This window comes from Pedobacter ginsengiterrae, assembly GCF_039537385.1.
Lineage (GTDB): Bacteria > Bacteroidota > Bacteroidia > Sphingobacteriales > Sphingobacteriaceae > Pedobacter > Pedobacter ginsengiterrae.
In genome coordinates this window covers 1-57,671 of record NZ_BAABAK010000010.1, presented here as the reverse complement: position 1 = coordinate 57,671, position 57,671 = coordinate 1, and the positions used below count along the sequence as shown (strand labels likewise).

The following is a 57,671-nucleotide window of genomic DNA, read 5'->3' as shown; positions in this document are numbered from 1 at the left end:
TGTTAATTCTCCTTCTGGAATATTTGAATTAATATCTGACATATCTCTTTTGTGCTAAAAATTATTGAATTAAACCGAAATGAACTGCAATCGGCATTGCTGCAAACAGGATTGAAATGATAATCGAATACCAAATACCTGCACCTTTAATTATACCGTTGTACTTAGAATGGTTCCATCCCATTGTTTGGAAAGCTGAAGCAAAACCGTGCAACAAGTGATAGCATAAAGAGATCATTGCCAAGATGTAAACTGCAACACGTACAGGATCTTGAAATTTTTCTCTCATTACTGCATATAAATCTTCGTGGCCATTAGCATCAACCGTCGGAATCCCCGTAAAACGAGAAACTACCCAAAAATCTTTAAGGTGAACCACAAGAAAAATCAGCAATAAAGTTCCTAATAAGCCCATTGAGCGGCTATACCATTTACTGTTTGCCTTACCATCGTTAACTGCGTATTTAACTGGTCTAGCTTTTTGATTTTGCAAGGTTAATCTTAACGCTTGAAAAATATGCGCTAACAAACCGATGAACAAAACAATTTCACCCGCTCTGATGATCCAGTTGGTGGCCATAAAATGCGCACCAACATTAAAGGTTAAACCACCATCGTTGATAAAAATTAAAGCGTTGATACCGCAGTGTACTATTAAAAAGGATATCAGGAACAAACCTGTAATACCCATAATGAATTTCTTTCCTATTGATGAAGAAAGAGCATTTCCAAAACCACTCATTTGATTAAGATTTATATCTAATTTCTTGCAAAAGTATTTAATTATGAGTTTAATTTATAAACGATTATGACAAAACAGCGATAAATCATTTATTTAGAAACATTCTAAAGCTTAATCGAAATAAATTGAAAGGATTTGCTGATGATTTGAGGTATTATTCAAGTGATCCATTGCTTAGGATATCGAGAAGCAAAAAAATTAAGCAAAAAAAAAGTCCCGATTTGCATCAGGACTTTTTACGATTTATGTGTTCGAGTTTTCTTAAGCTACTTTTACATTTACCGCGTTTAAGCCTTTTCTTCCTTCTTCTACGTCGTAGGTTACAGAATCATTCTCGCGAATGTTATCGATTAGGCCTGAAGCATGAACAAAAATTTCGGCATCGCCATTAGATGGAGTGATAAATCCGAAACCTTTAGTTTCATTAAAAAATTTTACTGTTCCTTGTTGCATTATATTGTATTTTAATTTGTTTCAAAGGTAGCGTTAAATACCTATAAATCAATTTTTTATTTTTATAACTTAAATTATTATTAAATATATTGATTGATTGGCTGTTAAGCCCTATTTAGAGGAACGATTTAAACCATCGGTACTCGAAGTATCTCCAGGTTTTATTAATAAAGCTCTCTCAAAACAGCCTTTTGCTTCAGCTTTTCTACCTGAAAAGAGTAACGACCAGCCTAACATGTGGTTCCCATCATAATCGAAAGGATATAATCCCACAACTTTTGCGAAGTATTTTGCAGCAGATGCATATTGCTTCTTGTTATAGACAATTACACCTGCCCAGTAATTTGCCTGCGTATTTTGAGGATCGATTTTAAGGATATTATTATACTGTTCGGTTACCCGATCCCAGCTACTCAAAAGAGAAAGTGGTTTTATTAATCCGAATTTAGCTTCAACCGAGTTAGGCCGAATATTTACAGCACGAGTATAATAGTTTTGTGATGCGCTGTAGTTTTTAGCGAGGTAATACAACCATGCAATCCTTAAATTGATTTCGTAATTACCTTCAGCATAGAACGGCATAATATCATTAATGGCTTCCGAATAATTTTTCTTACTTTCTTCAGTGTAAGAATTTTGAAAAGCCTTTTGCAACGTCGCATTAGTTTGAGCCTTAACCTCGAACAGAGAAAAGCTGAAAACTGCAAAAATCACATATCGCTTTAAAAATTCCATGTAATGCCTCCGTTAACTGAGTGTTGTAAATAGTTAAATTTAAATATATTATCCGATTTACGCTCAAATGTATAATTCAAACCTAAAAGTAGGCGCTGTTTTAACAAAAAATAACAATTTACAGCGGTCTTAAATTTAGTTTTATCGAAACCATTGTAAATATATACGGCATCGTCTTCGGCATAATTATATTGATTACCCAAGGTAACTTCGCCTTCAAACCATAAATTATGAATGGGCTTTATCCCAATTAATTGTTGGAAAACTGGATTGTTTTCACTTAGCACACTAACGATAGAAAATCGGCTTGCACTATAAAAGCCCAAATTACCAGTTATATATTTTGTTAACTTCAAATTGTATTGTCTTGTTTTTTCATCGCCAATTTGGGATAAAATAAAATCGCCTTGCAAATCGCTTTTACTATCAGCAAATCTTATTCCCAGTAAACCAACATTATTTTGATAAACCAATTGTCTTAAATTGGAACGCATATAATGGTATGCTCCGATGAAATTAATTTTACGGAATGGGGTATAATTCAATTTAGCGTAGTAGCCTGGCTGTTCAATATTATCATTACGAATGGGCTGATTGTAATAAGAAAACGAAGTAGTTAAACTTAGTTTATAGCCTAATCGCATATCTACAAATGCTCTTGAATATGAAGAATTTCCTCTCTCGTAAATGTTTGTAAATTTTATTCCACTCTCAGCGCCTAGAGCAATTAATTTAAAGGGTTTTAAATTTTCTCCTTCTACAATATTGCTATCTAAATATTTTAATAAATAACCCGCATCTTCAGGCCTGTTGAGGTAACTATTGCACAAATAAGAATAGTACAATGCGATTTGATTTTGTTTATCGTTAATCAGAACCTTATCATATTGATGTAATGCCTCGCTGTAATTACCTCTAACAAATGATGCGTAAGCAATTCTCAGTCTCAAAAAGGGAAAATCCTCGCCGCTATTGATAGCTTCTTTACCAAAACGAATTAACTGTTGCCATTCTGCAGCATTATACAGTGCCAGAGAAATACTATCTGTTTTTTCGGTGATGGTTTGTGCCCAACTTGTCGTTATAAAAACAAACAAAATCGCAAAGGTTAACTTAAATCTGTTTCCCATTTTAATTTTATTGATTTGTTTTTGTAACAGAAATCGGCTTCGATAATTCCCTTATTACCAACTAAAAATTCGGCTTCCAAATAACTGGTTCTTTTTCCGAAAGTGAAATGAGTAGCCTTTGCTTTAACAACCAATCCATCGCCTTTTAATTGAACCGAATTGGTATAAATACGTTTTGTAAAATTGTAAAACGGCGCAACCAAATCCTGAAACCATAAATTCGGTTTAAAACTTTCTGAATCTATTGCATAAATATCGTCTGCTGAATGTGCAGAATAATTAATTTTATAAGCTGATTGATGGAAAAGGAACAACATCGATCTTTTATCGCCATAAAACCTTGTAAAATAAAATACATTGGCATTATTGATAAAGTAAGCCGTAGCAGCATTTTCGTGGCAATAGAAATAATTGAAATTAAAATTATCGGTAAAAACTTCCCAGGTTTCTTTATTGCCTTTTTTATCGGTTATTCTTGTAATATATCCTGGCTGAAAGTTAAATGCAAGTTTTAAATATGGATTAACATCTGGACTTTGAACCGTATCATTTTCAGCGGCGATTTCGAAACTTTTCAATTCACCCGATTCTTGACTGACAAAATAAGCTATTGGATAAGCCAAAGTTTTAGAACCAATATAAGGTGTAGATTGAACCTGAAAATGTAAATGTGGTTCTGGAGAACGACCAGAATTGCCACATAAGGCAATGATATCACCCTTCAACACATAGTCTCCTGGTTTAACTTTTGCTGTATTTTTTTTCAGATGAGAGACCTTTGTGTACAAATTATCTGCGTGTTTAATAACTATTGTATTGCCCCAATTTTGATTTAGATTAACCTGCCCAATCGCATTATCATCAATATGGGTAACAACTTCCTGAACAAGTCCATCAGCTGCTGCTAAAACAGGTTTGTTGTAGCAATAATAATCTTCTGGTTTATTCCCAGGAAATTCATAGGTTCTATGATCCAAATCTTTTAGCACAAAATCCAAAGCCTGATTCCAATTTCCTTTATGGGTAATATCGCCGTTATAACCTTGCGAAACTGTCCAGGCCCCCATAAATGGTAAGCTTATATTAAAATACCTAAAATCTTTTAATCTTTCTTGTCCGTTTAAAAATTGATATAGATTGGTTTCGGGAGAATAATTCTGTAAGGCGGTTAATTGCAATTTCCCAGGGTTTTTCCTCAACATAAAAAAGTAAAGTAAACCAACAGTTGCTAAACAAAATGGCATCGAAAAAACAGGCAAATTGTAAACGCTTAAGATCCTGGATAAACCATTTAAAATCAAAAATATAAATGGAATTGTTGCAACAGCCCATAAATAAGAACGCCATGATGGAATGAGAAAAAAACCGCCTATAGCACAACTTACCATCATAAAGTTTGCACCTAAATGGTAATTACTAATTCCTTCGGGATAAGTACCTGTTAAATGATTAATAACGCAGGCCGTGATAAAGCCGATAACGAGCAGGCTAAATCCGATTCGGGAATGAATAAAAAAACCGATACTAATGAGCAGGCCAGCCAGAATGCTATTTTGAAATAAAACCGCACTAACCGAGCGGAAAAACAGCGCAAGGTATGCAGGCATATTTACACCATCAAAAAAATTGAAAAGCTTTGCAAAATGACTGGCTGCACCAGTTTCTAACTCGAAAATTAATGAACTACTTTTCTGCATCAACCCCATTCCCGAATAGCCATTTGCAGCGGTTAAAACAACCCAAAAAGTAATTATAAAAGGAATTGAAAGCGTTGGCAAGGCATACTTCGCTAAAAATGCGGTGAGATTAACGCTTAATACAACACAAAGCAAACAAGCAGCCGCCAACCAAAGCCAGTATGCATAACCAAAATTAAAAAAGGTACCAAAACCAATACCAACCAAAAGTGAATTAAAACTGTATAATCCTGATTTGATATCTTCTTTATTAAAGCCTAAAACACAAACTAAAATCAATGAGCCAACAACACAAACAAGCCCAGAAAGGCCAGCATTAATATTAAATAAGGAAACTAAAAGCAATATTGCGCCTAATATCTTATTCTGAGAAAAGAATAAAATTGCGTAGCTATTCAAAGCTGCATTAAGGTAATATTGAATTTGTTTTTTCAATCTGATTATTAATTATTTTACTAAAAACCATATTTAAAGTTTTCAGCTTAATGAAAATGTATTGAAATTATGCAATAAATGCTTTGTCTATTTTAAATGATCTGGTAACAGCTCCATCATCTCCAGGTATTCTAATGTTTCTGGTGTTCTGATTTGATGACTTTGACCTTTTTGGTCGATCAACACAACCGAAGGCCTCATATTGATAAACTGCATCCACTGTGTCATGTTATAAGCGCCAACTTTATGAACAATTAAATGATCTCCAGATTCTAAAAGCGGTAAATTTATACTTTCCCGAACTACATCAATATTCATACATAGCGGTCCAAACAAAACAGTTTCTTCAGTATATTGGCCAGCCTCTTTGGCCACACTAATTTTATGGTCGTACCAATTAGAGGTAAATAAAATATTGATTCCAAAATCAACAATTGTTGCTCTTCGCCCATCACTAAGTCGTTTATTTGCAAGTACACTCCCAATTAAATACCCCGCATCGTCAATTAAAACTCTTCCGCTTTCTAAAATCAATAAGGGTAATTCATCTGTAGAAAAACTAAAATTTAAAATGGTATTTGTAATCGCTTCTGCAAATTCCTCTACTGATGGAACGGTATCAACACCAGGCAAATAAGCGCCTTTTAATGTATTTGTTGATGGAAAGCCTCCACCTAAATCTAAATATTGAATAGCGGTTTGAAGTTCATTTTTGCATCGCATGGCTAAATCGCAAAGTTTAGTTGCAGCAACCGAATAAGCCGAAGTAGATAACATAAACGTACCTATATGACAATGCAAGCCAACGAGCTCAAGATTACCAGAAGTTACAATTTTATTAATGGCAGTCCATACGTGTCCGTTTTCATAGTTAAACCCAAACCTATCCCAAATTGGATAAACGCCAGTATCAAAATTAACACGCACCGCCACTTTGGCTTTCTTATTAATTTGTTCGCAAATGCGAATAATCTGGTATAACTCATCGAAATGATCGATATGAATAAGGGAGTGATTCTCAATTGCAAGAACTAAATCTGCTTCTTTTTTATCTGGCCCATTAAATATAATTTGATTACCAGCTACACCATTTCCTAAAGCCTTGTGGTACTCGAAACCAGATACAACTTCTGCCCAGCTTCCCTCCTGATGAAAAATTTTACAAACCGCATTTAAGTAATTGGTTTTATAACTCCAAGCAAATTGAACTTTTGGGTAACGTGTTTTAAAAGAGCGAACCGCAGCCTGGTAATTTTTTCGGATCCGTTTTTCGGATAATACAAAAACAGGAGAACCATATTGCTTAACCAAACTTTTCACAGAAATGCCGTCGATCTCCGAAACAGGATCAAAATCAGTTCTTGTACCAAACTTATTCATAAAGCCAGTATTCATTTTTCTGATCGTTGGTCGTTCGTATTTTTGTTTCATTCTATTTTTAGTATCAAGTAATGCGTACCAAGATTTACTTAAAAATTAAAGCTCTCCAAAAGCTGATAACTTTTGAAATTCTTCTACATCTACAATATTATCCCAAGCATAACGGACAAACATTTTGCCTGCCTTATAGGATTCAAATTCTTCAATTGGCCTATTCATAGCTAAATCGACAAGTACTTTTGGTTGATTTTGCCCTGCTGCTGCCGTTAAATATACCCAGGCTGGAAAACGTGGATTTACTTCCATAATATACAAATCACCATTATCCTCCTTCATAACCTCTAATTCAAAACCACCTTTCCAATTGGTAGCCTTTGCAAAATCTTTAGCTAATTCTATAAGTTTTTTATCTTCAATGGTTATGCCCGCCCATGCTTTTCCTTTTTCGGTGATGTAAAGTTTTCGCATTGGAATTACGCTTATTGCATTTCCTTTTCCATCGCCCAAACCAGCAATATTTATCTCTATGCCTTTAATAAATTTTTGTACAATTATTGGGAGCCCCCACTTTGCCTGAAGTTTATAGAAAGCAATGTGTGCATCAGCTAAATTCGTAACCGTATAGGCTTCGTAGAACTTGCCCTTAACCATTAAAGGGAAGCCAAACCTTTCAGTTGACACATCAATTTCAGAAGCTGAAAAAATTACTTCATCAGCAGGTACATTAAAATTATTTTGCTTACCAAAGGCACTTAAGTTTACTTTGTCTCTTTGTTCTAATTGTTTATGTGTTGGAAGAAAGCTATGTATTCCAATCCCCAACAAATCTTTTTCCAGTTTAATGAAATTGAATAATTCCGCATCGAAATTTGGTATCAATACATCAATCTGCTCTATCGCCTGAATGTGTTTTAATCGCTCTTTTAAGGCATTTACGCCTGCTGTTGGGTATGGAATGCGATAAGTTTTATCAACTTGATTATGCATATAAATTGCTGGCTCCAGCGTTTCGTATGCTAAACCGATAATTCGTAAATTTTCCCCAAAACCATCGCGTAATGCTCTAATTACCGCCAAACCAGGGCCTGGATTATCGTTCGCATTCAAACCTGTAACAGCAATGGTTAAAGGTTTGGCTTGGTTTAGATCTGGAGACGCGTTCATAAATTTTAGTTGTTTGGATTACAAATCTAAAAGATTTGCTTCCTTTAATTGCAACATATAATCATCCCAATCCCGTTCCAATTGAAAGGATTCTACTTCGTAAGTATTTAATATTTTCTGTTTGATTTCCCCTTCAGTTTCACCAAGCTTCATGTAGGATAAAATTTCGGCAGCAATAGTGTTACTGGTAAAAGAATCGCCTGTTGCTGGATTGAAAATAAAGCCATTCTCGCTAGTTGCAATGTTTGTTTTCAATTTCATAGTTTATCCCTTTTGTTGATTAATGAAACTGCTGTAAGCATCGCCAATTGGCAATTCAGCATTAGCAAGATTTACCTTTCTATTGTGTATCGATTTTATTTTATTCAGGGCTACAATAAAACTTCTATGAATTCGGGCAAATTGATCTTGTGGTAACTTTTCTAAAACCTTTTTCATGGTCATTAAGGTTAAAGTTGGTTTATCATTATTGGTTAAATAAATTTTCAAATAATCACCCATACTTTCAATATATTCAATATCGCGAAGCAAGATTTTTATCATTTTATACTCCGAATAAACATAAATACTTTCATCATTTGTACTTTCCTGAATTGAGTTTTTATATTTATGAAAATCGACAGCTTTCTCTACCGCAGCTGTAAATCGGGTAAAATCAATTGGTTTTAGCAAATAATCTATTGCCTGCAATTCGTAACTTTCAAAAGCATAGTTGCGGTAAGCGGTTGTAAAGATAATCATCGGACTGTTAACCAAACTACGAACAAGCTCAACACCTGTTATATCTGGCATATTAACATCCACAAAAAGTAAATCAACAGGATTTTGTTTCAGGTATTCAGCGCCTGAAAGTGCATCTTCAAAAACCTGCACCAATTGTAAACCTGGAAATCTGGCAACATAGGTTTTTATAAGCTCTAAAGCCAAAGGCTCATCATCAATCGCAACACATTTCAAAGCCATAATTTATTTTTTGATTAGCAATTTACGTAAAGGTTTACCGAAAATATTTCGTTCAAATTTTTAATATCAAGTTTAAAACGATTTGGGTAAAGATGTTCAAGCCTTAGCTTTGTATTAACGATACCAATGCCTGAGCGTTCTAAATTAGATTTATGAGCATAAATTTTATTCTGACAAGAGAAATCGATCTTCTCACTTTCAATGCTTAAATTAATATTGATAACCGTCTTTTCTTTCTTGGTAACGCCATATTTAAAAGCATTTTCGATAAATGTCATAAAAATTAGAGGTGCAATATTTTTGCCGTCAGGCTTACCCTGAACATTAAAGTTAATTTCAGCATCGCCTCTTAGCCTTAATCTTTGTAATTCTATATAATCTCTAACGCAATCAATTTCATCTTTGAGCATTACAAAATCCTGAGTAACATCGTCGGTAACGTAACGCATAATGTTCGAAAGCTTCATAATGCTTTCGGATGTATGCTCGCTGTTAATTACCGACTGTGTATAAATGTTATTAAGCGTGTTAAATAAAAAGTGGGGGTTAATCTGCGCTTTTAAAAATGATAACTCTGCCGTTGCTTTTTCGGCTTCGGCTTTCACCACTTTCGATTCAGCTACCTGCCACCGTTGAACCGTACTTGTGGCAATACTCAACCCTATAATCATCATAAAAATAAAGAGACTTATTACATCTATATTTTCTGGTTGATAGAGGTCTAAAATCCCACCTGGTCTTTTCAAATTTGGATCTTGCATTCTTAAGTCTTCATTTGGCAAAGGCCCGAAAGGCATACCTGCGTTTGGCCCAACTACGCTATCTTTGCCCAACTGAAGCGATTGATTTAATCCTTTAGGTTGTGTATTAGCTACGCCATTTAATGTGGCCATTACATTTTTATTATGGCCGAGTAAGTTATCATAAGGTTGCGAATAGTAAACAAAACCAAAGAGTACCAAAAGAATTGCGCTATAAATTAGATATCGTTTTTTAAACATCAATTTTGGCACTAAAACCAAAGAATTGAAGTAAAACATAACCATATACGTAAGACAAAATAGCCAGTAATATGGCGATGCAAGTAATAACAAACTACTTTGCCCCGATTGCTCGTTGTTTATAAATAACAGCGGAAAAGTGAGGAATAAAAGCCAACCTGCTGCGTGAATAATGAAAGTTGGTGTTTTAAAGGGCTGCATTTTACAAATTAATAATAATTTTTCGGGCTAAGAGAAGAGAAAGAACATAATTTACTGGTATGCCATTTCTTCTTGTTGCTGATAATTTAAAACAAGTTCATCAGTCATTTTAACCATAAATGTTTCGTTAAATTGGCCTTCAACATCGTAACTTAAAATCAATAAATCGCCAACAATTTCGTGTAAAACCAATTTCTTGCTGGTGTAAATTACAGAAACTACATGACCTGCCTTGTTCAGTAAATCAGAAGCATAAATATGGAGTTCAGCCCAATCGAACAAAATCGGTTTCCCATCTAAATCATTCAAAACAGGAATTTTATTTTCCTGCGCAACCAATGCACCCATTACCGAGTAATTAAGTTTTTGGTGTAATGTATTTGCTTTTTCATTCTCTTTCAGCATTTGCTGAAAAGTATGTAACGTATTATTTAAACTAAATACTTTAGATTTCTTTTGAAACTCTTTGTAACTATCGTGAAATATCCTCCTTTCAAAATCTGTTTTACACATAAAGTTGAAATATTGTTTTGCACTGAGGTTAATGTAAGCTAAAGCCATAATATTCGGTTTTGTTGCTGATTCAAATATGAAATAATAAAACGCTGAAATTTATAAAGTATCGGTAAACACTGATTATCAATCGGTAAATCGCTAAACTAAATTCGTATTATGAATTTAGGATGAATATTGATTTACTAGTAAAACGATAAGAAAAACAAAATCGCTTCAATTAGAGCAAGAATATTTTATGTTAAAGGTTTTTAATGAGCTTTATTGCATTTCATAGTAGCTTGACTAGCTATTAGTTTCAAAAGAAAATGGTTAACCCAGCCAGAACAATTGAAACTTCTCAAAACACTTTTAAATTTTAACAGGTTATTCTATTCAAAGTATTTATAACCAAAATCTTAAATATGGAAACGAGAAATAACCATGCCTTGATTCAGGCCTTATTAGATTGCGCATTAGCTTGCGAACATTGCGCATCATCTTGCCTAAAAGAAGAAGATATAAACATGATGATTGATTGTATAAAGCTTGATCGGGATTGTGCAGACATCTGCACACAAGCAGCAAGATTATTACAGCGAGATTCTGTAATCGGCCATCAATACCTATTGCTTTGCGAGGAAATTTGCAAACTCTGTGCCGCTGAATGTGGTAAACACGACCATGAACATTGCAGACAATGCGCTGTTGCTTGTGAAGAATGTGCGGAAGCCTGTCACGCAAATCATGAACCTATTAAACAAGCGTAAAACAAAAAAGGTTCTGATTTTACAACCAGAACCTTTTTAGTCTATTCGTTTAATTAATTATTGTGCAGGAAAACTAAAGTTAAAAGTTCCCTGTGCACTCACACCCGACATATAAATCATACCGTTTCTAGTTTGAGGCAAAGCTTTTTGAACTTCTGCTACGGTACTAACTGGTTGTCCGTTTACTTTAGTTATAATTAAGCCTTTTTCTACACCAATATTATCAAATGCTTTTCCTGTAGTTACCGAAGTTACCACAACACCACTATTAATACCCAATTTAGATTTTTGAGCAGGCGTTGCTGGCGCAAATGTTGCACCTAATTTCGATACCTCTACAGCTTTTGTAGCCGCAGTACTAGAAGCAGAATTTGCAGCTGGCTCACCTCTTAGAGTTACCATATAATCTTTCAGTGCACCATCTCTCAAAACCGTTAACTTAACTTTATCACCAGGATTCAAACGACCAACTCTTTCTTGTAAATCTGGTGAGTCGTTAATAACCACACCATCAACTTTCTTAATTACATCGCCAGATTTTAAGCCTGCTGCTTCTGCACCACCTTTAGCTACAACATCATTAACATACAAGCCGCTAATTTCATTGGTTTTAATGTCTGCTGGTTTTTCATCACCACTTAAAGGCACAAAGCTCACGCCAATATAACCACGTTTAACCGAGCCATATTTCATAAAATCATCAACAATTTTGCGTGCAAGGTTTACTGGAATAGCGAAACCGTAACCTTGATTATATCCACTTTGTGATGCGATTGCAGAGTTAATACCAACCAATTCGCCATTTGCATTTACCAATGCACCACCACTGTTACCTGGATTAATTGCTGCATCGGTTTGAATGAAAGATTCGATACTTGTATTTGCAGGGCGTTCTGGTCTTTTACCTGTACGTTGATACTCTCTGTATTCTTCTTCGGTAATTTCGTTGCCTTGTTGCTCACGGCCAATAATACCAATACTTCGGTTTTTAGCACTTACAATACCAGCAGTTACCGTTGTATTTAAATCTAAAGGGAAACCAACGGCTAAAACCCATTCGCCAACCTGAACATTATCAGAGTTACCCATTTTCACCACTGGTAATCCAGTTGCATTTACTTTAATCAGCGCTAAGTCTGTATTCGGATCGCGACCAATAACTTTCGCTTCCACTTTACGTCTATCCGTTAAAACCACTTCTACTTTCTCCGCATTTTCTACTACGTGGTTATTGGTAACGATGTATCCATCCTGGCTAATAATTACGCCCGAACCCGACGCAGCTCTTGGCTGACGTTGCATTTGGCGACCGCCACCACCAAAGAAATCTTCCATCATGTCGAATGGCGAAGAACTTCCCTGGCTTTTGCCCGATGCTGAATAAGTTGTTTTAATGTGAACCACACCAGGTGCCACCGCTGCTGCGGCTTGTACAAAATCTGTACTGCCAGCCGATGTTACCTTAAGCGGATTATTTGCAAAATATAAATTCTGTTTCTCAGAAATTGTATTGCCTGTTTGGTTACGTTCGAATAATTTATAACCTCCAATTGCTGCTGCCCCACCTATAAAAGCAGCTAAAACCGTAATTCCTAATATCTTTTTCATGTGTTTTGAAATTGTTTTTTTAAATTTCCCCACTATTAATTATAAGCCCAATTGCTAGCTAATTGTTTGGTCAACCTATAATAAATTCGTGCTTTTAATTTTTGTTAATTCGCGAGAGCATATTCACTTTGATTTAAGCAGATGGCTCAGGCAGTTTTTATCTGCTCAAATTTTCTTTTGTAAGTTTATTCAAATTTAATACCATATAAACGATATTTGTATAACAAAAGCACTTGTTTCGATGTTAAAAAATGTTAAATCAAAAAACAAGCGCGTATTATAGCTTTTTTGCAACTCAAATATTGCATTAAAAAATGAAGGTTTCATGAAACCTGTAATGAGTTTATAGTTTATACTGACAAATTTACAAAACTCATACAGGCTGCATAAACATTAGAAAATAACTACATCCATGAAAATTAATTTCTTTAAATATCAAGGCGCAGGTAACGATTTTATTTTGATTGACCATACCATGAGCCCATTAAAAGACATAGATAACGCCCTTATAGAACAGCTTTGTCACCGCAGATTTGGAGTTGGAGCCGATGGTTTAATGTTTGTAACCAAGCACGAAAATTACGATTTCGAAATGCATTACTTTAACGCTGATGGGAAATTAGGAAGTATGTGCGGTAATGGAGGGAGATGCATTGTTGCTTTTGCTAAACAACTGGGCATCATTGAAAAAGAAACAAACTTTTTGGCAGTTGACGGGCCACATTATGCCAGAATTTCAGAAAACGGAGAATGGGTAGATCTTCAAATGATTGATGTAAACATCATAAATAAGGATGGAGAAGCCTATGTTTTAAATACGGGTTCGCCACATTACGTCGCTTTGCAAAGCAACTTAAAAGATTTTGATGTTTTCCACGAAGGAAAAAACATTCGCTATAACGATACTTATAAAGCGGATGGCATTAACGTAAATTTTGTAGAAGATAAAGGCGATCATCTCTTCGTACGCACTTACGAGCGTGGCGTTGAAGACGAAACTTATGCTTGTGGTACTGGCGTAACAGCGGTTGCAATGGCTATGGCAAAACATAAAAACCAAAGCGGCCATATTAAAACAGCGATAAAAGTTTTGGGTGGTGATATTAAAATCGAATTTGACTACGATGGAAATACTTTTTCAAATGTATTTTTATGCGGCCCTGCAAAATTAGTTTTCGAAGGAGAAGTAGAGTAAATTTTTACTTGTTTTCATATTCTTTTGAAAATTAACATCTCATTTTCATGGCGGGCTTCAGTCCCGCCATTCGTTACAATCTTTTAAATAATTTCTGTCATACGGAGGCACAAAGCATCTGTTTCATCGCCTGCAGATGCTTCGTGCCTCAGCATAACGATATATTCAATTTTGCTGCAATATAAAAGTATTTTCACTGCTGTCGGGTTTAGTAACAATGGCATTTCCGACTAACGCAACTGGCAACTAAAAACAAGCAACATTAGGAATGCCACATCCATTAATGATTGTTAACTTTAGCCAAGAAAGAATAAGTGTGTACTTTTCACACTATCATTTTAAAAAAAAACGACCAAAATTTTCAACATTTACTGATATAAAAACTGTACGAAACAGCGTTTTTTAACACGTTTTAACATCTGTCGCAATTTATTTACACATCTAAAAAATACACAAAAACCAACTTAAGCAACTTCATAACAGCCGTTTAAGTTCATTTTAGCAAGGATTTACATGAAAAATAAATCAATCGATTGATTAAATGACAGAACTCGGACAGATTTATTTTTTTTTAGGCTCTATTTTTGGGCCGTTCAGACGATATTCAAAAAACATTTTGACTACGCCCTCAACCCCGGAAATTTAAATTTAAACACACACAAATAGTCCATGAGAAAAGTTACAACTCTCTTTTTCAGCATAAGCATTGGTATGCTTTTAGCGTCTTGCGGAAATAACGATGAAGCAAAAAAAGCAGCAGCCGCTGCCGCCGCTGGCCCACAGGGTTATCCAGTTTTTACAATCAATGCCCAAAACACAGAATTAAATTCAGACTATCCAGCTACAATTGAAGGTATTCAAAACATCGATATCAGACCAAAAGTAGATGGCTTTATTCAGAAAATATTGGTAGATGAAGGTGCTGTTGTTAAAAAAGGTCAATTACTTTTCACCATCATGGCTCCACAATACGAACAAGAAGTGAGAACAGCGAGAGCTGCAATTAGTAGCGCTGAAGCTGATGTAAACGCTGCTCAACTACAAGTTAATAAAACAAAACCTTTGGTTGATAAAGATATCATTAGTAAATATGATTTAGATGCAGCCCAATTAACATTACAAAGTAGAAAGGCTGCATTGGCACAAGCCAAAGCTTCATTGGCAAATGCACAGGTTAATTTAGGTTATACATCAATTACCAGCCCGGTAGATGGTATAGTGGGGAGCATTCCTTTCAGAAACGGGAGTTTAGTTAGTAGTTCAAGCACTCAGCCCCTAACTACAGTTTCAAACACGTCTAAAGTTTATGCTTACTTCTCCTTAAACGAGAAACAACTTTTAGATTTTTCTAAAACTTATAAAGGCAATACACTTACTCAACAAATGAAAAACATTCCTGCGGTGAGTTTAGTATTAGCTGATGGGACTGTTTATGCCCAAAATGGTAAAATCGAATCGATTAATGGCCAAATTAATACGGCTACAGGTTCTGCTAGTTTAAGAGCTACTTTCCCAAATCCAATTTTCTTACTAAAATCTGGCGGAAGTGCATCAGTAAGAATTCCTCAGCATGTTGAAAATGCAATTCTAATTCCTCAAAAATCTACTATCGATTTGCAGGGAAAAAAATTCGTTTATGTTTTAGGCGATTCGGCAAAAGTGATCAGTACTGAAATTCAGATTATGGATTTAGCTAAGGATAAATTCTACGTTGTAACTAAAGGCTTAAAAGCAGGAGATAAAATTGTTTTAGAAGGTTTCCAATCGTTAAAAGATGGGGTTAAAATTAAACCTGAAGAACAAAGTGCAGATTCAGTTTATGCTGAAATTAAAAAATAATGTAATCAGTGCAATCACACGAATTAGTGTAATCAATATTAATTATGTTTAAGAAATTTATAGAAAGGCCGGTTCTATCAACGGTTATATCCATCATCATCGTAATACTCGGTGTTTTAGGTTTAGCCACTTTACCGGTTTCACAATACCCTGAAATTGCTCCTCCAACTGTTCAGGTTTCTACCTCATACCAAGGTGCAAATGCCGATGTGGTTATGAATAGCGTTGTTGTTCCGCTCGAAGAACAAATAAATGGTGTTGAAGACATGACTTACATGACCTCTTCTGCCAGTAACGACGGTACGGCAACCATTACCGTAAACTTTAAATTAGGTACAAACCCCGATTTAGCGGCTGTAAACGTACAAAACAGAGTTGCAAGAGCAACAAGTTTGCTCCCTGCCGAGGTTACCAGATCGGGTGTAATTACGGCGAAAAGACAGGCGAGTAATGTGTTAATTTTTGGTATTTATAGTGATGACCCATCTTATGATCAGAAATTTTTACAGAATTACGCTAACATCAACATTATCCCTCAAATTAAACGTATTAATGGTGTAGGTGATGCAAGTGCGTTTGGCCAAATGGACTATACCATGCGTATTTGGTTAAAGCCAGATGTAATGGCAACTTACGGCTTAGTTCCCAATGATGTGAGTGTTGCATTAGCAGAACAAAACGTTGAGGCTGCGCCAGGACAATTTGGAGAACAAGGCGACCAGGCATTTCAATATACTTTGAAATATTCGGGTAGGTTAAAAGATGAAAGTCAATTTGAAAACATCATCATTAAAGCCGATGCGAGTGGACAAATTCTTCGCTTAAAAGATGTAGCCAGAATCGAAATGGGTGCGTTAAGTTATGCCAGTTCAGTTAAGTTTAATGGTAAACAGGCTTTAGGTATTGCGATTAATCAAACTGCTGGTTCAAATGCAAAAGAAGTAATCGAAAACTCAATCAAAACATTAGATGAAGCACAAAAATCTTTTCCAAAAGGCGTTCATTATACAACTTTGGTTAACGTTAACGATTTCCTTGATGCATCGATCGAAAAGGTAATTCATACCTTAATAGAAGCATTTATTTTAGTATTCCTGGTTGTTTTTATCTTCCTGCAAGATTTCCGTTCTACTTTAATTCCAGCAATTAGTGTACCTGTAGCAATTATTGGTACATTCTTCTTCCTTAGTTTATTTGGCTTTACTATAAACTTACTAACGTTATTTGCACTTGTACTCGCCATCGGTATTGTGGTAGATGATGCCATTGTGGTTGTAGAGGCTGTACACGCAAAATTGGATGAAGGTTACACCGATGCAAGAAAAGCAACGGTAGATGCAATGGACGATATCAGTGGTGCAATTATTTCCATCACCTTAGTTATGGCCGCCGTATTCGTTCCAGTAAGTTTTATTCAAGGTTCATCTGGTGTATTTTACAAACAATTCGGTTTAACACTTGCTATTTCAATTATACTTTCGGCAATTAACGCTTTAACGCTTAGTCCGGCATTATGTGCTATATTTTTAAAACCACATGCTGATGATCATGGTAAAAAGAAAAACTTCTTAGAACGTTTTTACGCCGCATTTAATACTTCTTTTGATGCTGTAACTGGTAAATACAAAAAATCAGTTGGCTTTTTATCGAGAAAAAAATGGATAGTTGGTTTAGGAATTGTCTTTTTCAGTGTTGTATTAATTTGGACAATGAATACAACTCCAAAAGGTTTCGTGCCTAACGAGGATTTAGGAACGATTATGTCGGATATTTCTTTACCTGTTGGAACATCGCAAGAGGAAACAAACATTGTAATTGCAAAAATCGACAGTATTGCACACGGCATTCCAGAAATTAAGAATTCGTTAAGAGTTGTTGGTCGTAGTATGATTAGTGGCTCGGGCAGTTCTTACGGTATGGTTATTGGCCGTTTAACGCCTTGGAATGAACGTAAACGTGATGTAAAAGCTATTATCGGCGAATTATTTGCCAAAACGGCTAATATTAAAGGTGCAAAAATCATTTTCTTTGCTCCCCCTACCATCCAGGGTTTTGGTACCAGTGGTGGTTTCGAATTTCAATTGCAAGATAAAACAGGTGGCGATATTAACAAGTTTAACGATATTGGAAATAAATTCCTTGCAGCTTTAGCAAAACGTCCTGAAATTCAATACGCATCAACTTCATTTAACCCTAATTTCCCACAATATCAAATTGATGTTAATGTAGCCAAAATTAAACAGGCTGGCATAACGGTTAACGATGTTTTGGGTGTTTTGCAAGGTTATTATGGTGGTGTTTATGCATCTAACTTTAATAAATTTGGTAAGCAATTCAGGGTAATGTATCAGGCCGATGCGCAATATCGTGCAAACCAGGAAAGCTTAACCAGTATCTTTGTAAGAAATAGTGCAGGGCAAATGGCGCCAGTTTCTGAGTTTATTACTTTAACTAAAGTTTACGGCCCACAAGCAATTTCACGTTTCAACTTATTTACCTCAATTGCAGTAACAGGTAACCCGAATGCAGGTTTCAGTTCTGGTGATGCTTTGAAAGCGGTACAAGAAGTAGCTGCAGAAAGTTTACCAGCAGGTTATGGCTACGAGTTCTCTGGATTATCGAGAGAAGAAATAAGTGGTGGAAGTCAAACGGTATTCATTTTCTTACTTTGTATAATCTTCGTTTACTTTTTATTAGCAGCACAATACGAAAGCTATATTTTACCATTAGCCGTATTAATTTCTCTACCTATTGGTTTAGCTGGGGTATTTGTTTTTGATAAAATATTCGGTGTCGATAACAACATATATACGCAGATTACATTAATCATGCTGGTAGGTTTGTTAGCCAAAAACGCAATTCTAATTGTAGAGTATGCGGTTGATAGACGAAGAAAAGGAATGAGTATTGTTAATGCTGCAATTGATGGGGCAACTGCTCGTTTACGTCCGATTTTAATGACATCATTCGCATTTATTTTAGGCTTGCTACCATTAATGCTTTCATCTGGTGTTGGTGCAGCGGGTAATAAATCTATTGGTACAGGTGCCGTTGGAGGTATGTTAATCGGAACAATTTTCGGTGTATTTGTAATACCTGCATTATTCATTGTTTTTCAGACTTTACAGGAAAAAGCAAGTAAAAAATCACCATTTAATAAAGGCATAGAGCACGAGCAAACACCTGAAGAATATAAGTTAGCTACGAATAATAGCAAACATTAATTTTAAGAATATATGAAATTCAATTATAAGTATTCCATTTTAATCGGTTTTACCATTCTTACCCTAAGTGCCTGCGTAACTAAAAAATACGAACGCCCTCAGGTTAAAAACGAAGGTTTGTACCGCGATAACAATACAACAGACACGGTTACGATGGCTGATTTGCCATGGAAAAATCTATTTTCTGATACCACTTTACAATCGTTAATTCAACAAGGGATTAACCAAAATTTGGATTTGAAACAGGCAATCGAACGCATCAAGATTTCTGAAGCTACTTTACGTCAAAGTCGTGCTGCATTTTTACCAAGTTTACAAGCAGATGTATCTGCAACCGATGCGAAACAATCTGCTGCAGCCTTAAACTTTCCAGCGGGAATTAACATCAATCTCGAAACGCAAACCTACAGAGCACAATTAAGCACTGCATGGGAAGCTGATATCTGGGGTAAATTAAGTAGTGCAAAAAGAGCCGCTTATGCCACTTTACTACAAAGTGATGCTGCCAAAAGAGCTGTACAAACTCAACTAATTGCAACCATTGCCAACAATTACTACACACTTTTGGCTTTAGATAAGCAATTGGCAATTACAGAGCAAACTATTAAAATTAGAACGCAGGATGTAGAAACCATGAAAGCGTTAAAAGAAGGTGCAGTTGTAAATGGTGCAGCTGTGGTTCAAAGTGAGGCAAATTTATATGCAGCGCAGGTTACACTTCCCGATTTAAAAAGAAGCGTTAAGGAAGCAGAAAACGCATTAAACGTTATTCTTGCACAAGCACCAGGAACGATTAACCGCACAACACTAGATCAACAAACACCTTATACCAATTTACAAACAGGTGTTTCAGCTCAATTGCTGCAAAATCGCCCAGATGTAATTGCGGCCGAATTCGGTTTCAGATCAGCATTTGAAAATACAAATGTTGCTAAAACTTATTTTTATCCCTCGTTAACCTTAACGGCTTCGGGAGGTTTATCGAGCTTACAATTAAACAATTTCTTTGATAACTCTATATTTTACAATTTAGTTGGCGGTTTAACACAACCTATTTTTGCTAAAGGGCAAAACAAAGCTCGTTTAACCACGGCTCAGGCTAATCAGCAAATTGCGTTTTATACTTTCCAGCAAGCATTATTAACTGGCGGACAAGAAGTTTCTAATGCTTTGTACGCTTATCAAACAGCTGCTGAAAAAGAAGAAACCAGAGCAAAGCAAATTGCATCTTTAACTAAAGCTGTAGATTTTACTAAAGAATTATTACGTTACAGTACGGCCACAAACTATACTGATGTTTTAACATCAGAACAGAGTTTACTTACCGCTCAGTTAAGTGGTATTAACGATAAATTACAAAAACTACAATCTGTTGTAAACTTATACCGTGCATTAGGCGGTGGCTGGAAATAAGCACCACAATAATTAATAAGCATTAAAGGCATTCTGAAAATCAGAATGCCTTTTTATTTTAGGTTAAAATTTTCGATTAATCAGCAATATTTTTTATTCCTATTTCGATTACTTCTTTTGATGTAACCTCAAAATATTGTAAGTTTAAAGTTTTTTAAGCGCTTAGCTTAAAAAAAAATTTATTCTCATCAATGTTACGCGTCGATAGCTCCAAAACATGTAAAGTTGTGTACTCTTTGTGCAAACATGAGTACTTAGGCTATTTAATTGAACCTCATGTAGTTCAACTCAATCCGCAAGGCGATTTTTCTTTTACTTATCAAAGAATTTTCACTCATACTGCAGAAGAATTTCACGCATGTTTAAGCGAAATCGATTATAAGCTGATTAAAATTTTAGATGATATTGAGCAGGATTCGCTCATTAAAAAGTATTATAAAAAATTAATCAGACCCACTGAATTTTTCACAAAGGTTTTCGACGATAAGTTTTACGATAGTGTTCGTCCGAAAATTGAGAAAAAACTTGCCGAAGCTTTAGAATTGCTAAAAGTTAAAGAAGAGTTATACTTAATGGATAAAGATGGCTGGCCAGTAGAACGTAAAATAGAATTAGCCGCAGAACCAGCATCAATCCTATTTCATTTCCGCAGAAACGAAACAGAAACCCGCTATTTCCCAACTATAAAGTATCAGAATTTGCGCATCGAATTTATGTTCAAGGAAGCACAAATTGTAAGCAATAAACCAGCATGGTTATTACTTAATGATGTTTTATACTTTTTTGATCAGGACATTGAAGGTAAAAAACTTCAACCGTTTTTAGCCAAAAGATATATTGCTATACCAAAATCTACAGAAGCTACGTATTTCGAAAAATTTGTAGCGCCACTAATTGAGAAACATCACGTATATGCTGAAGGTTTTGAAATTAAAACCGAACAATATGAGGCTATTCCAGTTGTAAAGGTTTTTTACGTTGATGGCGGTTTATCTCAAATTCAACTTTATTTTAAATATGGTGAATACATTTTTCCTGTAGAAAATGCCCATAAGGTTACCGTCAGATTAGAAAAAATTGGTGATAATTATATTTTCCATCGCATAAAACGTTCGGCCGATTGGGAAAAAAAACAGCTTAATTTATTGCTGGCATTAGGCTTAAAAAAAACAAGTGCATTGTTCAGTAATTTAGAAGTTACTTCTGCCGATGAAAATCCAAGCTATGCAGCTATAAATTGGGTAAACGAACATATCGAAACTTTAGAAGCCGCGGGTTTCGAAATTGAACAGGCCACAGGCCAGAAACGTTTTGTTTTCGGCGCAAGCAAAATAGATTTAGAAGTTAAAGAAAGTAACGATTGGTTCGACATTAACGCCGTAGTTTGGTTTGGGAAATATCAAATTCCTTTTCTTTCTTTAAAGCAACATATTCTTCATAAAAGAAGAGAATTTACTTTGCCAGATGGTGAGGTTGCGATTATTCCAGAGAAATGGTTTTCGCAATACGGCAGTTTATTTAGCCTTGCCGAAGCTGGTAAAAATTTAAAACTGAAGAAACACCACATCGGTTTAATAAACGATTTGGCCGAAGATAGTTTAGCAAACATTACGCTCGAGCGTAAATTGCAACGTCTCAACGATTTCGAAGATATTGCTGATACCCAAATGCCCGTACATTTTAAAGGTAGCCTACGCGATTACCAAAAGGCAGGTTATAATTGGTTCAGCTTTTTACGCGAATATAATTTTGGCGGTTGTTTAGCCGATGATATGGGTTTGGGTAAAACCATTCAAACACTGGCTATGCTGCAAAAGGTTAAAGAAGACGACCAACTTGCATCAACCCAAACAACTTCTTTAATTATTATGCCTACTTCGCTAATTTACAACTGGCTTACTGAAGCAAAAAAATTCACCCCTAAACTTAAAATTTTAGCTCATACTGGCACAAACAGAAATAAAGATGTTGCCAATTTTGCTAACTATGATATTATTATAACGACTTATGGTGTTACCAGGGTAGATGTTGATGAACTTAAAAACTTCTATTTTAACTACGTTATTTTAGATGAAAGTCAGAACATTAAAAACCCTTCATCAAAATCATTTAAAGCGGTAAGAAGTTTAAAATCACGACATCGCTTAATTTTAAGTGGTACACCTGTAGAAAATTCTGTTGGCGATTTATGGTCGCAATTAACGTTTTTGAATCCAGGTTTATTAGGCACACAGGCTTTCTTTTACGAAGAATATGTTCAAGCTATAGAAAAGAAAAAAGACGAAGAAAAGGCTAGAAAACTCCAATCGATTATTAAACCTTTTGTACTTCGCCGAACAAAAGAACAGGTTGCGGCCGAACTTCCTCCTAAAACGGAGCAGGTAATTTATTGCGATATGAGCGAAGATCAGGCAGCTTATTACGAAAAAACAAAATCAGCATATCGCAATGATTTATTGCAAAGCATGGATGATGGAACTTTTGCGCAAAAACAAGTTCAGTTATTACAGGGTTTAACTGCGCTTCGCCAACTGGCTAACCACCCAATAATGATTGATTCTGAGTATGAATCCGATTCTGGAAAGTTCGAAAACGTAATTCATACTTTGGATAACGTTTTAAAAGGCGGCCACAAAGTTTTAGTTTTTTCGCAGTTTGTAAAACACCTCGATATTTTTAAAAAACACTTTGAAAAAGAAGATATTCCTTTCGCGTATTTAGATGGCGCAACCAGAAATCGCGGTGAAATTGTTTCTGAGTTTCAGCAAAACGAATCGTTAAAAGTTTTCCTGATTTCAATAAAAGCAGGCGGTGTTGGTTTAAATTTAACCCAGGCAGATTATGTTTTCATTTTAGACCCATGGTGGAACCCAGCAGTAGAACAGCAAGCTATAGATAGAACACATCGTATTGGCCAGGATAAAAAGGTATTTATCTACAAATTTATTGCAAAAGATACCGTTGAAGAGAAAATTTTAGCCCTACAAAACCGTAAGAAATCTTTAGCAAATTCATTAATTACTACCGAAGAAAGCTTTTTTAAATCTTTAAGCAAAGAAGATATAAGGGATATTTTGAAATAGATTTTTACTGTTACCAAGATTTAAATTCACTTCATTTAAAACTCAATCAATTTCAGTTTGTTATAGTAGAAAAACATCTACCATCATGACAAATCAAGATTTAAATACCACATTAAATAACATAAAAGAGGCCTGGAAATATCCAGAGCTTTACGAAAACGTTTCAAAATCCGAACGTTGGTTATCGGGCGCTGTTGGAACCTACTTACTTTACAAAGGTTTAACAGGGTTATTTTCTCACCCAGTTATTGCAATTACTGGCGCAACAGTTGGTGCAGGTTTATTGTATAGAGGCATTACTGGTTACTGCCCTGTAAAGGATGTAAGTAATCAACAGCAAGAGGATTTAACAATTGATGAAATTATCATCAATGAAACGTACGTTGCCGACGACTTGGCGTAATAAATTGAATACTAAATTTTCATTTATTAATAAATCGATTAACTTTAGAGTGTTAATCAATAGTTATGAGCAAATACGCATTATTTTTTATTCCTGCATTTTTCACAATTCAGGCAATGGCACAAGATAAGAAAATAGATCCTGCCAAAGATCCAAAAACAACTGAAGTTTGGGAGCCTGTTCCAAAATCTGTTACTCCAGGCAATTTACCTCAGGAAGCTCCATCTGATGCGATCGTTTTATTTAACGGAAGAAATTTGGATGCCTGGCATTCTGTAAAAGACCCATCCAAACCAGCTACATGGACAATTGATGATGGTTTTTTCACTGTAAAAAAAGGAACTGGCAATATAGAAACTAACAAAAAATTTACCGACTACCAGTTGCACATGGAATGGAAAATTCCTGCAAACATTACTGGCGAAGGTCAGGCGAGAGGAAATAGCGGTGTATTTTTAGCTTCAACTGGTGGTGGCGATGACGGATATGAAATCCAGATTATGGATGCATATAACAACAAAACTTATGTAAATGGCCAAACTGGAAGTGTTTACAAACAAGCAATTCCATTAGCCAATGCCAATAAAAAACCTGGTGAGTGGCAGTATTACGATATTATTTGGACTGCACCACGTTTTAATGAAGATGGTTCTTTGAAAAAAGAAGCAAGTGTAACTTTGTTTTTAAATGGTGTGCTTTTACAAAACAACTTCATATTAAAAGGAGAAACAAGATATATTGGTGCTCCACAATATAAAAAACATGGTCCAGCATCAATTAAATTGCAAGATCATGGCGATCCAAGCCCAGCAATAAGCTTTAGAAATATTTGGGTTAGAGAGCTTTAATCTTTACATAAAACATGATTTAAAACCTGCAATATTTAAACATTGCAGGTTTTTTGTTTTCTAAACTAATTAGCTGATAATTGTATTACAACTTTATTGAATAATGAATAAAGGCAGATTAGAAGCATTTAGTGACGGTGTTATCGCAATTATTTTAACCATTATGGTATTGGAAATTAAAGTACCGGAAGGCGAAAGCCTAATGACTTTAAAACCGTTAATCCCTAAGTTTATCAGTTAGTTTTAAGCTCTATTTACGTTGGCATTTACTGGAATAACCACCATCATTTAATGCATGCCGTTAAAAAAGTAAATGGACAAATGCTTTGGGCAAACTTAAACTTCCTTTTCTGGCTTTCCTTATTTCCAGTTGCAGCTGGCTGGATGGGCGAAAATCACTTCGCACTTTGGCCTGTTATTGTTTATGGCCTTGTGTTATTTCTCGCTGCTATTTCTTATACCTTATTGGTTATTGTGATTAAAAAAACCGAAGGCGAGAGGTCACTCGTTGTTCAGGCGATTGGTAACGATTATAAAGGCAAAATTTCTTTACTGTTTTACATTGCAGGCGTAGGTTTAAGTTTTATAAATCCCTGGTTTGGTGTAGCGCTTTATTTCTCGGTAGCTTGCGTATGGTTTATTCCAGATAAAAGAATTGAAAAAGCTATGCGTGAAGATGGTTTAACTGACGAAGATTTAAGTTAACGACCAATCCTTGCTGGCTACCAACAAACCTAGAAATATTTAGCTTGGATAACTGCAAAACAAATTTTTACACTGTTTCATAATACATAAGCTCTTCATCACTGTTAGGCATGTTTATGTATTTTCGAAAAGTTAAACCCAATCTTTCAATCAGTTTCTGGGAAGAAAAATTGTCTTTTGAAGTAATAGCAGAAAGTTTTTCTAAGCCAAAATCGCTTGCAACAGCTGCCTTTAATTTAGTTGCCGATTCGTAAGCGAAACCTTTTCCTTCATATTCTTCAAAAAACGAAAAGCCAATATCGAGAACCTCTAAGCCTTCACGCTCAAAAATACCAACTGCGCCAATTTTTTTACCATTTGATTTTAAACTTACCACGTAATTGCCAAAACCCAATTTTTCTATTTGTGCTAAAAACCTGTTTTTAATATAATCTTCGGCAGCTGCTTTGGTTTTTAAATTTCTATCGCCTATGTATTTTAAAAATTTCGGCATATTGTACAGCTCCAAAAAGAAATCTGCGTCGGTTAATGCTGCAGGTTTCAAAATCAATCTTTCAGTCTCGTAGTTTTTCATTTTTTAAAAATATTATTCGTCTCTCAAAGCATTCATAAACGTATCTCGTTCGATCATTTCTGCACCCAAACTCATCAGGTGTTCGTTTGGTACTTGGCAGTCTATCAAATTAACATTCGTTTTACTTAGAAAAATTAATGCTGCTTTTGATGCATTACTAACCTCGCTAAACATACTCTCGCCGCAAAAAACCTGGTTAATTTTCAATCCATATAAACCACCAACCAGTTTATCACCAATCCAAACTTCTACACTATGTGCAAGCCCGTTTTTATGAAGATTAATATAAGCTTCCTGCATTTCATTGGTAATCCAGGTACCACTCTGACCTGCCCTAAAAGTTGAAGCACACTTTTTTATTACTTCTGAAAAAGCCTTGTTAATTGTAATTTTAAAGATTTCGTCTTTAAAAATTTTCTTCATGCTTTTGCTGATTTTAATTCTATCAGGATAAATTACGCAACGCTGATGCGGTGAATACCATAGAATTGGCTCTCCTTCACTAAACCAGGGAAATATTCCATTAGAATAAGCCAAAAGCAATCTTTCCAAACTTAAATCACCTCCAATAGCAAGTAAACCATCATCTTCAGCAAGGGCAGGATTCGGGAAACTCAGGTCATCATCCGTTAGTTGAAAAAACATTCGGCTAAATTAAGAAACAAAACAAAGATTAAACCACCACGTTTTAAATAAGTCATACTATTAAAATTATCACTATGAGCCCGAAAGATAATTTCTATAAAGTAAAACACCTTTACAGTCGTGCTGGATTTGGTATATCTTTTAACGATTTACACAAACTCAGCAGAAAAAATATCGACAAGGTTATAAATACATTGTTTAAAGAAGCAAAAGAACAGGATGACATTACGCTAATTGATTCTGTTGCATCGAAACAGCAGCTTTTAATGCAGGCAGGTTTATATGCTAAAAAGGATTTAACCGACGAAGAGAAAAAGCAAAGGCAAGAAATTGTTCGTATGCAAAATGAAAAAAGCCGCGATTTAAACATTACCTGGATTGAAAAAATGATTAATACCAGTAATCCGCTTCGCGAGAAAATGACACTTTTTTGGCATGGCCATTTTGCTTGTAGAAGCAATAACCCAATGTTTGCACAGCAGCTTAATAATATCCAAAGAACAAATGGCCTGGGCAGTTTTAAAACTTTACTAATGGAAGTTTCCAAATCGCCAGCCATGCTACAATATTTAAATAATCAGCAAAACAGAAAAGGTAAACCAAACGAAAATTTCGCCCGTGAGCTGATGGAACTTTTTACTTTAGGGAGAGGGAATTACACCGAGCAAGACATTAAAGAATCAGCTCGTTCTTTTACCGGATGGATGTACGATAAAGACGGTTCCTTTATCTTCCGCCCGAACTTTCACGATGCAGGAACAAAAACCTTTTTTGGTAAAACTGGCAATTTTGATGGAGAAAATATTATCGATATTATTTTAGATAAACCTGAAACCGCCGATTTTATAGCCCGTAAAATTTATAAGTTCTTCGTAAACGATAATCCGAATGAAACACATGTTAAAGAATTAGCTACTCATTTTTTTAACTCTAAATATGATATTGGCGAACTGGTTAAAAAAATGTTCATATCAGATTGGTTTTATAGCCCAGAAAATGTTGGTACAAAAATTAAATCGCCAGTAGAATTTATTGTAGGCTTAAGCAGAGAATTTTATGTTACCTACAACAAACCCCAGGTTTTAATTCAATTGCAAAGCAGCTTAGGCCAATATTTATTTAATCCACCAAATGTTGCGGGTTGGCCTGGCGGTCAAAACTGGATTGATAGTTCTTCTTTAATGCTGCGTATGCGAATCCCATCTTTAGTTTTAAACGACGGAGAAATAGATTTTAGTGGTAAAGCTGATCCAGAAGATGAAGCCATAATCGCTCAAAGTCGCGCTGCAACAGCTACTGCAAACAACAAATCAAAACCAAAATCTTTTGTAGATGCAAAAGCCGATTGGCCAAAATTTTTAGAAACATTACCCAAAGGGATAAAACCAATAGAACTGGCAGATTTTATACTCCAGCCAAAGTTAAACGACAAAATTACCAGCATGATTAGCGACAATAAAGGCCTTAAAAGCACTTCAGTTGAGCTTACAAGTATGCCAGAATATCAACTTTGTTAAAAATTAAAAAGATGAACAGAAGAAATTTTTTAAGAAATACAAGTTTTGTGGCAGCTGGTTCTTTATTTGTTCCTGCTTTTATGAAACCACTTGAGGCAATGGCGCTCGATGAACTCAGCCTTTACAAAAATTTGGTTGTAGTACAGCTGTCTGGTGGTAATGATGGTTTAAATACAGTTATTCCATTTGGTAATGATATTTATTACCAAAAACGCAAAAGCATTGCTATAAAGCCTGAAGAAGTAATTAAATTAACGGATATGCAGGGTTTAAACCCAAACATGGCCGCTCTGCAAGAAATCCACGATCAAGGCTGGATGACGATAATTAATGATGTTGGATATCCTAATCCCGATCGTTCGCATTTCCGTTCGATGGACATTTGGCAAACCGCCAGCGATAGCAATCAGTTTTTATCAACAGGCTGGATCGGCAGATATTTGGATAGCAATTGCCAAACCTGTAAATTCCCTTATACCGCAATTGAGGTTGATGATTCCCTGTCGCTTGCTATGAAAGGTATGACCAAAAAAGGAATTGCTTTAAAAGATCCCGCCGCATTGTTCCGTAACACGAATGATCCGTTTTTTAAAGCCATGCTGCAAAATGACAAAGAACATTTAGATGAAGATAACTTAGGTTATCTGTACAAAACTATGATCGAAACATCGTCGTCTGCCAGTTACATTCAAAACACATCAAAAATTTATAAAAATACGGCAACCTATCCGCAATCTGGCTTTGCAAATCAGCTTAAAACGGTTTCCAAGTTTATATCTTCTGGATTAAAAACCAGGGTTTACTATGTATCATTGAGTGGTTTTGATACACACGTAAACCAAATTGGGCAGCAAGGTAACTTACTTAAGCAATATAGCGAAGGTATGGCCGCTTTTCTTAAAGATTTAAAAGCGAACAATAAGCTGGAAGATACTTTGGTAGTAACCTTTTCAGAGTTTGGCCGTCGGGTAGAGCAAAATGCCAGCAATGGAACCGATCATGGTACAGCCAACAATATGTTTATTTTTGGCGGCCGATTAAAAAAACAGGGTATTTTTAATGCGGCACCAAACCTTGGCGATTTAGATACTGGCGATTTAAAATATCAGTTAGACTTCCGTCAGGTTTATGGAACCATTTTAGATAAATGGCTCGATGTAAATAACGCCGATATTTTAAATAAAAAATTTAATAGCCTGGATTTTATATAATTTATTTGGGAAGCAAAGCCAATGGTATATTGGCGTTCCTTCCCAATTCATTGCTTATTTTTTAAGGAGCAAGAAAAAACACTTGTCCTTCAAAAGGCTCAGGACGACAATATTTTTGCCTTTTACAATAACAAAGTTTCCGAAAGTTCACGGTGAAAACCGAAATTATTACAAACAAGATATTTGGTTTCAAGCAGCAATTAAAACTGCTTTCTTTTCCTATCTGCTGAGCGTATTTCACCTGCCGAAAATATAAAGCTACTTCCTTTTTAAAACGTAAACGGCTATGCTGTCGTCTTTACCATTTTGCTTGCTGTAGGTTTGAAAAAGCTCATATCCATAGTTTTTTAATTTATTAATGCAATCAATTGGCGAATTGAATAATAAATCCTTACCATCATCATCCCTGATATTCGAATCTTTGCCCCTTTTTATTACTTGTCCGTAATCCAATCTTGAAATGTACTTATCTCCTCCATCATAAAAGCATTTAACTTCCATATAATCCGCACGAATATCGCTTAAGCGAACACCATTTACATTTTGAGCTTTAGCATCAGACAATGCAAAGCAAGCAACAACCGTTGCCAGTGCCATAAATTTTTTCATAATAAATTTCATTTTGTGTGTATCCTAAAATAAGAATTTATAGCCTTGGGTTTTCGAATGGTTTGTAACAAAATTGATTTTCACACATCTTAAAACAAAAACATACGATGAATTTTATAGGCAACATTATCTGGATTATCTTTGGAGGCATTTTCATTTTCTTCGAATACATTATCGGTGGATTAATACTTTGCCTAACCATTGTGGGTATTCCATTTGGTATTCAGTGTTTTAAGTTCGCCATTGTAGGCCTCGCTCCTTTTGGTGTTAAAATAACGGATACCTCATCAAATACAGGTTGCTTATCAACCATCATGAATATTATTTGGATATTATGCGGCGGCTTCTGGATTGCCTTAACACATTTCTTTTTCGGCATTTTGCTTTGCATAACTATAGTTGGCATTCCTTTCGGTCGCCAACATTTCAAACTGATGAATTTGGCTTTTACGCCTTTCGGAAAATCAATAAGTTAAGCTTTAATTAAACCAATTGTTATAGAATGTTGAATTGCTTCTAAGCTATTATTAAACAGACAAGTTTGAACATTAAGTGGTTTTAACTTCTCCAACAAAATTGCGGTTTCAACTTCCCTTTCCCGTCGAATGTTCCGAATATAAATTGCTTCGATATTTTTAGGATACTTTTCTGCAATTGAAGTATAAATAGCAGGATCTTGCTGAGAGTTATCTCCAAAAAAAACAAATTTTTGATTCGGGAATGCATCTAAAATTCGCATTACTCTTAGCAATTTGCCTTCATGCCCAGTTTTGCCCGTTTTAATTAAATCTTTCCAGCGTTTTAATGTATTTAAAAGGAAAGCGCCATCAGGCAGTTTATTGTATTTAAAAGTTTCTACAAGGTAATCGTACAAATTCCATTCACTACTACTCACATAAAAAAAAGGATTGGGTTGCTCAAAAGTTGTGTGCGCTAATGCCAATTGCTGGTAGTGGCTTGCCGCATTTGGAAAAGTTTTTCTTGTTCGCGGGTTTTTGATAAAAAGTTCTCTCATTCTCCGCCAAATTGTTGCCGAATGCGAAATCATTACCGTATCATCAACATCAGAAATAAATGCATATTGTGTAATATGAGGCACAAATATTTTCCCTTCACCTGAGCTTAAAACTTCACCATGCTCATCCAAAGCATCTATTTTTACAGAATGCCAACCCGCAGCAACATCTTTTTCGGCCTCCCATTCAAATTTAAAAAAACCATCTGCTTCTGTTTTATTGTAAATTGTTTGACCAAAAAACTGCAACCTTACCGCTACAAAGGCAAAAGGTTTTAATATAAATAATTTTAACAGATGACTGATATTGACGAACAGATTATCACTATAAACCTGATCGCTATTTGCCTTATACTTAAAAACATGACCATAAACTACCAAATTGTGAGTGTGACCATATCCATGATATATTTTTATACTAACAGATTTATTCATTATAGTTAAAACATGATTTGCATTAACTTGTTTTGATGTTACCAAAAGAGGTTAATCTCCATGAAATTACTATTCATTATCAACCCAGGTTCGGGTAGCCACAGTATAAATTTAAAGGAAGTAATTTCTATTCATTTTGAGCAAAAACAAATTGAAACAGATCTTTTCGAATTGCCCGATGATTGTTCTTTAGATAAAATTAAAGGCAAAATTTCAGAATCAAACGCAGATAAAGTTATTGCGGTTGGTGGCGACGGCACTTTGAAATTAGTAGCAGAATGTTTACTCAACAGCGAAATACCGATTGGAATAATCCCTGCTGGATCGGCAAACGGAATGGCTAAAGAATTGGGAATCCCAACTGATATAACCGATGCACTAAATTTACTCGAAACAGGCGAAGCAAAAAAAATTCACGTTGTAAAGCTTAATGATGAAATATGTATTCATTTATCTGATTTAGGCTTTAATGCTTACCTGGTAAAGAGATTTGATTCGTTACAAGAACGTGGAATGTGGGGTTATGCAAAAGCAACGTGGCACGCCTTATGGAATCATAAGAGAATGGATGTTGAATTGAAGCTTAAAAACGAGATTGTAAAATCCAGAGCTGCTATGGTTGCTATCGCCAACGCTACAATGTATGGCTCAGGATTGAAAATAAATCCTGATGGAAAACTAGACGATAAGCTTTTCGAAATAATTTTAGTTAAGGATTATTCTTATCTGGAAATACTGAAGATTTGGATTACAAAATTACCTTTTAATCCTAAAAAAATAGAAGTATTTCAAACAGATGAGGTTAAGATATTTTCCAAACACAAAGCTCATTTCCAGATTGATGGCGAATATATTGGAAAAGTAAATACTGTAGAGGCTAAAATTTTACCTGCTGCAATCTCTGTAATTGTTTAAAACACCTTACGATGAATTTGAATTGTAAAGTATAATCTAAAAAACTCTGCTATAAAACATATTTTAAAAAATATGTTGAACCAAACATCTTTAAGGTTTAACAGTTCTGGAATTAGGGTTATAAAACCAATTGAAAACACCCATATTAACAAACGAACTGGGAATTGAATATAGTAAGCAATAAAGCCAATTTTTTTAAAAAGCATTAATCCAATTGCAGAAACAAACAATAATGCAAAAAGCGGAAGTGTTAAAATAACTCTGGCTTGTGATAGAAACTCTTTAGGGATATCTTTTAGATGGGTGATGATTTCCCAAAATGGCTGAGCCAGTAATACAATACTAATAAGATCTAAAAGAGCAAAAATTCTAATGGTTAAACGCATTTATTTACAGTATTTGGAAAGATAATCGTTGGCTTTATCACTTCCTAAGTTTTTTACAAGATTAAAATCCTCGCAGGCTCCTTGTTTATCGCCTTGCTTTATTTTTTTAAGTGCCGTTTTAATCAGAACATCAAGATATTCGTCATCAATTCCAAGTTGCGATTTTATCGCCAAAATCTGCGCTTCCTGTTCTGGTGTAGCCTGATCTTTATTTTTATAGAAATTAATTACCGCATTGGTTAGTCCTTCTTCTGCCTCGTAAGAAACAATAGCAGCCTTTATATCTGCCTTGCTTTTACCTTCGCAATCGTAGCCCGATAGTCTGAAATTTACAGGTACTACAACCGAAATTGTTGTATCGTAACCCGCAGGAACCTGCCATTTACCACTACTCATACGCACCAAACGTAAGGCTTCATCATTTAACTCTGAAATAATACCTTTTGTAATTTTAGATGAATAAACCTTACCAGATTGATCTAATTTAAAGCTAACATTTACCGTTCCCTGAATGCAGTTTTGTTTAGAAAATGGAGGATAAATTGTATTGTTTTTTAAGAAGGAGGCAAATCCTGATGGACCACTTTTAAACTGTACCTGTGCCATAGCAAAGGTGCTGCAAAAAATAAAACACAGAATCATTAACTTCTTCATCAATCTAATTTACGTAAAAAACACTAAAGCAGAAAGCTTAAAGCTATTTCAAACTACAATCCAAAACGAGGTTGGGGTTTGGACAATTAGCCAAATACTTGTCACGCTCGGAGAATTTACAAACGCCAGGAAAGTCGCCCTTTAAACCACCCATATCTTCGATAATTTGGAAATGTAAATGCGGCGGCCAATTTCCGTTTTCTTCTTTAACGCCTAAGGTTGCAAAAGATTTTCCAGCGGGAATAAACTTCCCCTCCTCTAAATCTTTCAAAGAAGCTAAACTTAAATGCCCATATAGCGCATTAAATTTAAAGCCCTCGATTTCATAAGCTAAAATTATTGTAGCTCCGTAATCGCCGAAGTTATTGTTGTTGGCGAAACTATGAACGGTAGCATCAAAGAAATTGTAAACAGGTGTTTCAGCTGGCGCCCAAATATCAACACCTAGATGTAGCCTTCGGGGTTCCTCAGCTGTATCAAAGTGTACGCTTCTCGAATAAATTGTTCTATGCTCATTATAACCTCCAATACCATAAATGGCGTTATTAGTTTTAAGCTTTTGATTTACCCAAGCCGAAAAAAAATCTGTATTGTCTAAAATTTCATCCGTTAACTCCGTATTGGATACGGTAAAATCAAGCGGTAAGAGTTTATCAATTGAAGCATCAAAATCAACAACTTTTTTTATTAACGATGCGTTAGATTTAATAATCTGCTCAAAAGTTTTCATCAAACTATTCCGCTTCCTCGTCTGGCTGCCTTGGTTCTTTCGCTATCTTATCAAAAAGATGATCCATACGTTCTACGTATTCGTTTGTATCATCAACAAAGAAAGTAAGCTCGGGCACAACTCTTACCTGATGGCGAATTCTTGAACCCAATTTATATCTGATTTCTCCCGCGTGGGCATTAACCGTATTAATTGATAGTGTTGTATTATTGGTATTAAAAAAGCTTAAATAAACTTTTGCAACGGCCAAATCTGCCGAAACCCTTACACGGGTAATAGTTACCAGTGTATTTGGCAAAAATGCACCTCCCTCACGCTGAAAAACCTGTGCTAACTCCTCTTGTAGTACTCCTGCAAATTTTTGCTGACGTTTACTTTCCATAATTTTCGATCTATGTCAGTCTGAGCCTGTCGAAGACCATCCTGACTTTAATATCATCACTTCGACAAGCTCAGTGTGACAACTAATATAACAAATTACTATCATACGGATATCTTGCCACATGCGCAGCCTTTACTTTATCGTATAATAATGTTTTAAACTCTTCTATATTTTCTTTTTCCGTTGCCGATATAAACAAAACAGGAACTTTACCATGGCTCATCCAGCTTTTCTTAAAATCTTCAATGGTTAATTTACCATCACCATCTTCATCATCAACCTCTGGCGAAACATAAGCATCAATTTTATTAAAAACCAAGATCATATCCTTATCAATTGCACCAATATCTTTTAAGGTTTCGTTCACAATATGAATCTGATCTTCAAAGTTTGGATGCGAAACATCTACAACATGGATCAATAAATCTGCTTCCCTAACCTCATCTAATGTCGATTTAAAACACTCTACCAAATGGTGAGGTAATTTGCGAATAAAGCCAACGGTATCTGATAATAAAAAAGGTAAATTTTCTATAACAACCTTACGAACGGTTGTATCTAGAGTTGCAAACAATTTATTTTCGGCAAATACCTCCGATTTTGACAGCATATTCATAATCGTAGATTTACCAACATTGGTATAACCTACAAGTGCAACACGAATTAACTGACCGCGGTTTTTACGCTGCGTTTCATTTTGCCTGTCGATATTTCTTAAACGCTCTTTTAATAAAGAGATTTTGTTCAAAATAATCCTTCTATCACTTTCAATCTGCGTTTCACCTGGACCACGCATCCCGATACCCCCTTTTTGGCGTTCAAGGTGAGTCCACATACCAGTTAAACGAGGTAAAACATATTGTAATTGTGCCAATTCTACCTGAGTTTTAGCCTGTGCAGTTTGGGCCCTGCTAGCAAAAATATCCAGAATTAAATTACTTCTATCCAATACTTTAACGCCTAATTCACGATCAATATTACGCAATTGCGATGGCGATAACTCATCATCAAAAACCACTGTATCAATTTCTTCCGACTTTACGTAAGCTTTTATTTCTTCCAGCTTTCCTGTGCCTACAAAAGTTGCACGCTCGGGCTTTAACATCTTTTGAGTAAAGTTTTTTTCTACTCTGCCACCAGCTGTTTCAACCAAAAAGGCCAACTCATCTAAATATTCTTTTGTTTGCTCTTCCTTTTCGCCAGGTGTAATTACCCCAACCAAAATGGCTCGCTCCTGCACTACCGCAGTATCATATGTTTTTTGTTTTCCCATGAAATATGCACAAATATACGAAATTTGCAAACGTGTAATTCCATTTACAAACCATGCGGATGCAATAAAAGTTTTTTATTAATTAGAAAGTGAAAGCAACAAAGCTTTTGGCTCTTTCAATCCCGCTTTCCTTACAAGCTCCCGAAGAAAAATCGGGAGGCTTTTCATTCAATCGGGCTTATTTAACATAAGTTATATTCATTAATCTTTAAAAAAATTCTGCTAAAAAAATCAAAGCCACCCCGATTTAAAACAGAATGGCTTTAGTTTAAATATTTTAATTGTTAGTTATTGGAATACATAGGTTGCCGTAATGTCTGTTAACGTATTTCCGCTGCCCGTTTTCTTATCAACACTTTTACCATCGACAAAAATTTCGCAGTCAATAGTACCACCAGTGTGCGATGTTCCGTTAATTAATAATGCGTCGAATTGTTTAGCTGTCATATCGAATTTATACGAATACGGAAGAGACTGATTGCTAAACAATTCAGTTGCACCAGTTGCGTTTCTTCTAACAATGCTATATAGCGTTGTTAAGCCAGAGGGAGAAGTAATTCGATATTCAACTGAAACTTTTTTTGGGTAGCTATTTGTTGGCGATGGATCGTCGCTTTTTTTGCTACAAGAAGAAATGGTTAAACACAAAACAACCACTAAAGAAAATGATAATAATTTTAAAATTGATTTCATAGATTTTAATTTTATCGTGTATCATTCAAATGATATGCCATAAAATTTAATACTACAAAATTATTACAATTAAAACTACTAGATTGACTTAGTAAAAGCTTTGATTGCTTCTCCTGGGTTTTCGGTTTTCATAAAGTTTTCGCCAATCAGAAACCCATTAAATCCAGCACTTTTAAGTTGCTTAATCGTTTCTGGATTACTAATTGCACTTTCAGAAATCTTCATAAACTCATTTGGAATTTTATTAACCAAATCAAATGAAGTTTGAATATCAACTGTAAAATCAGCTAAATTTCTGTTGTTAACCCCAATCGCGTCTAAATTCGGACAAATACTTCTTTCCAGTTCTTCTAAATTATGAACTTCTAAAAGTACATTCAGGCCCAAATCTTTTGCGAATTTCCCAAAATCATTAATTTGTTTAGGCGTTAAAATTGCGGCAATCAGTAAAATAATGTCTGCTCCCCACGCTTTAGCTTCTAAAATCTGATATTCATCAATCATGAAATCCTTTCTCAAAACTGGAATACTATTAACTGCTCTCGCAGCAAGAATATCATCGGTTTTACCGCCGAAAAAATCGACATCAGTTAAAACAGAAAGTGCTGATGCACCAGCGTTATTATAAGCCTGAGTTACCTCAGCAACATCAGCAATGCCATTTATTAATCCTTTAGAGGGAGAACGACGTTTAAATTCAGCAATAATTCCGTTTCTATCATCAGCCAAAAGAAAATCCTTAAAAGAATATGGTTTACGGTTAAAATTAACTGAGTTTTCTAAATCAGCTATCGAAACCAATTGCTTGGCATCCGCAACTTCTTCTTTTTTACGTAATACAATTTTATCTAAAATGTTCATATAATTCATTAACCGTCATTACAAGGCACAAAGCAATCCTATTACTATAGCTATCAAACCCAAAGCATTAAGGTTGCTTCATGCCTCGCAACAACGAAGTGATTATTAATTCGTTAACCAATTCTCCATCATTTGCTTACCATATTCGGTCAGCACACTTTCAGGGTGAAACTGAACCCCACGCACATCAAGACTTTCATGTCTTAAAGCCATAATCTCGCTTTTATGATCTCTTGCGGTAATTTTTAAACACGAAGGAAAGTTTTCTTTACTAACCACCCAACTGTGGTATCGACCAACATTTATGGTTTGCGGGCATTCCCAAAATAAAAACTCATCGCCATCTACAACTGTAACAGGCGTAGCAATACCATGCATTGGTCTGCCAAGATTTAAAAGCTTTCCTCCAAAAACCTCGGCAATGGCCTGCTGACCCAAGCAAACGCCAAATATACTTTTTGTTGCTGCATAGGTTTTAATTACATCTAATAACAAGCCAGCTTCTTCTGGAATCCCAGGACCAGGTGAAAGGAGGATTTTATCATACTTATCAACGTCAGCCAAATCAAATTTATCGTTTCTCCAAACCTCAGCTTCGTAGCCAACTTCATTTATTAAATGCACTAAATTATAGGTGAAGCTATCGTAATTATCAATTACCAGAACTACCCCTTTGCCCCCTGAAGGGGGAATATTATTAATTTCCATTTCTTTAATTTCTAAAATATGAAATTTTATTTTTCACTAATAAACTAACACTACTAATTGTATATCTTTCTTACTTACAATTTATTACCTCACCTTCAGGGGTTAGGAATTAAATGCCTTCGGCCATTTCAACCGCCTTGCGTAGTGCCGCAATTTTATTGTTTACTTCCTGCATTTCTGTTTCCGGAACAGAATCGGCAACAATACCTGCACCAGCACGATAATGCAATTCATTGTTTTTACTCATAAAAGTTCTAATCATAATAGCATGATTAAAATCTTCGTTAAAGCCCATAAAACCAATTGCACCTGCATAAAAATTACGGCCAAGTTTTTCATTTTCGTCGATTAATTGCATGGCTTTATATTTCGGTGCACCACTTAAAGTTCCTGCCGGATAAGTATCGGCCACCACTTTAAATGCACTAACATCTTCCTGCAAATGACCACTAACTTTACTAACCAGGTGAATTAAATGAGAATAATACTGAACTTCTTTGAAAGATTTAACTTCAACACGATTACAATGTCTACTTAAATCATTTCTAGCCAAATCAACAAGCATTACGTGTTCAGCACTTTCTTTGGGATCTTGCTCCAGCTTTTTTGCTTGTTCTGCATCTTCTATATCATTACCGCTACGTTTAAAGGTTCCGGCAATGGGGAAAATATTTGCAGTGTTATTTTTAATTGTAATCTGAGCTTCGGGCGATGAACCAAAAAGTTTAAAATCGCCGTAATCGAAATAAAACAAATATGGAGATGGATTTATAGAACGTAAGCAACGATAAACATTAAATTCGTCTCCAGTAAAAGCTTGTTTAAATGCTCTTGAGGGAACAATCTGAAAAACATCTCCACGATAAATATGCTTCTGTAGCTTTTCTACAAGCTGCATAAAACCTTCGTCGGTTAAATTAGAAGTTTCTTCACCTTTAATTTGAAATTTATACTCAGGATAATTTTTATTCTGAATTAAATATTCCATTTTTTCTAAACCAGCTTCTTCCTCTCCATCAAAAGTGTTTTTGAATAGCGTGATCTCATTCTTGAAATGATCGATTGCAATAATGTAGCGATAAAGGTGGTATTGCATTTCAGGAATTCCTTCGCCTTCTGGTGTTTGAGAAGTGAACTTAATATCTTCGAAGTGCTGAACTGCATTCCAGGTAAAGTAACCAAATAAGCCGCTCGAAATAAACTTAATTTCGGGCAATTCGGTTTCCATAAACTTATCTTTAAACTCCGCAATTTGATCCGTTAAGTTTCCAACTTCTTTAATTTCTGCCGAGCCATCTGGAAAATAAGATTCCAACCTCGAACCTCTTAGAATAATCCCAGCAACAGGGTCGGCACACACAAAACTCATCGAATTTTCTCGACTATGATAATCGGAACTTTCGAGCAAAATACTATTCGGATAAACATCGCGTAAGCGAAGATATATACTTACCGGTGTAGTGGTATCGGCAAGCAGTTTTTTATATGTGGTATTAATTTTAAACATTTTCTTTTTTATTTCCTCGATGGTGACAGATTTTACTATAAATAAAAAGCCCTGCGTGTGGTTCTACGCAGGGCTTTAATGGTTCATTAATAAGGTTTAGGTTGATAAACTATATTTTGCATACGCTGCCTGCGCAATTCTGAGTTGAATTACCTTGCCAAAGCCATGTATGTATATTGCTGATCATGAGCAACAAAAATATAAAGAATTTTGAAAAATGGAAACTTTTATGAAAATAATTGAGTGAACGGTTATTTTCTTTAGAAGAATTGCAAGAGCAGGCTTTGTACAACCACGCTTCCTTTTCTTTTAATAAAAAAATCCTGCCCTCGGTAAAGAGCAGGACTAGAATTTATTTTAAAAAACGTTTAAGTCTTTTTAGTTAAATATTAAGAAATGCCAAAGAAACTTCTTCCAGGAACCTCTTTCACCATTAACAAAATTGTAACGATTATTAAAATTAAAGCCAAACCAAAGAAAACAGATATGGTTCTGTGTTTAGCTACAGCTTCAGTAACTTTTTTTGATTTTGCGTTTCCTACCGTAATTAAAATAATTGCAATAATCATCATGCTAATATGTTCCATTTTAAAATAACGAACTGCAGGTGCACCTTTACTACTTAATGCGTACCAACCCTCGCTAAAATAAAGCACTAAACCAATTAATAATTGAATATGGGCACTGATCAAAGTAAAAACATTAAGCTTTCTATCGCCCTCTGTATATTTCTTGTTTCCAAACCATCCTGATAAGGCTTTAATAACGGCGATAATTAATAACAAAAAAACAACATAGCGCCAACCAGAGTGCGCACTTTTTAAAATTTCGTTCATGATTATAATTTTATAGCACCAAAAATAGCTATTAATTGTAAAAAATAGGTTAATAAGCAATTTCAATGCTAATTTATATTAGTTTTAAACAAAATAAACCCCCTAAACATATTATGAAGAAAATTTTACTCGCCTTTGTGCTGGTATTTTCCTCTACAATTCTGTTTGCACAGCAAACTACCTACCCAGTTAATGGTTCTTATGACACAAGACCAGGTATGTTCGCTTTTACAAATGCAACAATTGTAGTAAATGCCACTCAAACTCTGTCGAATGCTACGTTATTAATTAAAGGCTCAACCATTCAGGCGGTTGGTGCTGGATTAGCCGTACCAAAAGGTTACGTTGTGGTAGATTTAAAAGGAAAATTTATTTACCCTTCTTTGGTTGATGCTTTTACAAGTTATGGTGTTCCTGAAGCAGCAGTTCAGGCACGTGGCTTTGGTGGTCAACGCCAGTCTATTTTTGTTTCCACTAAAAAAGGTGCTTATGGCTGGAACGAATCTATTAGACCAGAAACTTACGTAAAAAATATCTTTACTGCCGATGGTAAAAAGGCAGATGATTTACGTAAAGCAGGTTTCGGAAGTGTTAACGTAATCAGTCGCGATGGTATTGCCCGTGGTGTTTCTGCGGCAGTAACTTTAAACGATGCTGCTGATAACAACGTTTTCTTAAAAGATCAAACCGCAGCTAATTACTCATTTAACAAAGGAACATCATCTAACGATTACCCAACTTCATTGATGGGTTCTATCGCTTTGCTTCGTCAAACTTATTACGATGCGCAATGGTATGGCAAACAAAAAGATGAATACAATATTTCGTTAGAGGAGTTTGCTAAACAACAAAATATGCCTCAAATTTTCGAGGTTGATGGTTGGGCTAATGTTCTTCGTGCTAATAAAATCGGAAAAGAATTTGGCAAACAATACATCATCAAATCTACAGGCGATGAATACCAACGTATTGCAGAAGTTAAAGCTACAGGCGCAAGCTTAATTATTCCCTTATCATTCCCTAAAGCTTACGATGTTGAAGATCCTGCTGAAGCAAGAAACATTACTTTAACGCAAATGAAAGCTTGGGAAATGGCACCTACCAATGCATCAGCTTTAGAAAAAGCTGGAATTAAGTTTGCATTAACTACTTTCGGCTTAGAAAACACCCGCGATTTTTGGGCCAACATCCGAACAGCAATTGACAACGGTTTAACTGAAAAACAAGCTTTACAATCGGTTACTGAAATTCCTGCTTCACTTTTAGGCATTAGCGATAAAGTTGGTTCATTAGAAAAAGGTAAAGTTGCCAATTTCTTAATCTCATCTGATAACTTATTCAAAAAAGAAAATATAATTTTCGAAAACTGGGTTCAGGGCAAACGTTTCATTGTAAACAAAATGGATGTTGCTGATGTTCGCGGAAATTATAATTTAAATGTTGATGGTATTAGTGGCGGATTGCTTTTAAAAATCACAGGAACTGGTGGTGGCTCTACTGCAGCTATTGAAAGAAGTGGGGCAGATAGCGTTAAAGCAACAGCAACATTTACCAGAAATGGCGATTGGGTTAGCATCAATTTTAATTTAAAGAAAAACCCTAAAGGTGATGTTCGCTTAAGTGGTTATTTAACTTCAGCAAGCCCTTTAACTTTTAAAGGCGAAGTAGCATTACCTGATGGAACTTTCGGAAAATTTACTGCAACTTATAAAGACGCAGCGAAAGAAATGCCTAAACGTGATGAGCCAAAACCAACATTAGCTGTAGGCAGTTTGATTTTTCCTTTCGGTGCCTTCGGAAATACAGAATTACCTAAACAAGAAAGCGTTTTAATTAAAAACGCTACGGTTTGGACAAATGAAAAAGAAGGTGTTCTCCAAAATGCAGATGTACTTTTAGAAAACGGTAAAATTAAGGCCGTTGGAAAAAATTTATCGGCAGGAAGCGCAAAAGTAATCGATGGAACAGGCAAGCATGTTACCGCAGGTATTATTGATGAGCACTCGCACATTGCTGGTAGCGGTGGTATTAACGAAGGTGCTCAGTCGGTTTCTGCTGAAGTTCGTATTGCTGATATTATTAATTCGGAAGATGTAAATATTTATCGCCAGCTGGCGGGTGGTGTTACTACTTCTCAAATCCTACATGGCTCGGCAAATCCAATAGGTGGCCAATCTCAATTAATTAAATTGCGTTGGGGTAAAGCACCAGAAGAATTAAAATTTGCAGGTTCAGATGGCTTCATCAAATTCGCTTTAGGAGAAAATGTTAAGCAAAGTAATTTTGGTACCGGTGCTCGTTTCCCTGTAACACGTATGGGTGTAGAACAAACTTTTGTTGATGAGTTTACCCGTGCCAAAGAATATGAAAAAGCAATTTCTGCTAAAGGAAGTAATGTACGCAGAGATTTAGAATTAGATGCAATTGTAGAAATTCTGAATAATAAACGCTTCATCACTTGTCACTCTTATGTACAAAGTGAAATCAATATGTTAATCCATGTTGCAGATAGCTTGGGCTTCAAAATCAATACATTCACTCACATTTTAGAAGGTTATAAAGTGGCCGATAAAATGAAAGCTCATGGTATTGCTGGCTCTACTTTTTCAGATTGGTGGGCTTACAAAAATGAAGTTGCAGAAGCAATTCCTTTCAACGGAAAAATTATGCATAACGTTGGAGTAACAACTGCTTTCAACTCTGATGATGCTGAAATGGCTCGTCATCTAAACCAGGAAGCAGGAAAATCAGTGCTTTACGGTAACGTGCCTGAAGAAGATGCTTTAAAATTTGTAACGCTTAATCCTGCCAAAATGCTTCATATTGATGATAAAGTAGGTAGTTTAAAGCCTGGTAAAGATGCGGATGTGGTAATCTGGTCGGCTAATCCTCTATCAATTTATGCTAAAGCAGAAAAAACTTTTGTTGATGGGATTTCCTACTGGGATATAGATAAAGATGCTCAGGTTATTAAATCTCAGCAGGCAGAAAAAGCTCGTTTAATTCAAAAGATGTTAGAAAGTAAAACCAGCGGTGTTCGTACACAACGTCCATTTGGTAATGCACCACGTCTTTACAATTGCGAAACATTGGAAGATTATTCAGCAGAATTAAACGAAACAGAACATGCGCACTAATATGAAAACATATATATTCAGTCTGGCATTATCGGCATCGAGCCTGATGTGCTTTGCACAAGCCAACATATCGCCCGCAAAAAAACAAAGCAGGACCATTGCCATTACCGGCGCAACTGTACACGTAGGTAACGGAACAGTTATTGAAAATGGAACCATTCTTTTTGGTAACGGCAAAATTATATCGGTTGCAGCGAACGGACAAGTTCCTGCAGATGATGTAATGAGAATTGTTGCCACAGGGAAACACATTTATCCTGGCTTTATTGCCGCAACCACAAATTTAGGTTTAGCGGAAACAGAATCAATAAAAGCGACTTTAGATTTCCAGGAAATTGGAGACTATAATGCGCATATCCGCTCGATCGTGGCTTACAATACCGATTCGAAAGTACCGGCAACTTTACGGAGCAATGGTGTTTTAATGGCACAACCTACACCGCAGGGCGGAACGATTTCAGGCAGTTCATCTGTTGTTCAGTTAGATGCGTGGAATTGGGAAGATGCATCCATTAAAACAGATGATGCAATGCACATGACCTGGCCTGTTACACCACGTTTTAGAGGTGGTTTTGGTGGCTTCGGCAGACCAGCTGCTTCGCCAGAAATGTTAAACGAACGCACACAAGCAGCTATCAATCAGTTAACCTCTTTCTTCGCCGAAGCAAAGGCTTATTCAGAAATGGGAAAACCAGAAGTGATTAATACCCGTTTCGAAGCCATGAAACCTGTTTTCACAGGCAAAGAAAAACTATTTATAGCGGCCGAAAGCCAGAAGGATATTGTTGCAGCGGTAAACTTTGCCAAAAAATTCGGAATTACACCTGTTATTACGGGTGCCGATGAGGCTTATTTGGTGATCGATTTCTTAAAAGATAACAATGTTTCGGTTGTGGTTAAACAACCTCACGCCTTACCAAACAACAACGATGATGATGTAAACATGCCGTACAAAAATGCAGCTATTTTAGCGAATGCAGGCTTAAATGTTGTTTTAAGCATCGATGGCTATTGGCAGCAACGTAATCTTCCTTTTATGGCGGGTACGGTTACAGCATGGGGTTTAGATAAGGAAAAAGCGCTATCAACCATTACCCTAAATGCAGCCAAAGCAATGGGCGTTGATAAAACAACAGGCAGTATAGAGACTGGTAAAGATGCTACTTTCTTTATTTCTGCAGGTGATGCTTTAGATATGCGAACCAACAAAGTAGAGCAGGCATTTATCCAGGGCAGAGATATTAACCTGGATAATTTACACAAACAACTGGATAAAAAATTCAGCGATAAATACACCGCTGAAAAGAAATAGCTAACATTAGCTTAACACAAACGGCCAGTATTAATTTACTGGCCGTTTTTTATTTTAACATAAACCATAAAAACACACAATTTATAAACGTTTTCTTAATTCTAAATCTAATTTCAGTTAATACTGCAACTGCAAATTTGCACCATCAAATCAAAAAACTAATCATGGTCAAAAATTTACTACTAGCAGTATTATTGCTGTGTTTTTGTGTTTCCAGTTCTCTTAGGGCGCAAACTACACAAGCATCGATTTCCGGTATTATTACCGACGAAAAAAAACAGCCAATTCCTGGTGTATCCGTGCAGGTTAGAAACACCTCAACAGGTTTTACTACAAAAACAGCAACAAATGGTCAAGGAGAGTATACATTTAAAGAGCTTCCTTTAGGAGGACCATATTCGATAAAAGCACTTTACATGGGCTACGGCGAACAAACCAGGAGTGGTTACATGTTAAATCTTGGTGATGTAGCGAAAGTTTCCATCACTATGCAAGAAGCTTCACAAAACCTTACAGATGTTGAAGTTAGTGGCTCTTCGTTAAGAAATAAAGTACAACAATTTGGAGCTTCAACAGAAATTTCATCAAAAACGATGAACATTTTACCTGTAAACGGTCGTAACTTTAGTAGTTTGACTGATTTATCGCCTTTATCAGGTCCTGGTGGTATATCTGGTCAGTTAGGTTCATCTACTAATTTCACTATTGATGGTATGACCGCGAAGAATCCTACATCTTCTGGCAGCACAACCAGTCGTAGTGGCGCACCATACTCAATCTCGATAGAAAGTGTTCGTGAATTTAAGGTAGTAACCAACCAATACGATGTTAGCTTAGGTCGTTCAGGTGGTGGAACCATTAGTGCGGTAACCAAATCGGGTACAAATGAAATTACAGGAAGTGCATTTGCTTATAACCGTGCTGATTTCTTAGCGAGTAAATATGATATCAGAGGAAATCCAAGAGTTAATGATTTCTCTACTTACCAATATGGTTTTAGCTTAGGCGGACCAATCATCAAAGATAAACTACATTATTTTGCAGCATGGGATCATCAAAGAGATTCTCGCCCATTAATTATTGCAGATATTAATTCTGATGCTGATGTTGCTCGTTTTAACATTACGAATAGCACATTAAATAACTTTTTAGCGGTTGCGAGAAGTAAGTATGGTGTTGCTAACACACAACAATTTGGCTCATTTCCTAAAAAAAGAGGTACAGATGCCGGATTTCTTCGTTTAGATTGGCAAATTAATGACAAAAATTTATTAACCATTAGAGATAATTATACTAATGATAGAAATCCATTAGGTTTAGGCGATAATACAGCAATAAATTTCTACGAAAGTTATGGTAATGATAAAAACGTTGATAACAGCTTATTGGCTACATTACGTTCTACAATTAGCAGCAAAGTAACTAACGAATTAAAGTTACAACATTTATATACCTACCAATCCAGTACGCAGAACGATGAGTTAGGTTTTGCCATTCCAAGAGCTGTTGTTTCCAACTTAGAATCTATCTCTCCTACAACTGGGGCAACATTAGCAACTGCAGTTCAAATTGGCGGACACCGTTTCGGGCAAGAGGGTTTTACAAATAATGTTTTCCAATTGGTAGATAATTTCTATTATAACACAGATAAAATTAAATATACATTTGGTATAGACATCATGTACACCCATGCAAAATCATTGTATGGAAGTGAAGTGAATGGCCGTTTTACATTTAACACCTCGGGTACCGTTGCAGCAGGAAACAGGCAAACCTCTTTACAAAATTTTAACAACTTAATTCCAATCAGCTATTACAGAGAAGTTCCTTTAGTTGATGACCCAACTGTTATTGGTAACTTATGGAATTCTGCGATATATGGTCAAATGCAAACCAAACTTGGCAAAGGTTTAGACTTTACAGGTGGTTTACGTCTAGACTTTAGTAAATATCCAACCTCGCCACTTAACCAACAGCTATTTGATGCGATTGGCGTGAGAACAGATCACAAGTTAAAACAATTTTTAGTTCAGCCTAGAGTTCAGTTAAACTGGGATATTAATGAAAACAGAACAGATTTTGTTCGTTTTGGAGCAGGTATCTTTGGTTCAGATATTAACAACTACATGACCATTAATAACCTTACCTTTGATGGTAAACATTTTGCAACTGTTGATGTAACTGGCACAGGTGTACCAACGCCTAACTTTATTGGTTATAGAAATGGAAGTGCATCAGCGCCAACTTTAGCAGCGTTACAAATCCCAACCATAAATACTTATGCTGAAGATGCAAAAATGCCTGTAGTGTATAAAGCCAACTTATCTTATAACAAATTAATAAATGATAAAATACGTATTGGTATTACCGGTTATGCAACTTTAGCACGCAATAACTACATGTATATTGATAGAAACATGGTTGCAAACCCTTTCTTTACCTTATCAAATGAAGGAAACAGAGGTGTATATGTGCCAGCAAGTACTATTATTCCGAGTAACGGAGTTACAGATTGGAAAAGAGGCCGCTTAACGGATGCATTTGGTAGAGTTTTAGAGTTAAACAGTAAAGGAAAAGTTAATCAATTTGCTGTAGTTGTAGATGCGACATGGAGATACTTTAAAGATGGAGAAATTTCAGGAAGCTTTACCTGGAACGATGCTAAAGATAATACTTCATTTAACGGTAACGTTGCCAACTCTGCAACATTATCTTTGCCTGTTGTTGATGATCCAAGAAACTTAAACAACATGACTTATTCTAATGGCCAGTTCAGAAATAAGGTTGTTGTTTATGGAACATTACCATCATTTCATGGCATTAAAGCAGGTATTCGTTATTCAGGTATTGGTGGCACCAGATATAGTTTATTATCTGGAGGAAACACAAATGGCGATTTTGTAGCTACAAATGATTTAGCATATATCTTTAATCCTTCAAATACAAATGTACCTGCAGCGCTTAGAACTGCTTTACAAACATTATTGGCAAATGGCGATGCAAGCCAGAGTTTAAAAGATTACATCAACAAATACCAAGGTACGTTTGCCGAGCGTAATGGCGGCATAAATGGTTTCTATGGTACAGTTGATTTAAGATTAGCCTATGTGTTTAAATTTGGTCCACGCAAAAAACAAAGTCTGGAAATTTCTGGCGATTTGTTTAACGTAGCCAACTTATTTAAGAAAACTTGGGGTACAACAGAAACTTTAGGTACACAAGCACTTTATGCTGTAACTGGATTTGATGCTACAACTTCGAACTATAACTACCGTTTAAACAATACAGGGGTTGTAATTCCAACAGGTAATCCTTGGCAGGCACAACTTGGCTTGAGATACGGATTTTAATTACCAAAGGATATTTAATATCTTTTAATAAAGTCATAAAAAAAGGGAATGGATTTTTATCCATTCCCTTTTTTTATGTTTGCACCTACAAACAACAAAACTTAATGGGATTATTATTAAACTACCTGAAAGGTCACAAGTGGATTGTGGCTTTGGCGCTCATACTTGCAGGTGTAAATATTGGTTTTTCTTTGATGGATCCTTATTTCACGGGTAAGATCCTGGATTTATACATAAATAAAAGAGCCGCTTTCAGCAGCAAAAGTGCTTACATCTGGGGCGCATTAGGTTTTATTGGCCTGGCTATCGGGGCTGCTATGGTATCCCGTATAGCTAAAAACTTCCAGGATTACTTTACTAGCGTGATCGTACAAAAAGTTGGCGCAAAAATGTATGCCGATGGCTTACAGCATTCTCTTAAATTACCTTATCAGGTTTTTGAAGATCAGCGAAGTGGCGAAACTTTAGGCATTTTACAGAAAGTAAGATTAGATTCAGAAAAATTTATCACTGCTTTCATCAGCGTACTTTTTGTAAGCTTAATCGGGATGATATTCGTAATCGTTTATTCTGTTTCAATCAGCTATAAAGTAACCCTGGTTTACTTTGCAGCAATTCCAATCATTAGTTTTGTAAGCTGGTTTTTGAGCAGAAAAATTAAAACCATTCAACGCTCTATTGTTGGCGAAACTACTGCGCTTGCGGGTTCTACAACTGAATCATTAAGAAATATAGAACTGGTAAAAAGCTTAGGTTTGGCCGATCAGGAAATTGAAAGACTAAACAAAACCACCTACAAAATTTTAGGCTTAGAACTTAAGAAAGTTAAATATGTACGAAGCATGAGTTTTGTTCAGGGAACTACGGTAAACCTGGTTAGAAGCTCAATGATTGTTGTACTTTTACTCTTAATTTTCGATAATACCATTTCACCAGGACAATATTTTTCGTTCTTATTTTATTCGTTTTTTCTTTTCGGACCGCTACAGGAATTGGGCAATGTAATATTGGCATGGAGAGAGGCTGAAGTATCGTTAGGAAACTTTAAGAGGATTCTAAGCACACCTGTCGATCAGAAACCAGCAAATCCTATTTCGATTAAAAAGATTAAAGAACTTACTTTTAAATCAGTAAGCTTTAAACATTTAACTGCAAACAGAAATGCCTTAGAAAACATTTCTTTTACGACACACAATGGCCAAACTATTGCCTTTGTCGGTCCATCAGGTGCTGGAAAATCTACCTTAGTTAAATTGCTGGTTGGTTTATACCCTGCAAAACAAGGCGAAATCCTATACAACGGAACAACCAGTCATGATATTGACTTAGATGTTTTACGCGAAAAAATTGGTTTCGTAACTCAGGATACGCAACTTTTTTCGGGTACTATTAGAGAAAATTTATTGTTCGTTAACCCAAGTGCTACGGATGAAGAATGCTTTAAGGTTTTAAATCAGGCGGCGTGCCAAACTTTGCTGGCCAGAGCTGATAAAGGTTTAGACTCGCTAATTGGCGAAGGTGGTGTAAAAGTTTCAGGAGGCGAAAAACAGCGTTTATCAATTGCCAGAGCTTTACTACGCCAGCCAGATATTTTAGTGTTTGATGAGGCAACTTCTTCGTTAGATTCCATCACGGAGGAAGAAATTACCAAAACCATTAGAAATGTTTCTGACTTGACCGATCATATTACCATTCTAATTGCACACCGTTTATCAACTATTAAACATGCTGATGTAATTTACGTTTTAGAGAAAGGCCAGATCATTGAGCAAGGTTCGCACGAAGCATTAATTGCACAAAACGGTTTATATCAGGCTATGTGGCGCCAACAAATTGGCGAAAGAATTGTTGAAGCATAATAGAATCTCAAATTATGTTATTACAAACGAACGTTAACAGCAATCATGTTGCGCTTTTTATAATTATACCAGCCATTTTATGGCTGATACTTATTTTAATTGCACTTTACCACATTTCAAGGAATAGCGGAATGAGCTTTGGCGTTAAAGTTTTGTGGTTTATAATTATAATAACAGCACCATTTTTAGGCTCTATTATCTATTTAATCTGGGGCAAGAATAAGAAATTCTAAAGGTTGCAAAACCTTTGGATAGCAAAAAAGCAGGGCTACTTTTCCAACTGGAAAGCAAGCCCTGCTTTTCTATTTATAATTAAATGTAAGCTTACGCTTATTTCTGTCTGAAATAGATTTGAATTGGTGCACCAGCGAAATCAAAATTCTCTCTCAATTTATTCTCTATGAAACGTTTATACGGATCTTTAATATATTGAGGCAAATTACAGAAGAACGCAAACATTGGCGATGTACCGTTAATTTGTGTGATATATTTAATCTTGATGTGCTTTCCTTTTAATGCAGGAGGTGGAAATTTCTCGATTAATGGCAACATTACATCATTTAATTTCGATGTAGGAATTTTCTTACTACGATTTTTGTAAACTTCTAAAGCAACCTCAATTGCCTTAAAAATACGTTGCTTATTTAATACTGAAGTAAATACGATAGGCACATCAGTAAATGGGCGAATGCGCTCGTGAATCTGCTCTTCAAAAGCTTTCATCGTTTGTGTATTCTTTTCAATTAAATCCCATTTATTAACCAATATTACGATACCCTTCTTATTCTTTTCAGCAAGGTGAAAAATATTGATATCCTGGCTTTCAATACCTTCCTGTGCATCGATCATCAAAACAACAACATCCGCTTCTTCTAAAGCTTTAATGGTACGCATTACCGAGTAAAACTCGAGATTTTCTTTAACCTTAGTTTTTTTACGTAAACCTGCAGTATCAATTAACATAAATTCATGACCGAATTGGTTATAATGAATTTTAATTGAATCGCGGGTTGTACCAGCATTTGCAGTTACGATATTACGTTCTTTACCAATTAAAGCATTTACCAATGAAGATTTACCAACGTTCGGACGACCTGCAATTGTAATTTTAGGTAAAGCGTTTTCTTCTTCGGGTTCATCCTCAAAATTCTTGATGATTTCGTCCAACAACTCACCAGTACCAGAACCCGTCATCGAAGATAATGGGTAAACCTCGCCTAAGCCAAATCCGTAAAAAGTACTGATTTCGCTATGTAAAGCTGTATTATCTACTTTGTTTGCAGTAACAAAAACAGGCTTGTTACTCCTGCGAAGTACCTGTGCAATATCATCATCTAAATCAGTGATTCCAGTAGTTACATCAACCATAAAAATCAGCACGCTGGCCTCTTCAATGGCAATCATCACCTGCTCGCGGATAGCTGCTTCATAAACATCTTCCGAGTTTGCAACATATCCACCTGTATCTATTACGGTAAATTGTTTATCAGTCCATTCGCCAACGCCGTAGTGTCTGTCGCGGGTTACGCCGCTCATATCATCTACAATGGCCTTACGGCTTTCTGTTAATCTATTAAAAAGGGTGCTTTTGCCTACGTTTGGCCTGCCTACGATGGCGATAATATTACTCATGGGTATTCTAATTGATAGTTAATGGCTTATAGTTAATGGTCGTGGCGTTTAAGCAAGCTGCTTAAACTATTTGGCTATCAGCCATTGACTATCAACTACTAACCGATTTATTTCGGGCTGCAAAGGTACGGTTAATTATCGTAACCAAAGCTCTTTAAGTAATTCTTTTTACTTCTCCAATCGGGAATTACTTTAACAAACAGTTCTAAAAAGACTTTAGTATCTAAAAATTTCTCGGTTTCGATACGTGCTTCGGTACCTACTTTTTTAAGCATGCTACCACCTGTACCAATTAAAATATTCTTCTGCGAATCGCGTTCTACTACAATTTCTGCAGTGATGCGAACCATCGATCCTTTACCGTTTTTTAGTTCTTCCTCTTTAAAACTTTTCACTATTACCTCAGTACTATAAGGAATTTCCTTTTGATAGTTTAGAAAAATTTTCTCACGGATAATTTCTGAAACGAAGAAACGCTCAGAACGATCAGTTAAATCTTCTTTATCATAATATGGCGGATGTTCTGGCAACATTTCCAAAACTCGATCCAATAATCCATCTACATTATGTTTATGTAATGCGGAAATTGCATAAATGGCAACTGGATTTAACTTTTCCTGCCAGTAAGCAATCTTTTCATCAACTTGCTCTTGCAGTGCTTTATCAATTTTATTGATTAGTACAATTGTTGGAATATTACGGTTCAGAATTTTCTCTAAAACATCTTCCTCATCATGCTCTTCGTTAATATCTGTAACAAATAAAAGTACGTCAGCATCGGTTAGAGATCCGTTCACAAAGCTCATCATACTCTCTTGCAAGCTATATTTCGGCTTAATTATACCTGGAGTATCAGAAAAAACAATCTGATATTCTTCTTCATTTACGATCCCTAAAATACGATGCCTGGTAGTTTGAGCCTTAGGAGTTATAATGCTAAGTCGCTCGCCTACAAGCACATTCATGAGGGTTGATTTACCTACATTTGGTTTACCTATTATACTAACAAAACCTGCTTTATGCGCCATTAAAATATTTTTTAAAAAAAATTTGCAGCACAAAGAAACGAATTATATCTTTGCATTCCAATTCGGAAATAGAGTTAAGGATTTAATTCAAAGAAAAAAACGAGTTGTATAGAGTGCGGGGTGGAGCAGTTGGTAGCTCGTCGGGCTCATAACCCGAAGGTCGCACGTTCGAGTCGTGTCCCCGCTACCAAAAGAGTTGAAAGACACTCTGAAATTTAATGGCCCGTTCGTCTAGGGGTGAGGACGCCAGATTTTCATTCTGGAAACAGGGGTTCGATTCCCCTACGGGCTACAGAAAAACAAAAAGTTGATTTAAAGCGATTTCGCTGACGATCAACTTTTTTTCGTTTACGGGTATTGTTTGGTATTGTCCACTTTATAGATTTCACTTCCCCTATAACTTCCCCCAACGTAATTTGAACTTTCTAATTAAAATAAACTCATAATTAAACCATCCCCTTGATATCTGCTTAGCTCCTTTTATTTCATTTGGCTGTTTTTATAATTTCTTCTTCGATTAATTATAAACTGAGATATTTAGCAATGCGATGAAGAATACACCATGGATAAGATAATTTAGATCTTAATCAACGACTTTATCTAAAATTAATTATTTTAGATACAAAATCCCCGCCCTATGAAAAAATTACTACTAATTATCGCCATAGCCATCTGCTCATTTGGCACACAGGCTCAAACCAAAACGGCTGCAGTGCCTGATGTTATCTTAAAAACAAACGGAGAAGAACTCAAAGGAAAAATTACCAAAATCAATGATGATGGCGTTTCTTTTGTTTACACAGGCGAAACACTGGAATACGCCATTAAAAAGTCAGACATTCTTAAAATTACACACTCAAGCGGAAGAGTTGAACTTTTTTCACAAACCCTTCCTGCCCAGGATCGCCAAAAGGATGCTGTATCCATGACAGCCACCCCAGCAGATCATCACAATAAAATTGCCGTCCTACCATTTACGTTTTTAATGGATAATCAACCTGGAGCAGAACAAGTGGGCCTTAAAGCCCAGGAAGATGCTATTGGAATGTTATCAAAACATTCTGACGGATATACCATATTAGACGCGAGAACCACTAATGCTACTTTAGTACAGGCAGGTGTAACCAGAGATAAAATGATAGGTTATACCATGAAAAACCTTTGCGATATTCTGGGTGTAGAATACATTATTGATGGTTCAGTAATTCAGGCCAAAGGTTACCAAACCAGCACCTCGGGCGCAAACGGAAATACAAAAGTAAAGCGTGATGATGGAGACAAAATAAAGGATGTATCAAGCTCAAGTACAGTGTACAGCAATGCTGTTCAACGCTATGATGTAAGTGTTTCTTTGCATATTTATATGGATAACAATGCAAGTATTTATAACGAAAGCCACAAGGCATTTCTATCCAATACCGACGGCTCTTATTCGGGGCCATTAGAGTACCTTTTAAAAAGGTGCCCACTTTACAGAAAATAGCATCTAATGACCATACTGATGACAGATATCCATCAGCATAATTTTACAAAATCAGATCAGAAATAATCTTCCTACTACGCCCAATGAGTTTTAAAACTTTACGCTATATTCTAATTCAAGCCTTAATTTTGGTTTCCGTAGCAGGAACTTTTGGACAAACAAAAGATTCATTACCTTCTGATTCTTCAAAACTCAAAACCAAGCTGAGCTTTGTTGCCAGAATGCAGCAGTTTGCTGAAAAATCGGCAAAGAGCAGCATTGATGATTTCGAAGGCGATAAAGCTGCAATTGCCCAGAATAGGATTTTGGAGGAGATTAAGAAAAAGATACAAAAAGCCAAAAGCTTCTTAAAAAATGGTGTAGATACATTAGGCACAAAAGCAAAGCTGATAAGTTTAAACGAGGACTTCACAATTGCAAAAGATGGTGTATTAACCAACAAAGGCAGCTCTCAAACCTTTCGGAATCTAACTACAACCTCAAAAATTTTAACCGAATTATTAAACAAGGCTAATGCAAGCAAAGCCAAATTAGACCTCTATCAAAGCGAGGTTAATCGCTTTAGATACGACCTCGACTCGCTGCTTAGCCAGCGAGATCTATTTAAATTTTCTTCTGACTCCGCTACCCTATCAAAATTTATGGGGCAGCTCGTTGTTGCCGCTTATGAAGTAAACCCAGTCGACAGCTCACTAAAGAAAGAGAATAACAGCATACAAGGCATGCTTAACCAGGTTAATTTGCAGGTTTTTAAAATAGAAACAGGTCTGGAAGAAATAGAAAGATACAAACAGGACATAGCCCGCAATACTTTCTATAGAGATTTCGACAACATTTGGGGAAAGGTTGCATTTTATCGTCCGTTTAGCGAAATTCTAAATCAGGCGCAGGCAAAAGGCTTACTAACACTTGTATTTTATCTGCAAAATAACATCGGGAAATTAGCAATATTACTTCTTATCATTTCTGCCGCATTTATTTACCTGCGCTCTTTAAAAAGCATTTATGAAGCCAATAAACTAACAACTGATAATTATGAAGGGCAAAGGGTATTACGTTATCCATTTTGGTCGGCTTTACTGATCAGCGTCAGCTTGTTCCAGTTCATGTTTTTCTCACCGCCTTTTATTTTAAGCGTTATCTTCTGGCTAATCAGTTCATTAAGCTTAACCATTATATTCAGAGGTTTTATCACCAAATACTGGATGAATGTATGGTTGCTTATGGCTGTATTTTTTATCATTTCTGCACTCGATAATTTAATTCTTCAGGCATCGCGTACCGAGCGCTGGTTAATGCTTGCCTTATCATTAACAGGAAGTATTGTTGGTTTAATGGTTTTATTTAAAGGCCGAAAAGAAGAATTGAGAGAAAAACTAATCCTCATTGCAATTGGGCTTATGGTTTTTCTCGAACTTGCTTCATCAATCACCAATATATTTGGCCGCTATAACCTTTCCAAAGCTTTACTTATCAGCGGTTTTCTCGATGTAGTGGTTGCCATTCTATTTCTTTGGACCATCAGATTAATTAACGAAGGGTTATTTTTAGCCTTTAATGTTTATACCAAACAAGATCCTAAGCTTTTCTACCTAAACTTCGAAAAAGTTGGCAAAAAGGTACCCGTAGCTTTTTACCTATTATTAATTTTCGGGTGGATTATTCTTTTCGGAAGGAACTTTGCAGGTTTTGAATATGCATCGGCCCCTTTTAGAGATTTCTTTGCAAGAGAAAGAACAATAGGTGATTACTCTTTTACCATTAACAGCTTATTGCTCTTTATTTTAATTATGGGCATCTCGGTTGCAACCTCTAAAATTGTTTCATTTTTCGCATCAGATAAACACCAGGTTCAGGATGATAAAAGCAAAAATGCACTTCAAAGTGTTGGCAGCTGGTTGTTGTTAATCCGCATAGGAATATTAAGTCTCGGGCTTTTTCTTGCAGTAGCTGCCGCAGGCATTCCTGTAGATCGAATAACAATTGTATTGGGTGCATTAGGTGTTGGTATTGGTTTTGGCTTACAGGCTTTGGTAAATAACCTGGTAAGCGGACTTATTATCGCCTTCGAGAAACCTGTAAATGTGGGCGATATTATAGAAATCGACGGACAGGGCGGAACAATGAAATCCATCGGATTTCGCAGCAGCGTGATTTCAACCTGGGATGGCGCGGACGTAATTATGCCTAATGGGGACTTATTAAACTCTCACCTAATTAACTGGTCGATGGGCGGAAGCAAACGGCGAACACTCCTTTCAATTGGTGTAGCTTACGATTCTAATCTCGAAAAAGTTAAAGAAATACTAACGCAAACACTCGATGGAAATCCAAATGTTATCAAAACACCTCCCCCAAGTGTTAACTACGAACAATTTGGAAACAGCTCAATAGATATAAAAGTATTCTTCTGGACAAAACATTTCAGAGAAGCCACCCAAACAAAAAGTGAATTAATTATTGCAATTAATGATGCGTTTAAAAGCGCTGACATAAAAATCCCTTATCCGCAACAAGATATAACCATCTATAAAAATGAGGATTTTGATACGCGTAAATAAAAAATCTATCTTTTATAATGAACTCATAATCAATACAAAAAAGCACTATACAAAAAATATTGAAAGAAATTCTTTTCTAAGTTTTGCAAGTATGAAAACAAATCTTACCTTTGCACTCCTTCAAACGAAGAATCTTTTGAAGATATAGAGTGCGGGGTGGAGCAGTTGGTAGCTCGTCGGGCTCATAACCCGAAGGTCGCACGTTCGAGTCGTGTCCCCGCTACAAAAAAGAGTTGAGAGACACTCTTAAATTTAATGGCCCGTTCGTCTAGGGGTGAGGACGCCAGATTTTCATTCTGGAAACAGGGGTTCGATTCCCCTACGGGCTACGAAGCCGCTTCCAAAAGAAGCGGCTTTTTTATTTCGCATTCCTTTTACTAGATGCAATATCAAAACCAGATTTTAACACAAAAGAAATCGCATACTTCAGACGCTCATCTCGAGGAGATGCAGGAAGCAGAAAATAAAGAATAAGAAAGAAACTTGGCTTAAGTACAGTGATGACTTATCAATCCGGGTTGGTTAACTTATAACAGTTTGTAAGCACAATAACTTCTCAAAAATCATTTTTTCTAACCAAACATTAGCGTTAGTGTAAACAAAACGCCAAGCCAAACTGTAATAGCGATCACATAAACAGGCCTAAATTTTACGCTTGTTTTTTTAGCTCCTGAAACGCTTAATAATCCGAAAAAAAATTCTAAAAAAATTTCTAACATAATAATCCCCTCATTAGTAAGATATTAAAAATACGATAATGTTACAATTATTAAATTGTGTCTTATTCGAACCTTAACTTTGTCTTATCCTGGATCAAGCAAAAAAGTTGGGGAGTTGAGAAGTTTATTTAATTTTGTTCAACATTATTATTTTGGAC

At 35.8% G+C, this 57,671-nt stretch carries 50 protein-coding genes and 4 tRNA genes (1 of these 54 running past the window's edge); 25 read left to right on the top strand and 29 right to left on the bottom strand.

Annotated elements, in window-relative coordinates:
• The 12 genes from ABD692_RS09745 to ABD692_RS09690 form a co-directional block, all read right to left on the bottom strand.
• A protein-coding gene (locus tag ABD692_RS09745) for a fumarate reductase/succinate dehydrogenase flavoprotein subunit (RefSeq protein WP_316755777.1) crosses the window boundary here: on the bottom strand, positions 1–42 show its beginning. The gene continues 1,938 nt to the left of window position 1, outside the view; 42 of the gene's 1,980 nt are visible here — the first part of the coding sequence; the start codon lies at positions 40–42; its stop codon lies beyond the left edge, outside the window.
• 19 nt (positions 43–61) lie between these two features.
• On the bottom strand, positions 62–742 hold the full coding sequence (locus ABD692_RS09740; protein ID WP_316755775.1) for a succinate dehydrogenase cytochrome b subunit: 681 nt from the start codon (positions 740–742) through the stop codon (positions 62–64).
• A gap of 261 nt (positions 743–1,003) precedes the next feature.
• On the bottom strand, positions 1,004–1,195 hold the full coding sequence (locus tag ABD692_RS09735; RefSeq protein WP_121952386.1) for a cold-shock protein: 192 nt from the start codon (positions 1,193–1,195) through the stop codon (positions 1,004–1,006).
• Between the two features lie 111 nt (positions 1,196–1,306).
• On the bottom strand, positions 1,307–1,930 hold the full coding sequence (locus ABD692_RS09730) for a tetratricopeptide repeat protein (RefSeq protein ID WP_344766617.1): 624 nt from the start codon (positions 1,928–1,930) through the stop codon (positions 1,307–1,309).
• On the bottom strand, positions 1,918–3,060 hold the full coding sequence (locus ABD692_RS09725) for a tetratricopeptide repeat protein (RefSeq protein ID WP_344766615.1): 1,143 nt from the start codon (positions 3,058–3,060) through the stop codon (positions 1,918–1,920). Before ABD692_RS09725 ends, ABD692_RS09730 begins: the two co-directional genes overlap by 13 nt.
• Complete coding sequence (locus tag ABD692_RS09720) at positions 3,039–5,192, bottom strand: urea transporter (protein WP_344766613.1); 2,154 nt, start codon at positions 5,190–5,192, stop codon at positions 3,039–3,041. Before ABD692_RS09720 ends, ABD692_RS09725 begins: the two co-directional genes overlap by 22 nt.
• An 87-nt stretch (positions 5,193–5,279) precedes the next feature.
• Positions 5,280–6,623, bottom strand: coding sequence for a type III PLP-dependent enzyme domain-containing protein (locus ABD692_RS09715; protein ID WP_344766611.1), 1,344 nt, complete (start codon positions 6,621–6,623; stop codon positions 5,280–5,282).
• 45 nt (positions 6,624–6,668) lie between these two features.
• The gene (locus ABD692_RS09710; protein ID WP_344766609.1) at positions 6,669–7,736 is read right to left on the bottom strand and encodes an ATP-grasp domain-containing protein; all 1,068 of its coding nucleotides are present in this window, start codon (positions 7,734–7,736) and stop codon (positions 6,669–6,671) included.
• An 18-nt stretch (positions 7,737–7,754) separates the two neighbouring features.
• Positions 7,755–7,997 carry a PqqD family protein gene (locus tag ABD692_RS09705; RefSeq protein ID WP_344766607.1) on the bottom strand — a complete coding sequence of 81 codons (243 nt, stop codon included), beginning with the start codon at positions 7,995–7,997 and terminating at the stop codon, positions 7,755–7,757.
• Between the two features lie 3 nt (positions 7,998–8,000).
• Positions 8,001–8,699 (bottom strand): LytR/AlgR family response regulator transcription factor, encoded by a 699-nt coding sequence (locus tag ABD692_RS09700; RefSeq protein ID WP_316755758.1) that lies wholly within the window; start codon positions 8,697–8,699, stop codon positions 8,001–8,003.
• Between the two features lie 14 nt (positions 8,700–8,713).
• Positions 8,714–9,901, bottom strand: coding sequence for a sensor histidine kinase (locus ABD692_RS09695; RefSeq protein ID WP_344766605.1), 1,188 nt, complete (start codon positions 9,899–9,901; stop codon positions 8,714–8,716).
• Between the two features lie 51 nt (positions 9,902–9,952).
• On the bottom strand, positions 9,953–10,462 hold the full coding sequence (locus tag ABD692_RS09690; RefSeq protein ID WP_344766603.1) for a hypothetical protein: 510 nt from the start codon (positions 10,460–10,462) through the stop codon (positions 9,953–9,955).
• 356 nt (positions 10,463–10,818) lie between these two features.
• On the opposite strand from ABD692_RS09690, the gene ABD692_RS09685 reads away from it, so the two are divergent.
• Complete coding sequence (locus ABD692_RS09685; protein ID WP_344766601.1) at positions 10,819–11,163, top strand: four-helix bundle copper-binding protein; 345 nt, start codon at positions 10,819–10,821, stop codon at positions 11,161–11,163.
• A 57-nt stretch (positions 11,164–11,220) separates the two neighbouring features.
• Here ABD692_RS09685 and ABD692_RS09680 read toward each other — a convergent pair whose 3' ends face one another.
• Entirely contained in the window at positions 11,221–12,771 is a 1,551-nt protein-coding gene (locus tag ABD692_RS09680) for a trypsin-like peptidase domain-containing protein (protein WP_344766599.1), read from the bottom strand.
• 412 nt (positions 12,772–13,183) lie between these two features.
• Between ABD692_RS09680 and dapF the strand changes: the two genes are divergently transcribed.
• The 9 genes from dapF to ABD692_RS09635 all read left to right on the top strand — a co-directional run bounded on the left by dapF (position 13,184) and on the right by ABD692_RS09635 (position 25,481).
• On the top strand, positions 13,184–13,966 hold the full coding sequence (dapF, locus tag ABD692_RS09675; RefSeq protein ID WP_344766597.1) for a diaminopimelate epimerase: 783 nt from the start codon (positions 13,184–13,186) through the stop codon (positions 13,964–13,966).
• A 669-nt stretch (positions 13,967–14,635) separates the two neighbouring features.
• Positions 14,636–15,805 carry an efflux RND transporter periplasmic adaptor subunit gene (locus ABD692_RS09670; protein ID WP_316755745.1) on the top strand — a complete coding sequence of 390 codons (1,170 nt, stop codon included), beginning with the start codon at positions 14,636–14,638 and terminating at the stop codon, positions 15,803–15,805.
• A gap of 44 nt (positions 15,806–15,849) precedes the next feature.
• The gene (locus ABD692_RS09665; RefSeq protein ID WP_344766595.1) at positions 15,850–19,029 is read left to right on the top strand and encodes an efflux RND transporter permease subunit; all 3,180 of its coding nucleotides are present in this window, start codon (positions 15,850–15,852) and stop codon (positions 19,027–19,029) included.
• A gap of 12 nt (positions 19,030–19,041) precedes the next feature.
• Positions 19,042–20,442 (top strand): efflux transporter outer membrane subunit, encoded by a 1,401-nt coding sequence (locus ABD692_RS09660; protein ID WP_316755740.1) that lies wholly within the window; start codon positions 19,042–19,044, stop codon positions 20,440–20,442.
• 191 nt (positions 20,443–20,633) lie between these two features.
• On the top strand, positions 20,634–23,525 hold the full coding sequence (locus ABD692_RS09655; RefSeq protein ID WP_344766592.1) for a DEAD/DEAH box helicase: 2,892 nt from the start codon (positions 20,634–20,636) through the stop codon (positions 23,523–23,525).
• Between the two features lie 85 nt (positions 23,526–23,610).
• On the top strand, positions 23,611–23,928 hold the full coding sequence (locus tag ABD692_RS09650) for a YgaP family membrane protein (protein WP_316755735.1): 318 nt from the start codon (positions 23,611–23,613) through the stop codon (positions 23,926–23,928).
• 65 nt (positions 23,929–23,993) lie between these two features.
• A complete protein-coding gene (locus ABD692_RS09645; protein ID WP_316755734.1) occupies positions 23,994–24,776 on the top strand; it encodes a 3-keto-disaccharide hydrolase in 783 nt (260 codons plus the stop codon).
• Between the two features lie 103 nt (positions 24,777–24,879).
• On the top strand, positions 24,880–25,017 hold the full coding sequence (locus ABD692_RS09640) for a TMEM175 family protein (protein WP_344766588.1): 138 nt from the start codon (positions 24,880–24,882) through the stop codon (positions 25,015–25,017).
• A 50-nt stretch (positions 25,018–25,067) separates the two neighbouring features.
• Positions 25,068–25,481, top strand: a complete 414-nt coding sequence (locus ABD692_RS09635; RefSeq protein WP_344766586.1) for a TMEM175 family protein — start codon at positions 25,068–25,070, stop codon at positions 25,479–25,481.
• A 67-nt stretch (positions 25,482–25,548) separates the two neighbouring features.
• On the opposite strand, the gene ABD692_RS09630 is transcribed toward ABD692_RS09635, so the two are convergent.
• Both ABD692_RS09630 and aat read right to left on the bottom strand, forming a co-directional pair.
• The gene (locus tag ABD692_RS09630) at positions 25,549–26,055 is read right to left on the bottom strand and encodes a GNAT family N-acetyltransferase (RefSeq protein WP_344766584.1); all 507 of its coding nucleotides are present in this window, start codon (positions 26,053–26,055) and stop codon (positions 25,549–25,551) included.
• A 12-nt stretch (positions 26,056–26,067) separates the two neighbouring features.
• Entirely contained in the window at positions 26,068–26,700 is a 633-nt protein-coding gene (gene aat / locus ABD692_RS09625) for a leucyl/phenylalanyl-tRNA--protein transferase (protein WP_344766582.1), read from the bottom strand.
• Between the two features lie 74 nt (positions 26,701–26,774).
• Between aat and ABD692_RS09620 the strand changes: the two genes are divergently transcribed.
• A complete protein-coding gene (locus tag ABD692_RS09620) occupies positions 26,775–28,217 on the top strand; it encodes a DUF1800 domain-containing protein (protein WP_344766580.1) in 1,443 nt (480 codons plus the stop codon).
• An 11-nt stretch (positions 28,218–28,228) separates the two neighbouring features.
• Positions 28,229–29,428 carry a DUF1501 domain-containing protein gene (locus ABD692_RS09615; protein WP_344766578.1) on the top strand — a complete coding sequence of 400 codons (1,200 nt, stop codon included), beginning with the start codon at positions 28,229–28,231 and terminating at the stop codon, positions 29,426–29,428.
• 258 nt (positions 29,429–29,686) lie between these two features.
• Here the strand turns inward: ABD692_RS09615 and ABD692_RS09610 are convergent, their stop codons facing one another.
• Complete coding sequence (locus tag ABD692_RS09610) at positions 29,687–30,037, bottom strand: hypothetical protein (RefSeq protein WP_316755722.1); 351 nt, start codon at positions 30,035–30,037, stop codon at positions 29,687–29,689.
• 107 nt (positions 30,038–30,144) lie between these two features.
• Here ABD692_RS09610 and ABD692_RS09605 point away from each other — a divergent pair, with 107 nt between their 5' ends.
• Positions 30,145–30,513 (top strand): YccF domain-containing protein, encoded by a 369-nt coding sequence (locus tag ABD692_RS09605; protein WP_316755719.1) that lies wholly within the window; start codon positions 30,145–30,147, stop codon positions 30,511–30,513.
• Here the strand turns inward: ABD692_RS09605 and ABD692_RS09600 are convergent.
• Complete coding sequence (locus ABD692_RS09600; RefSeq protein ID WP_344766575.1) at positions 30,510–31,487, bottom strand: App1 family protein phosphatidate phosphatase; 978 nt, start codon at positions 31,485–31,487, stop codon at positions 30,510–30,512. The two genes, ABD692_RS09605 and ABD692_RS09600, sit on opposite strands and share 4 nt — an antisense overlap.
• Before the next feature lie 60 nt (positions 31,488–31,547).
• Here ABD692_RS09600 and ABD692_RS09595 point away from each other — a divergent pair, with 60 nt between their 5' ends.
• Entirely contained in the window at positions 31,548–32,402 is an 855-nt protein-coding gene (locus ABD692_RS09595; RefSeq protein WP_344766573.1) for a diacylglycerol/lipid kinase family protein, read from the top strand.
• Here ABD692_RS09595 and ABD692_RS09590 read toward each other — a convergent pair.
• The 10 genes from ABD692_RS09590 to ABD692_RS09545 form a co-directional block, all read right to left on the bottom strand.
• Positions 32,399–32,788, bottom strand: coding sequence for a hypothetical protein (locus ABD692_RS09590; protein WP_344766571.1), 390 nt, complete (start codon positions 32,786–32,788; stop codon positions 32,399–32,401). The two genes, ABD692_RS09595 and ABD692_RS09590, sit on opposite strands and share 4 nt — an antisense overlap.
• Complete coding sequence (locus tag ABD692_RS09585; protein WP_344766569.1) at positions 32,789–33,442, bottom strand: energy transducer TonB; 654 nt, start codon at positions 33,440–33,442, stop codon at positions 32,789–32,791.
• Positions 33,443–33,485: 43 nt separating this feature from the next.
• Entirely contained in the window at positions 33,486–34,172 is a 687-nt protein-coding gene (locus tag ABD692_RS09580) for a peptidoglycan DD-metalloendopeptidase family protein (protein ID WP_344766567.1), read from the bottom strand.
• A gap of 4 nt (positions 34,173–34,176) precedes the next feature.
• On the bottom strand, positions 34,177–34,554 hold the full coding sequence (rbfA, locus tag ABD692_RS09575; protein ID WP_316755706.1) for a 30S ribosome-binding factor RbfA: 378 nt from the start codon (positions 34,552–34,554) through the stop codon (positions 34,177–34,179).
• An 82-nt stretch (positions 34,555–34,636) separates the two neighbouring features.
• The gene (hflX, locus tag ABD692_RS09570; RefSeq protein ID WP_344766564.1) at positions 34,637–35,827 is read right to left on the bottom strand and encodes a GTPase HflX; all 1,191 of its coding nucleotides are present in this window, start codon (positions 35,825–35,827) and stop codon (positions 34,637–34,639) included.
• A gap of 288 nt (positions 35,828–36,115) precedes the next feature.
• Complete coding sequence (locus ABD692_RS09565; protein WP_316755703.1) at positions 36,116–36,520, bottom strand: hypothetical protein; 405 nt, start codon at positions 36,518–36,520, stop codon at positions 36,116–36,118.
• A 78-nt stretch (positions 36,521–36,598) separates the two neighbouring features.
• Positions 36,599–37,381: an indole-3-glycerol phosphate synthase TrpC gene (gene trpC / locus ABD692_RS09560; protein ID WP_316755701.1), complete on the bottom strand. Its 783-nt coding sequence runs from the start codon at positions 37,379–37,381 to the stop codon at positions 36,599–36,601.
• Positions 37,382–37,486: 105 nt separating this feature from the next.
• The gene (locus ABD692_RS09555; protein WP_316755699.1) at positions 37,487–38,089 is read right to left on the bottom strand and encodes an anthranilate synthase component II; all 603 of its coding nucleotides are present in this window, start codon (positions 38,087–38,089) and stop codon (positions 37,487–37,489) included.
• A gap of 109 nt (positions 38,090–38,198) precedes the next feature.
• On the bottom strand, positions 38,199–39,596 hold the full coding sequence (locus ABD692_RS09550) for an anthranilate synthase component I family protein (protein ID WP_344766561.1): 1,398 nt from the start codon (positions 39,594–39,596) through the stop codon (positions 38,199–38,201).
• A 389-nt stretch (positions 39,597–39,985) separates the two neighbouring features.
• On the bottom strand, positions 39,986–40,432 hold the full coding sequence (locus tag ABD692_RS09545) for a cytochrome B (protein ID WP_316755695.1): 447 nt from the start codon (positions 40,430–40,432) through the stop codon (positions 39,986–39,988).
• 113 nt (positions 40,433–40,545) lie between these two features.
• On the opposite strand from ABD692_RS09545, the gene ABD692_RS09540 reads away from it, so the two are divergent.
• The 5 genes from ABD692_RS09540 to ABD692_RS09520 all read left to right on the top strand — a co-directional run bounded on the left by ABD692_RS09540 (position 40,546) and on the right by ABD692_RS09520 (position 50,323).
• The gene (locus tag ABD692_RS09540) at positions 40,546–43,569 is read left to right on the top strand and encodes an amidohydrolase family protein (protein WP_316755693.1); all 3,024 of its coding nucleotides are present in this window, start codon (positions 40,546–40,548) and stop codon (positions 43,567–43,569) included.
• Between the two features lies 1 nt (position 43,570).
• Positions 43,571–44,881 (top strand): amidohydrolase family protein, encoded by a 1,311-nt coding sequence (locus tag ABD692_RS09535; protein WP_344766558.1) that lies wholly within the window; start codon positions 43,571–43,573, stop codon positions 44,879–44,881.
• Positions 44,882–45,045: 164 nt separating this feature from the next.
• Complete coding sequence (locus ABD692_RS09530) at positions 45,046–48,231, top strand: TonB-dependent receptor (protein WP_344766556.1); 3,186 nt, start codon at positions 45,046–45,048, stop codon at positions 48,229–48,231.
• A 104-nt stretch (positions 48,232–48,335) separates the two neighbouring features.
• Entirely contained in the window at positions 48,336–50,090 is a 1,755-nt protein-coding gene (locus ABD692_RS09525) for an ABC transporter ATP-binding protein (protein ID WP_316755687.1), read from the top strand.
• Positions 50,091–50,104: 14 nt separating this feature from the next.
• Positions 50,105–50,323, top strand: coding sequence for a PLDc N-terminal domain-containing protein (locus tag ABD692_RS09520; RefSeq protein WP_344766552.1), 219 nt, complete (start codon positions 50,105–50,107; stop codon positions 50,321–50,323).
• Between the two features lie 97 nt (positions 50,324–50,420).
• Here the strand turns inward: ABD692_RS09520 and der are convergent, their stop codons facing one another.
• Positions 50,421–51,722 carry a ribosome biogenesis GTPase Der gene (gene der, locus ABD692_RS09515; RefSeq protein WP_316755683.1) on the bottom strand — a complete coding sequence of 434 codons (1,302 nt, stop codon included), beginning with the start codon at positions 51,720–51,722 and terminating at the stop codon, positions 50,421–50,423.
• A 131-nt stretch (positions 51,723–51,853) separates the two neighbouring features.
• Entirely contained in the window at positions 51,854–52,750 is an 897-nt protein-coding gene (era, locus tag ABD692_RS09510) for a GTPase Era (RefSeq protein WP_344766550.1), read from the bottom strand.
• A 114-nt stretch (positions 52,751–52,864) separates the two neighbouring features.
• Here era and ABD692_RS09505 point away from each other — a divergent pair.
• From ABD692_RS09505 to ABD692_RS09480, 6 genes are all read left to right on the top strand, one after another.
• Positions 52,865–52,940, top strand: a tRNA-Met gene (locus ABD692_RS09505).
• Between the two features lie 30 nt (positions 52,941–52,970).
• A tRNA-Glu gene (locus tag ABD692_RS09500) sits at positions 52,971–53,042 on the top strand.
• Positions 53,043–53,387: 345 nt separating this feature from the next.
• The gene (locus ABD692_RS09495; RefSeq protein WP_316755678.1) at positions 53,388–54,233 is read left to right on the top strand and encodes a hypothetical protein; all 846 of its coding nucleotides are present in this window, start codon (positions 53,388–53,390) and stop codon (positions 54,231–54,233) included.
• A gap of 83 nt (positions 54,234–54,316) precedes the next feature.
• Positions 54,317–56,794, top strand: coding sequence for a mechanosensitive ion channel family protein (locus ABD692_RS09490; RefSeq protein WP_344766546.1), 2,478 nt, complete (start codon positions 54,317–54,319; stop codon positions 56,792–56,794).
• Positions 56,795–56,944: 150 nt separating this feature from the next.
• Positions 56,945–57,017, top strand: a tRNA-Met gene (locus ABD692_RS09485).
• Between the two features lie 34 nt (positions 57,018–57,051).
• Positions 57,052–57,123, top strand: a tRNA-Glu gene (locus ABD692_RS09480).
• Positions 57,124–57,671: the final 548 nt, after the last annotated feature.

Bases quoted from the DNA above. Each gene is read 5' to 3' on its own strand.
- ABD692_RS09685 (WP_344766601.1), top strand. From the start codon at position 10,819: ATGGAAACGAGAAATAACCATGCCTTGATTCAGGCCTTATTAGATTGC.
- ABD692_RS09665 (WP_344766595.1), top strand. From the start codon at position 15,850: ATGTTTAAGAAATTTATAGAAAGGCCGGTTCTATCAACGGTTATATCC.
- ABD692_RS09615 (WP_344766578.1), top strand. From the start codon at position 28,229: ATGAACAGAAGAAATTTTTTAAGAAATACAAGTTTTGTGGCAGCTGGT.
- ABD692_RS09730 (WP_344766617.1), bottom strand. From the start codon at position 1,930: ATGGAATTTTTAAAGCGATATGTGATTTTTGCAGTTTTCAGCTTTTCT.
- ABD692_RS09530 (WP_344766556.1), top strand. From the start codon at position 45,046: ATGGTCAAAAATTTACTACTAGCAGTATTATTGCTGTGTTTTTGTGTT.
- ABD692_RS09490 (WP_344766546.1), top strand. From the start codon at position 54,317: ATGAGTTTTAAAACTTTACGCTATATTCTAATTCAAGCCTTAATTTTG.
- rbfA (WP_316755706.1), bottom strand. From the start codon at position 34,554: ATGGAAAGTAAACGTCAGCAAAAATTTGCAGGAGTACTACAAGAGGAG.
- ABD692_RS09565 (WP_316755703.1), bottom strand. From the start codon at position 36,520: ATGAAATCAATTTTAAAATTATTATCATTTTCTTTAGTGGTTGTTTTG.
- ABD692_RS09605 (WP_316755719.1), top strand. From the start codon at position 30,145: ATGAATTTTATAGGCAACATTATCTGGATTATCTTTGGAGGCATTTTC.
- hflX (WP_344766564.1), bottom strand. From the start codon at position 35,827: ATGGGAAAACAAAAAACATATGATACTGCGGTAGTGCAGGAGCGAGCC.
- dapF (WP_344766597.1), top strand. From the start codon at position 13,184: ATGAAAATTAATTTCTTTAAATATCAAGGCGCAGGTAACGATTTTATT.
- ABD692_RS09715 (WP_344766611.1), bottom strand. From the start codon at position 6,623: ATGAAACAAAAATACGAACGACCAACGATCAGAAAAATGAATACTGGC.
- ABD692_RS09525 (WP_316755687.1), top strand. From the start codon at position 48,336: ATGGGATTATTATTAAACTACCTGAAAGGTCACAAGTGGATTGTGGCT.
- ABD692_RS09655 (WP_344766592.1), top strand. From the start codon at position 20,634: ATGTTACGCGTCGATAGCTCCAAAACATGTAAAGTTGTGTACTCTTTG.
- ABD692_RS09705 (WP_344766607.1), bottom strand. From the start codon at position 7,997: ATGAAATTGAAAACAAACATTGCAACTAGCGAGAATGGCTTTATTTTC.
- ABD692_RS09580 (WP_344766567.1), bottom strand. From the start codon at position 34,172: ATGAAAACTTTTGAGCAGATTATTAAATCTAACGCATCGTTAATAAAA.
- ABD692_RS09645 (WP_316755734.1), top strand. From the start codon at position 23,994: ATGAGCAAATACGCATTATTTTTTATTCCTGCATTTTTCACAATTCAG.
- ABD692_RS09740 (WP_316755775.1), bottom strand. From the start codon at position 742: ATGAGTGGTTTTGGAAATGCTCTTTCTTCATCAATAGGAAAGAAATTC.
- ABD692_RS09695 (WP_344766605.1), bottom strand. From the start codon at position 9,901: ATGCAGCCCTTTAAAACACCAACTTTCATTATTCACGCAGCAGGTTGG.
- ABD692_RS09600 (WP_344766575.1), bottom strand. From the start codon at position 31,487: ATGAATAAATCTGTTAGTATAAAAATATATCATGGATATGGTCACACT.
- ABD692_RS09550 (WP_344766561.1), bottom strand. From the start codon at position 39,596: ATGTTTAAAATTAATACCACATATAAAAAACTGCTTGCCGATACCACT.
- ABD692_RS09690 (WP_344766603.1), bottom strand. From the start codon at position 10,462: ATGGCTTTAGCTTACATTAACCTCAGTGCAAAACAATATTTCAACTTT.
- ABD692_RS09585 (WP_344766569.1), bottom strand. From the start codon at position 33,442: ATGAAGAAGTTAATGATTCTGTGTTTTATTTTTTGCAGCACCTTTGCT.
- ABD692_RS09710 (WP_344766609.1), bottom strand. From the start codon at position 7,736: ATGAACGCGTCTCCAGATCTAAACCAAGCCAAACCTTTAACCATTGCT.
- ABD692_RS09670 (WP_316755745.1), top strand. From the start codon at position 14,636: ATGAGAAAAGTTACAACTCTCTTTTTCAGCATAAGCATTGGTATGCTT.
- ABD692_RS09555 (WP_316755699.1), bottom strand. From the start codon at position 38,089: ATGGAAATTAATAATATTCCCCCTTCAGGGGGCAAAGGGGTAGTTCTG.
- ABD692_RS09635 (WP_344766586.1), top strand. From the start codon at position 25,068: ATGCATGCCGTTAAAAAAGTAAATGGACAAATGCTTTGGGCAAACTTA.
- ABD692_RS09680 (WP_344766599.1), bottom strand. From the start codon at position 12,771: ATGAAAAAGATATTAGGAATTACGGTTTTAGCTGCTTTTATAGGTGGG.
- ABD692_RS09725 (WP_344766615.1), bottom strand. From the start codon at position 3,060: ATGGGAAACAGATTTAAGTTAACCTTTGCGATTTTGTTTGTTTTTATA.
- ABD692_RS09610 (WP_316755722.1), bottom strand. From the start codon at position 30,037: ATGAAAAAATTTATGGCACTGGCAACGGTTGTTGCTTGCTTTGCATTG.
- ABD692_RS09595 (WP_344766573.1), top strand. From the start codon at position 31,548: ATGAAATTACTATTCATTATCAACCCAGGTTCGGGTAGCCACAGTATA.
- ABD692_RS09735 (WP_121952386.1), bottom strand. From the start codon at position 1,195: ATGCAACAAGGAACAGTAAAATTTTTTAATGAAACTAAAGGTTTCGGA.
- ABD692_RS09495 (WP_316755678.1), top strand. From the start codon at position 53,388: ATGAAAAAATTACTACTAATTATCGCCATAGCCATCTGCTCATTTGGC.
- ABD692_RS09700 (WP_316755758.1), bottom strand. From the start codon at position 8,699: ATGGCTTTGAAATGTGTTGCGATTGATGATGAGCCTTTGGCTTTAGAG.
- era (WP_344766550.1), bottom strand. From the start codon at position 52,750: ATGGCGCATAAAGCAGGTTTTGTTAGTATAATAGGTAAACCAAATGTA.
- aat (WP_344766582.1), bottom strand. From the start codon at position 26,700: ATGTTTTTTCAACTAACGGATGATGACCTGAGTTTCCCGAATCCTGCC.
- ABD692_RS09535 (WP_344766558.1), top strand. From the start codon at position 43,571: ATGAAAACATATATATTCAGTCTGGCATTATCGGCATCGAGCCTGATG.
- ABD692_RS09545 (WP_316755695.1), bottom strand. From the start codon at position 40,432: ATGAACGAAATTTTAAAAAGTGCGCACTCTGGTTGGCGCTATGTTGTT.
- ABD692_RS09620 (WP_344766580.1), top strand. From the start codon at position 26,775: ATGAGCCCGAAAGATAATTTCTATAAAGTAAAACACCTTTACAGTCGT.
- ABD692_RS09660 (WP_316755740.1), top strand. From the start codon at position 19,042: ATGAAATTCAATTATAAGTATTCCATTTTAATCGGTTTTACCATTCTT.
- trpC (WP_316755701.1), bottom strand. From the start codon at position 37,381: ATGAACATTTTAGATAAAATTGTATTACGTAAAAAAGAAGAAGTTGCG.
- ABD692_RS09540 (WP_316755693.1), top strand. From the start codon at position 40,546: ATGAAGAAAATTTTACTCGCCTTTGTGCTGGTATTTTCCTCTACAATT.
- ABD692_RS09520 (WP_344766552.1), top strand. From the start codon at position 50,105: ATGTTATTACAAACGAACGTTAACAGCAATCATGTTGCGCTTTTTATA.
- ABD692_RS09590 (WP_344766571.1), bottom strand. From the start codon at position 32,788: ATGCGTTTAACCATTAGAATTTTTGCTCTTTTAGATCTTATTAGTATT.
- ABD692_RS09650 (WP_316755735.1), top strand. From the start codon at position 23,611: ATGACAAATCAAGATTTAAATACCACATTAAATAACATAAAAGAGGCC.
- ABD692_RS09640 (WP_344766588.1), top strand. From the start codon at position 24,880: ATGAATAAAGGCAGATTAGAAGCATTTAGTGACGGTGTTATCGCAATT.
- der (WP_316755683.1), bottom strand. From the start codon at position 51,722: ATGAGTAATATTATCGCCATCGTAGGCAGGCCAAACGTAGGCAAAAGC.
- ABD692_RS09630 (WP_344766584.1), bottom strand. From the start codon at position 26,055: ATGAAAAACTACGAGACTGAAAGATTGATTTTGAAACCTGCAGCATTA.